This is a genomic window from Burkholderia sp. L-4 (genome assembly GCF_056856535.1).
The window spans coordinates 169,606-225,532 of the sequence record NZ_JBXEOX010000003.1; the positions used below are offsets into that span (position 1 = coordinate 169,606).

Below are 55,927 nucleotides of genomic sequence, written 5' to 3' on the forward strand. Positions count from 1 at the left end.
GATGCCGAGATGAATCGCGAGCAGCGACGGCATCGCCGAGGTCGTGCGGAGTGCGAGCAGCGCGAGACCGGACGTGCTCGTCAGAAGCAGGAGCGCGATGAAGCCGCGGTCCATCGGACGCTGACGAGCGTCGCCGCGCGCCGGAGCGCGTTTCAGGTTCAGCCACAGCAGTCCCGCCGGTCCGGCGATCAGTCCGATGCCGCCCGCGGTTCCCAGCAGCACCGGCACGCTCAGAAACGGATACGGCGCTTCCAGCCCGAAGGCGTAGTGATAGAGCGTCGCGACGGCGGTCGCCGCGAAGCACAGCATGAAGCCGTAGAACGTCAGGTGATGGAACCGGCGCCGCGCCAGCGTGAACGTATCGTTCTCCTCGTTGCAGCCGTCGCCATGGCCGCCGTCCAGGTACTTGAGCGTCAGCGCGTTCCGGGCCGCTTCCGCGACGGCCGGCGCGCTCGCGCTCGCCGTTCCTGCCGACACGTCGCGCCAGAAGCGCGTGACGCCGATACCGAGCGCGAGCATGGCGAACAGGAAAACGATGCCGAACATCGCCGCGAGCAGGTTGTGCGGGAAGATCGCGTAGAAGTTCGCGGGCGCGACATCGCCGGGCAAGCCGCCGTGCAATGCCGTACCGAGCAGCAGAAACAGCGCGAGTCCGGCCGCCAGCGCGACCGACAGGGTCAGGCCGTTGCGCTTGTACAGCGCGCCGAACGACGCGGGAAACGCGTATTCGGTGTAGGTTTCGAGCCGGACTTCGGCCATCGCTTTCGGCACGTTCACGCCGAACTCGTGCGGCGGCGCATATTGGCACGCGTGATAGCACGCACCGCAGTTGTGGCAGAGATTCGCCAGATAGTTGACGTCCGCCTTGCCGAATTCCAGGCGGCGCGTCATGGCCGGGAACACGGCACAGAAGCCCTCGCAGTAGCGGCAGGCGTTGCAGATCTGCATCTGCCGGGCGACTTCGGTTTCGCCGGCGCTCATCGGCACAATGGGAATCACGCGCGCCGTGCTGTCGCGTGGCGTTTTTTTCGTCTCGACCGAAAAGGCCGTGCGCGTGTGTTCGGGCGCGAGCGGGTCAGACTGCTGCACGGGTTGCCTCCGTTGTTTTGAGTGCGGCGCGCGCGGCCTGCGTCCCGGCAATGCGCCCGAAGGCCGTGCCGATCGACATGCCGACGCCCGCTGTATAGCCCTTGCCGAGCACGTTGCCGGCCATCATTTCGCCGGCCACGAACAGGTTCTCGCTGGCGGTGCCGCCGAAGTGAACCTGCGCGTGGTCGTTGGTCTTCAGTCCGAGGTACGTGAACGTGATGCCCGGCCGCAGCGCATAACCGTAGAACGGCGGCGTCTCGATGCGGCGCGCCCAATGCGTCTTGGGCGGCGCGAGCCCTTCGGTGTGGCAGTCGTCGAGTGCGGTGTGATCGAAGGTGCCGTCGCGGCACGCATCGTTATAGCGCGTGAGCGTTTCCATGAAGCGTGCTTCCGGCAGCCCGAGCTTGCGCGCGAGTTCCGGCAGCGTGTCGGCCTTTTCGCCCGGAAACACCGGCGGCATGAAGCGGCCGATGGCTTTCGAATCGATGATCGAATAGCCGATCTGCCCCGGCTGATGCGCAACGAGCCGTCCCCAGATTGCATAGCGCTTCGGCCAGAAATCCTCGCCTTCGTCGTAGAAGCGCTGGGCGTCGCGATTCACCACGACGCCCAGCGACACGCAGTCGATGCGCGTACAGATGCCGCCGTCATACAGCGGAGCGCGTGCATCGATCGCGACGCAATGCGACTGCGACGGGTCGCCGATCATGTCGGCACCGGCGTCGGCCATATGCTTGATGAGCACGCCCTGGTTGAAGCGCGTGCCGCGAATCAGGAAGTTGTCGGCGGGCCATTCGCCGCGCGCGTTTTGCCCCCACGCTTCGCGCAGCCATTCGCGATTGGATTCGAAACCGCCGGCCGCCAGCACGCAGGCGCGTGCCTCGAAGCGCTGGCTGCCGCTGCGCGCCGCGATGAAGCGGCTGCCGTCGAGTTCGAGCGAATCGACGGGCGTTTCATAGCGGATATCGACGCCGAGCGCTTCGGCGCTGCGGTAATACGCGTTGACGAGCGCCTTGCCGCCACCCATGAAGAACGCATTGGTGCGGGCCACGTGCAGCGCACCGGACAGCGGCGGCTGGAACCGTACGCCGTGCTTCCGCATCCACGGCCGGCACGACGACGACGCGCGGATCGTCAGCCGCGCGAGATGCTCGTTCGTGATGCCGCCCGTGACTTTCAACAGGTCCTGCCAGAATTCCTCTTCCGGATAGGCATCGACGAGAACGTCCTGGGGGGCATCGTGCATGCAGCGCAGATTGCGCGTGTGTTGCGAGTTGCCGCCGCGCCATGCGCGCGGCGCGGATTCGAGAAGCAGGACCGAGGCGCCCGCTTCGCGCGCCATCAATGCGGCACACAGCGCGGCATTGCCTCCTCCGATTACGAGCACATCGACCATCAGACTTGCCTCCTTTTGGGCAAATCGTAAAGGCCTCGTGCACGCGCCGCTACCAGCCAGCCGTCAACGGGTGTTCACTTTTCGTGAAGGCTGCGGTTCCCGCAGCCGTGCGCCGGGCCAACGGCCTTCCCGCACCAGTTGACGGGCGACATCGGCGAGCACCACGCGCGCGGCGAGACCGGCGGGAGACAGTTCGTCATCGGAGATGCTGGCGAGCATGTTGGGCCGCGTGGCGTATTTCTCGGCGACGGGCACGCTCGTGAGTATCACGTTCTCGGGCCTTGCGAGCGCCGCGCCCGGCTGTATCGTCGCGCCGATGCCGGCGCGGACGAAGTCCATCAGGAGCGCGAGGCCGTCGACTTCGGCGACGATGTTCGGCTCGTACTCGGCGCGCCTGAATGCGGACAGCAGCAGCGAACGCAGCCCGTGCGTGCCGCTGGGGAGAATCAGCGGAAGCCTGCCGAGATGCTTGAGCCGAACGGATGCGCTCGTCGGCATGCCATCGAGATCGCCCGCGCCGATCAGGAACAGCCGCTCGTCCAGCAGCGGCAGCACGCTCCAGCGTTGCGCGGACTCCTCGCGGAACAGCACCGCGAGGTCGATCTGACGCGCGCTCAACATGGACGCCAGATAGCCGGAGAGACTTTCGACCATGTGCAACCGGACATCGGGATAGCGCGCGCGCATGGCCTGCATGAACGCGACACCCATCACGCTCGCCGTGCTCGGCGCCATGCCGACGCTGACGTGGCCCGACAGACGGGCTGAGCGTGCAGCTAGCGCGGCATCGTCGATATGACGCAGCGCGAGTTGCGCCTGACGCCAGAACGCCAAACCTGCGTCGGTCGGGACGACGCCCGCCGAGGTGCGTTGCAGCAGACGCGTGGACAGCTCGCCTTCGAGGCGGCTGATCTGCTGACTCAATGCCGAGGTCACCACGCCGAGCTCCAGCGCTGCCTTGCCCATGCTTCCGTGTTCCACGACGCTGAGAAAATAGCGCAGTTGTCTGAGTTCCATTCCGCGATTGGTCAGAAGGATCGGGCTGATATTTTGACAGAAGGTCGTCGAACCATCCTCCGCTTCGAGGTCGGTTTGTCATGGTCCGGCGCCGGCGCCGGCGACCGCTCCCGCGAAGAGTGCGGGCTTGCGCATGTCATGGCACGCCACGCCGGCGTCACACGCTCCGCTATCGCGCTCTGAAAAACGTGGCAAGGATGTCGTTTTCCGGCGCCCCTTGCCGCGACACGGTGCGCTTTTCCGGCCGCCCGCGCGATCGAAGCGGACCCGAGCCGGCATGCGTTTCGCTTGACCGCACTCCCGTATAAACCGCGCGAGGCCTGATCAGGTCGGGATGTTCGCGCTGTTCGAGCCCGTGCGCGATCCAGCCGATCGAACGGCCCAGCGCGAACAGGCCGAACGCGGCGCCGACAGGCAGCCGCAAATGCCGGCGTAGCGCGACGAGCGCGAAATCCACCGAAGGCTTCTGGCCAACCAGCGAACTGCCCGCCTCGATCATCGTTTTCCATTGCGGATGGCGCGGCAGCATGCGCGACAACAGAGCCGCCGCCCGCACGTCGCCACCCGGATACAGCGAATGTCCGAACCCCGGCAGGTCGTCACCGCGGTGCAGGCGCTCGCGCATCGTGCGCGCGACGTCCCGGTTGCCGATTTCATCCCACATCGCCTCGACCCGCGCGGTGGTGGCGCCGTGCCGCCCGCCGGACAGAGCGGCGAGGCCGCCGATCACGACCGCTCGCAGGCTCGCATTCGTCGATGCCACGCATCGGCCCGTGAAACTCGATGCGTTGAGTTCGTGATCCGCGCACAGGACGAGCGCGATCCGGATGAGTTCCGCGCCCGCCGGGCCCACGCCCCATGCGCGCGCGCATTGCACGTGAACGGGCGCCGCATCGAACCCGGTGCGCAACAGGCACGCGGCGAGGATCCGTACCAGATCGCCGCAACCCTGCGCCCGGCTGTCGGCCGCTTGCTGCCACACCGCCGTCGGTGCGTCGTCGGTGGCGACGGCGAACAGCGGCAGGAGCGCTTGCTCCGCGCGTTGATCGCCGTAGTGCTTGAAGAGGGTGCGCAACACCGCGGGTGCGCGGGGAACGCGAGGACCGAACGCGGTGCGCTGGTCGCATTGCCAGAGCAGCGCGGCGACTTCCTCGAGACTCGCGTGGCCGGCGAGATCGAGCGCGTTCGCGCCGCGATAGAAAAGCTGGCCGCCCTCGATCAACGTGATGCTCGATTCGAGCACGGGCGCCCCCCAGTTCAGCGCGGCTTTCGCGACTTCCTTCGGTTTGCGGCCGCGCGCACGTTCGGCCGCGAGCCGGTCGACGTCCGCCGCGAAGTAGCGGCTTTCGCGCGGATTGCCCGAGGGCTCCGCGCGCAGCAGGCCGCGGCTGACGTAGGCGTAAAGCGTCTGCCGCGAGACGCCCAGCTTTGCGGCCGCTTCGATCGAATTCAGGTAGGGCGACATGGCATCAGGCTCGAATCGTTCGACAGGTTGATCAGGATAATCAACGTTGACAACAAATGCGAGCGAGCCGATCGTTGCGTCACCGAAACGATTCGAGACGAACATGCGTGCCGATCAAATTTCCCGTGTTGCGACGACGGCCGGCGAGGGGCCGATATCGCATCATCTGCAGGCGCTCTGGGCCGCGCTGGGCGGCGCGCCGCACCTTATCGAGCGTTGCCGCTTCAGCGGGTCGGGCGAACTGCCGTCCGCGTTTCGCGTGACCGACCTGGCCAGTGCGGCGATTGGCGCGGCAGGTGCGGCCGTTGCCGAACTGGTGTGCGAATCGACCGGCACATCGCCGGCCGTTCACGTCGACCGGCGCATGGCGTCGCTGTGGTTCGGCACGTCGCTGCGCCCGTCGGGATGGACGCTGCCGCCTCAGTGGGATCCGGTGGCCGGCAACTATCGGGCGCGCGATCGCTGGATCCGTCTGCACACCAACGCACCGCATCACCGGCAAGCCGCGTTGACGGTGCTCGGCTGCGCGGCGGATGCACAGGCAGTTGCCCGGGCGGTCGGCCGCTGGGACGCCGAGGCGCTCGAAGACGCGATCGTCGGGCGCGGCGGTTGCGCGGCGGTGATGTACTCGCGGGAGGAATGGGCCGCGCATCCGCAAGGCAAGGCCGTTGCTGCCGAACCGTTGCTGCACGTTCACGCCACGCAGGCGGTAGCGTCGCGCGACTGGCAGCCGGCGCGAGACCGGCCGTTGCGCGGCATTCGCGTGCTCGACCTGACGCGCATTCTCGCCGGCCCCGTCGCGACGCGATTTCTGGCAGGGCTCGGCGCCGACGTGCTGCGCATCGATCCGTATGGCTGGGAAGAGCCAGGCACGGTGCCCGACGTCGTTCTGGGCAAGCGCTGCGCCCGGCTTGACCTGAAGCAGCCCGCGGATCTCGCTACGCTCAAGCGGCTGCTGCGCGGCGCGGATATCGTCGTCCACGGCTACCGCTCCGACGCGCTCGCGCGTCTTGGTCTCGATGCCGCGCGACGGCGCGAGCTCAATCCCGCGCTCGTCGACGTATCGCTCGATGCATACGGCTGGAGTGGCGCCTGGCGTTGCCGGCGCGGCTTCGACAGCCTTATCCAGATGAGCACGGGAATCGCCGACGCTGGCATGCGCGCGGCGGGAAGCGACGCGCCGGTGAATCTGCCCGTCCAGGCGATCGACCATGCGACGGGTTACCTGATGGCGGCGTCGGCCGTACGCGGCCTGACGGCGCGACTGAAGGACGGTGCGGGCACCGAGGTTCGCGCTTCGCTGGCGCGTACGTCGGCCGTGTTGCAGCTGCGTTCCGAGCCGATGAGCGACGTGGTTGCGTTGGTTCCCGAGACGGAGCACGATCGCGCGAATCACGTCGAAGCGACGTCGTGGGGCCCCGCAACACGGCTGCTCCCGCCGTTGCGGATCGAGGGGGCGCCGCTCGCGTGGTTCCATCCGGCACGCGCGTTGGGCGCGTATGAACCGCGGTGGCTGGATTCGAACGTCGGCCTTTGACAAGCGGAGAAGGGGGCGGACGGTATCTGATCAACCTTTCGGATTCCTTTGCAGGCTGCCGGTGCACGGAGGACAATACCGCTGACGCACGCATCGGAGGTTGCGCACCATGGCCACATTCCAGCCCGGCGGTTGGCATACCGTCACGCCACGGATCGTCGTACCGGATCCGGAAAACCTGATCGCATTCGTCCGGACGGTGTTCGACGCCCGCGGCGAATACCGTGCCGGCTTGCCGGCCGACATCCGCATCGGCGATTCGGTCGTGATGATCAGCGGCGGCGACGGTCTGCGCGATCCGATGCCGGCGTTCCTGTACGTATACGTTGAGGATACCGACGCGATCCATCGGCGAGCGGTCGCGGCGCACGCGATCTCGCTGGAAGCGCCCGCCGACATGCCGTACGGCGACCGGCGCGCGATGGTGAAGGATCCGTGGGGAAACCTCTGGCAGATCGCCACGCATCGGCGCGACCTGTCGGCCGACGAGATCCGCGCAAGGCTCGCCGGCGGGGAATAGCCGCAATTTTTGCTGCCTAGTCTGTCGCAATCGTCAAGATTCATGTCGCGTCCAGGTAAAACCTTCCCGTTCCCCACGCCGTTATCCGGTTCGTAGCCCCGCGCCGCGTGCTCACGAGCCGTGACGCGGCGCTCGTCGTTCGTGATCCGGAATCCACATCCGCCGCGGCCCGCACCCGGCCCGCGCAAGGGAACGTCATGCGAAAACAACTCACCATCCGCGGTGGACTCGTCGCGACCATCGCCGGTTATACCGTGCTGCTCGTGCTGGTGGTCGGCGCCTGTATCGCGGCCCTTTATATGGGTAACGATTCGCTCGAGGCGATGTGCCGCGACGACACCGCTTCGCTGCTGCACCTGAAGACCAGCTCCGAGCGGATGCTCGTGTTGCGCGAACGCATGAGCGACGTGGCGCAGATCATCAGCGCGGGTCAATCGGGCAAGGAGGGCACCGCGCAGCTTCACACGCTCCTCAAGCAGAGCAATGACGAACTGGAGGCGTACACGCGCCTGCATGCGCGCGACGCGAACGAGCAGGCATTGTTCGACGCGCTGCAGAGCCGCCGGCGCGCGCTGCTCGATCGGGTGTTCCTGAAAGCGCTGTCGCAGCTCGACGGCGACGACGCGTTCAACTTCCTCGACACGCAGCGCACCGCGCCGCCGGCGCTGTTCGCCGCCTACCAGGATGCGATCGACGCGCTCGAATCGTTCCAGGTCGCGCGCCAGAAGGCCCGCTACGAGGCGGCCGGCGTGCGTTTCCACCGGATCGTGTGGGGGATGGCGGCGGTCGCCGGGCTGGCCCTCGTCGTCGGCTTTTTCGCGCAGCGCCTGCTCGCGAAGGCGATCATCGAACCGATCCATCTCGCGGTCGGCCAGTTCGAGAAAATTTCGAAAGGCGACCTGACGGGCACCGTCGTCGTCGCGGGCGAAAACGAAATGGCCTACCTGCTGAATGCGCTGAAGCGGATGCAGGACGGTCTGGTCGACACCGTGAACCAGGTGCGCGCGAGCACCGAGACGATCGTCGGCGACGTCCGCACGATCGCGAGCGGCAACGTCGACCTGTCCGCGCGCACCGAGCAACAGGCCGTGTCGCTGCAGCAGGCGGCCGCGAGCGTCGAACAACTGACGGCGGCCGTGCGCCAGAACGCGGACAACGCACGCGATGCGCGGACTTACGTCGAAGGGGCGGCCGGCATCGCGTCGCGCGGCGGCGAGGCGATGCAGCGCGTCGTCGAGACGATGTCCGCGATTTCGACCAGCTCCGCGCGGATTTCCGGCATCGTCGGCACGATCGAAAGCATCGCGTTCCAGACCAACATCCTCGCGTTGAACGCGGCGGTCGAAGCCGCGCGCGCGGGCGAGCAGGGGCGCGGGTTCGCGGTCGTCGCGACGGAGGTGCGCGGGCTCGCGCAGCGCTGCGCGTCGGCGGCGAAGGAAATTCGCGACCTGATCGGCAGTGCCGCGCGGCGGGTCGAAGACGGCAGCGGCCTCGTCACGCTGGCCGGCTCGGCGATGAGCGAGCTCGTCGCCGCGGTCGAGCGTGTCAACGCGATCATGGGGGAGACCAGCAATGCGTTCGAAGAGCAGTCGGCGGGGATCGAGCAGGTGAACGCCGCGGTCATCCAGATGGAGCAGACGATGCAGCGCAATGCGGCGCTGGTCGAGGAGGCCGCCGCCGCGGCGCTGTCGCTCGATGAACAGGGTTCGCGGCTGAGCGCGGCGGTCGCGCAATTCCGTCTGCGCGACGAGGCCGTCGCGTGAGGCGGGATCGTGTGGCGGTATCGCCGTGAGCGCCACACTGCGCGTTGCCGGGTAATGCATGGCCGAAGCGGTACGCGTGCCGGCCGTTGCCGATGGAGGCAGTTGTTTGCCTGATGCGCGGGCAGCGAGGCAACAGGATTCGACGTCGGGTCGCGAACGTGCCGAGCATGGGGGATAATCGGCGTCCCCTCTTCGACCCTCCGCGCCCGTGACGACTTCTGCGTTCGCCCCCTTTCAGGATCTGGCTCATACCTTGCTCGCTCAGTGGCCCGACGCTCATGGCGACGGCGCCCACGACACGTCGCATCTGCAGCGCGTGTGGAAGAATGCCGCCGCGATTCATGCCGAGGAGGGCGGCGACGCCGAAGTGCTGTGTGCGGCAACGCTGTTGCACGACTGCGTCGCGGTCGAGAAAGATTCCCCGTTGCGCGCACAGGCGTCGCGGCTGTCGGCGGAAAAGGCGCGGCGGGTGCTGAAGTCGCTTGGCTGGCCGGATGCGAAGATCGACGCCGTCGCGCACGCGGTCGAAGCGCACAGTTACTCTGCCCGTATCGCGCCGAGGACACTGGAAGCCAAGGTGCTGCAGGATGCCGACCGGCTCGATGCGATCGGCATGGTGGGCGTCGCGCGCTGCTTTTATGTCGCGGGCCGGATGGGCAGCGCGTTGTATGACCCGGCCGATCCGCATGCCGCGAATCGGGCGCTCGACGACACGCGATTCGCGATCGACCACTTCCGCACGAAGCTGCTGAAGCTGGCAACCGGTTTCCAGACCGTCACCGGTACGCGCATGGCGAACGTTCGTCGCGAGCGGTTGCAACGCTTTCTCGACGCGTTCTCCGACGAGATCTGAGGGCGCCGCTTCAATCGTCGGCGGATCGATACAGCGCGTTCAGCTGCGACAACTCGTCGAGGAACCGGTCCTTGAGCGCTCGCGGCCCGAGGATCTTCACGTGCGCGCCGAAGCCCAGCAACTTGCGCGCGCCGTGCTCGATCGATTCGATGGGCATCAGGAATGCGTTCCATCCCGGCGGTATGTCCGCGTTGCCGGCCTCATGCCCGGCCGGCGCGGCCTCGATCCGCGCATTGGCCAGCCAGGTTGCGCCGCGCGGCGATAGGGCGACATGGGCGGTGAGCCGGTGGAGATCGGCTTCGACCCGGTTCATCGCGTCACGCCAGTGCGCGGCCAGGTCGAATCGCGCGGGGCGCCTGAAACGGCGGCGCGTCGTGTTGAATTCGCGGATGTTCGCGAGCCGGAAAGTGAGCGCGGCGGGTTTGCCGACTACCCTCGCGATCAGATACCAGGCCCCGCCCTTGAGCACGAGGCCGAGCGGTTCGAGCGCGCGGCGGGACACACCGCGCCAGCTCTGGTACGTCACGTCGATGCAATACGCACCCCACACCGCATCGGCGGCTTCACGCAGGAACGCGGGCGTTTCCTGCGCGCGGTACCAGTCCACGGTGTCGACGTGCAGCCGGCTCGCGACGCGATCGGCCTGCTCGCGCGAGGCCGGCGGCAGGCTGGCGATCATCTTCAGCCGCGCGGAAGCCGCCATGCCGTCGAGCCCCAGTTCACTCGCCGGCCCGGGCAAGCCCGCGAGGATCAGCGCGCGCGCTTCGTGTTCGGTGAGCCCCGTCAGATCGGTGCGCCAGCCGTCGCGCAATTGAAATCCGCCGTTGCGGCCGCGCTCGCCCCAGATCGGCACACCGGCCGTCGAGAGCTGGTCGATATCGCGCAGGATCGTGCGCTCGGACACTTCCAGCGCTTCGGCAAGCGCCGGCGCGGTCATTCGGCCGCGCGCTTGCAGCATCATCATGATCGACAACAGGCGGCTCGCTTTCATACGCGACACGTTACCTCAAATACCTGACATTGGATGTCATGTTTTCAAGCATATGCTTCGTCGCATCACTGAACCCGTTCCACTGTAGCGGAGACGAACCATGAAGATCATTTCAGGACCGCTGAGCATGTTCGGCGCCAAGGTCGAGATTGCGGCGCACGAGAAAGGCATCGATTTCGAGCGGGTGATGGTGCCGTTCAGTCAACAGCGCGGCTACGAACCGAAGCATCCGGACGTCTTGCGTATCAACCCGAAGCGCCAGGTGCCCGTGCTGATCGACGGCAATCTGGAGATCTTCGATTCCACGCAAATCTTCGAGTATCTCGAGGACCTGAAGCCGCAGCCCGCGTTGTGGCCCGCGCAACCGGCGGCGCGCGCCGTGGCGCGTCAGCTCGAACACGGCAGCGACGAAGTCTATTTCCCGCACGTCGTCCGGCTGATGGGGCTCGAGCGCACGCCGGACGACCCGGCGGCGCAGGCCGCGCGTGCCGAGGCGGCGCAATACTATCGACGCATGGAGCGCGTGCTCGCGGATCGGGATTTTCTGGCCGGCGCCTACTCCTATGCCGACATCGCGTTCTACATGGCGCAATTGTTCGGCGCACGCAAGGGCGCGCCGATGACCGACGACACGCCGAACCTGCTCGCGTGGCGCGAACGGATGACGGCTCGCCCCGCCGTGCGCAAGGTGGCCGGTGCGATGGCGGCGTATCTTGCGTCGATCGGGGAAGCCGTTCCCGGGTTTCTTCGCGAACTTTGGTAGCGGCTTTCGCACGACGGCCGCATGATCGCCCGGCGCGGCGCCGAGCGCCGGAGCGCCGCACGAACGAAGTCCGACGTGTTCCTCTATTCCGGGCCTTGACCTTGAAGTCGACTTAAAGCTTAGAGTGCTTGCTGACGACAGTGAATCAGCAGCGTCGGGTGTCGACTGCCGCGGTCGATCACCGACGAGAGGCGACGAGCATGGACCGGCGATTGACGCAGGTCGGGCTCGGTGCGTCGACGGTCATGCGGCTCGACGTGGTCAAGGATGCGCAACGGCTCCTGAACCTACAGATGCCCCTGAAAACCTTCGATGCGCCCGGAATGCCACGCTGACGATAGGGATGCGCGACGCGCGCGCACGCACCGGAGGAGCCACTCATGCAGCAACCCGCCTACGATCTCGTCGTATTTGGCGCCACCAGTTTTGTCGGGCAGATCCTGTCCCGCTATCTGTCCGACTACCTGCCGGACGCCGGCGAGACGCTGCGCTGGGCGATCGCCGGCCGCTCGGAGGCGAAGCTCACGCAAGTCAGGGAGGCGCTCGGCGCGGCCGGGCAGTCGGTGCCGATCATCGTGGCGGACGCGGCCGACGAAGCGCAGCTTCGGGCGCTGTGCGCGCAAACGCGGGTGGTCGTGTCGACCGTCGGGCCGTACGCCCTTTACGGGGAACCGCTCGTCAGGGTCTGTGCGCAAACCGGCACCGACTACTGCGACCTCACCGGCGAGACGCAGTGGATCAGGCGGATGATCGACCGGTACGAGCCCGCGGCCCGGCAATCGGGCGCGCGCATCGTGCATTGCTGCGGCTTCGATTCGGTGCCGTCGGACATGGGCGTTTTCTTCCTGCAGCAACACGCGCGGCGGCAGTGGGGCATGCCGGCCGGGCAGGTGAAGATGCGCGTCCGCACGCTGAAGGGCGGCGCGTCGGGCGGCACCGTGGCGAGCGTGATCAACGTCGTGCGGGAAGCGGCGGCCGATCCCGCGTTGCGCCGCGAATTGCTCGATCCTTATTCGCTGTGCCCGAAAGGGCATGGCTTTACGGCGCGGCAGCATGCGGTTCGGTCCGCCGAATTCGATCGCGATTGCGATGCGTGGATCGCCCCGTTCGTGATGGCGGCGATCAACGAGCGCGTCGTGCATCGCTCCAATGCGCTGGCCGGCAATGCGTACGGCAGCCGCTTCACCTATGACGAAGCCGTGATGACGGGCGCGGGCCTCAGGGGCCGCCTGACCGCGCTGACGATCGTCGCGGGACTCGGCGCGTTCATGGTGGGCATCCTCGTCAAGCCGGTGCGCAGCCTGATGGAGCGCTTCCTGCTGCCGAAGCCCGGCGAGGGACCGAGCGTCGAGGTCCAGCAGGCCGGCCGCTACGACTTGCGTTTCTTCGGTCGGGCCGACGACGGGCGGATCTTGCGCGTGAAAGTCACCGGCGATCGCGATCCGGGTTACGGGTCGACCGGCAAGATGCTCGGGCAGGCGGCCCTCAGCCTCGCGCTGAATGGCAGCGCCGACGGTGTCAAGCGCGGGCGCGGCGGCGGCTTCTGGACGCCCGCGACGATGTTCGACGAGCGCTATATCGAGCGCCTGGTTCGCCATGCCGGGTTGCGCTTCGAGGTGATCTGAGCGTAATCCACCTGCGATTGAAGAAGCAGGGTAAAGATCGCGCCGCTCACGACGCCCGGTCGCGTTTGCCGGCGCCCGTGCGGGCGGTCGTCTCGTCCAGGATCGTCGCGGCGAATTCGGCGGCGGCCGGCATCCGGGCGTCATGCATCATCACGAATGCCATGTCCGGCAGTGCCGGCAAACCCTCGGCCACGCCCAGCTCGCGGAGCGTGTCGTCGATCGCGCTGCGCGGCACCGGGGCGATCGCGACACCCGCTCGCGCGAAGGCCCGGATGCCGGTCACGCTCGGGCTTTCGCACGCGATCCGGTAGTCCATGCCGGCCAGCGCGAGTGCCTTGATCGCGGCGCCGCGGTAAGGGCACGGATCGGGGAAACATGCGAGCGGCACGTCGCCTTCCGGAAGCGGCTCGTGGCGCGCAAACGCCCAGGCCAGCGGCTCCTGCCACAACGTCGCGCCCTGACCGGCATGCGAGCACCGGCTGCCGATCACGAGATCGAACTCGCCGTTTGCGTACCGTTGGAACAAGCTGTCGCCGATGTCGACCACCAGATCCATCCGCAGGCCGCGCCGCGCGGCGCCATGGCGTCGCATCAGGTCCGGCAGCCAGCCTTCCGCGACATCCTCCGACACGCCGATCCGCAACTTGATGTCGACGGCGTCGCCTTTTCCCAGTTTCGCCCGCGCTTCCTCGCTCAGGTTGAGCATCGCGCGTGCATAGCCGAGCAGTGTCTCGCCATGCGCGGTGGGCGTGACGCTGCGCGTATTGCGGACGAACAGGGCGCGGCCGACCTGCTCCTCGAGCCGAACGATCTGCGCGCTGACCGCGGACTGGCTGAGGTTCAGCCGATGACCGGCGCCGGTAAAGCTTCGTATGTCGGCGACCGCAACAAACGTATGAAGCAATGCCGTTTCGAGGGGAGGATTCATTGATCATCAATCCAGGTTAATTCGATCAATTAATATCGTTTCCGGATTATAAGCCGACCCGATACGCTGCGAGTTGCAGTGGGCGATCGCGCATCCCGCGCGTCGCCGTCACTCGTCGCAAGGATTGGCTCCATGACACGCGTGCTCTATATCGAAGGCTCCCCCAACAAGGCATATTCGGCGTCCATCGACGTGTGCAACGCATTTCTCGATGCGTACCGGCATGCGCATCCCGATCATGACATCCAGAAACTCGATATCTGGGACGTGGCGTTGCCCGAATTCGATGCGGCCGCGCTGGCCGCGAAGTATGCCGGACTGAGCGGCACGGCGCTGACGCCGGAACAGGCGGCGGCGTGGCAGCAGATCGAACGGCTCGCGGCGCCGTTCCACGAAGCGGACAAGTTCCTGTTCGGCGTGCCGCTGTGGAATTTCAGCATTCCGTACAAGCTCAAGCACCTGATCGACGTGATCTCGCAGAAAGACGTGCTGTTCACGTTCGACGGCACGGGTTTCAGCGGCAAGCTGGCCGGCAAGAAGGCGGCGGTCGTGTATGCGCGCGGGCTCAGCTATGAGGCGCCGGGTTCGTTTACGCCGGCCGCCGCGTTCGACCTGCAGCGTCCGTACATGGAAACGTGGCTGAAGTTCGTGGGCGTGACCGACCTCACCGGGATTGTCGTGGAGCGCACGTTGTTCGGCCCGGACGGGAAGATCGATCGCAGTCGCGCGCTCGACGAAGCCCGGACGATCGCGCGCACGTTCTGACGTTGCCGCGTGGTCGGCGGTCAGGTCAGCGCCCGCCGCGCGCGATGGCGAGCGCGACGCCGAATCCCACGAGCAGGCAACCGAAGGTGCGGTCGATCCAGTGGCGCAAGGACAGCAGGCGATCGCGGACGGCCGTCGCCGAAAAGCAGACGGCCACCAGGCTGAACCAGCCGGCATGCGCGACCGCGATGAACGCGCCATAGCCGATCTGTACGATCAGCGGCGTGTCGGGCCGCACGGCCTGCATGAACAGGCTGACGATGAACACCGTGGTTTTGGGGTTCAGCGCGTTGGTCAGGAAACCGGTGCGTAATGCGGCGAGATCGGACAGCGGGGCCGCCGGCGTGTCGGGTTGCCTAGCGTGGGCCTTGGCCATGAGCATCTTGACGCCCAGGTAGACCAGGTAGATCGCGCCGATCAGCTTGATGGCGTTGAAGAGCCACAGCGATTGACGGATCAGCAGCCCGATGCCCAGCAGCGTGTAGCTCACGTGAACCGTGACGCCCAGCCCGATTCCGAGCGCGGTGAGCACGCCGGCGCGGCGCGACAGCATGAGGCTGTTGCGCGTGACCATCGCGAAGTCCGGGCCCGGGCTGATGACGGCCAGCAACGTGATGGTGACTAAAACTAGCAATTCGGTCATCGCTTTTCCTTTCGGTCGGAGTCTTGATGGCACAATTGTAGCCACCGTATTCCATCAGGAAAAACGATGATTTCTGACGACGATCGTGAGTTTGACTCACAATCGACCCGTGCGAACCTGCCGTCGCTGATGGCGCTGCGCTGTTTCGAGGCGGCGGCGCGTCACGAGAATTTCAGCCGTGCGGCGGACGAGCTGTGCGTGACCCACGGCGCGGTCAGCCGCGCGGTGCGTCTGCTCGAGGAGGATCTCGGCGTGGCGCTTTTTCTGCGGCGCAGTCGTCGCGTATTCCTGACCGATGCAGGACGCAAGCTGGCGCAGGCCGTTCACGACGGCCTCGGCCTGATGCGTCGCGCCACGCAGGAATTGCGTGGCGAGGCTGAGCGTGCCCGGCGGTGGGTACTGTCGTGCGAGCCGACGCTGCTGATGCGCTGGCTGATCCCGCGCTGGCCGGATTTCCAGGCGCGACAGGCGGATGTCGATATCCACCTGGTTGCCGCGGGCGGGCCGTTTTCGTTCGACAGCGGGATCGACATGGCGATTCGCCGCAACGATTTCACGTGGCCGGCGGGGTATCACGCGGAGCCGTTGTTCGCCGAGCAGGTGGGGCCGGTTTGTCGACCGGACAAAGCCGGTGCGTGGTTTGCCGCGCGCCGCGGCCAGCGTTCGTTGAAGCAGGAGGCGCCGCTCCTGCATACGCGGACCCGGCCGAATGCGTGGAAGGAGTGGGCGGTGGCGGCCGGTCTGCCGGCCGCGAGCAGGCGCGGGCAGACGTTCGATCATTTCTATTTCAGCCTGCAGGCGGCCGTTGCGGGGCTGGGGGTGGCGATCGGGCCGTGGCATCTCGTGCGCGACGACATCGAAAGCGGTGTGCTGGTCGCGCCGATGGGATTCGTCGAGGATGGCTCGCATTACTGCCTGCTGACGCCGGCGCCGGTGGTGGACGGGAGCGTACCGGGGGCGTTGTTGAGGTGGTTGCGGGCGGTAGTGTGATGGGGGGAGTTGGGGAGCGGAAATGGGCCGTGCGTGGCGAACTCGATCGGGGGTGTCGATCCATTCCGGCCCTGACGGCAGGGTCCGAGGTCAAACGGTCGTTCCGTCTCGTCCCGGAACGCCGGCTGCTCGGCGGGGCTCCAGCGTGCGCGGAAGTGCGACTTCATGCGGAGCAGCCCACCGCACACGCCAGCCGTCGGGATTGGCCGACATCGATTCGGCTACGCGTATTTGTCGCCGACCGTACTGCGAATCGGATGGGTGTCGTAGACGATGATCATCCGTTCGATGCGCCCCGCGGTGTCGAACTCGAACACGTCGACGCACTCGAAGTGCGCCACCGAGCCGTCTTTCAGCGCCCAGTCGTAGATGAAGTAGCCTGTCGCACGTCGAGCCCCGCTCGTGCTGACGCAGATATCGATCGGTGTAATCTTGCTTGCTCCCGACGCGGCGGCAACCTTCGAAAAGAAGCGCTCAGGGTGCATCCAGCCGAGAAATGGCGAGAAAATCTGCGCGTCCGGCGTAAAGAGCGCGCAGATGGCATCGACATCGCCTCGCTCCAGTTCCCGAAGGTAAGCGCGAACCTGTTCCGTATATAGTGAGGCCGACGTTGAGCCCAAGATTATCCTCCGATCATTCGTTGACAACCCCGTTCATTCGCGTGAACGGGGCATCCGGTAGACGCACGATAGCGACGCACCGATGACTGAACAATCGAAAAATTTGCAAGCCGGGTATGCGGCGCATGCATACCCGCTGGCCGACCTGACGCGGCCCCTGCCGCCGTTGGCGGCGATTCAGTCGTTCGTCGCCGCGGCGCAGCTCGGCAGCGTCAGCAAGGCGGCGGATCACCTGTGCCGTACGCAAGGCGCGGTGAGCCGCCAGATACAGCAACTGGAAACGCATTATCGATGCGCACTCTTCGTGCGCCGTGTATCGGGTCTCACGTTGACGGCGGAAGGAAGCGAGCTGCTGACGGTCGCGGTCAACGTGCTCACGCAACTGGTTCAGCACGCGGACGTGCATGCACGGGCGACCTCGGTGCTCACGTTGAAGTTGCCGTCCACGTTCGCCATTCGCTGGCTGCTCTCGCGGCTGCCGGACATTCATCGCGCGATGAGCGGTACGGAACTTCGTATTTCGACATCCGCGGACGATACGCCGGATTTCACGACGCCCGACGTCGATGCCGTCATTGTGCGCGGCACGGGGCAGTGGACCGGCATGGAAGCGGTACCGCTCTTTTCCGAGATGCTCACGCCGATGTGCGCGCCCGTATTGGCCGCATCGCTTCAATCCGTTGCCGACCTTGCGCAGGTCGATTTGCTTCATCCCGGGCCCAGCCACGCGGAGTGGCGATGCTGGCTCGATCATGTCGGGGCGCGCCAGATCGATGCGGGACGCGGACTGGTATTCGATACCCTCGAATTGACGCTCGCGGCATCGGTGGAAGGGCACGGCGTGGCCATCGGCGACCCGCGAATGGCACGAGACCGACTCCGTGCCGGATCGCTGGTGACGCCGTTTGCGGACGTGGTTCCGGACGGCCTGTCCTACTTCCTCGTCTATCCGCCTCAACGTGCGGCACAACCGAAAATTCGCGCCCTCGCCGACATCTTGCTGCGACTTGCGCGAGAAGACTGATTGACAGGCGAGCGTCCGATGCGGCGCGGTAACGGCTGGACTGCAGTGAACATTTCGCGGCGCCTTTCAACCCGCTTCCTGCATCGGAAGGACAATCACGAGGTCGAGCGATGCAACTTCAAACCGGTAACCTGTTCAGTGTCGAAGGGCAACGCGGCGGCGACGAGCGGATCGATCTCCTCGTCACGGCACAGCACCTGAATGTCGAGCGGATCGTGTCGATGGGACACACGAGCCCCGATGGATTCTGGTATGACGACGCGCGTGCCGAATGGGTCGTCTTGCTGTCGGGCGCGGCCGTGATCGAATTCGAAGAAGGTTCGACGCGGCACGAGATGCATCCGGGCGACTATGTGCTGATCGAACCGCATTGCCGCCATCGTGTTGCGTGGACGCATGAAGAAACGCAAACCGTCTGGCTTGCGATTTATTACGAACGATGAGGAAGGAATTGGCGTGCGGCGGGCCGAATGAGACAAATGGGTATTAACCCGGAGCGGTCTTTGAATCCCGCCGGTATCGATGCCCCACTCGCCGGACAGCGCGCTGAACCGCGCGCCGGTACGCGCCGAAAATCTTATTCCTGGATCAGGAATCGATTGCGGTTCTTAGCATCCTTGATCCATGCCGGCGCGCGACCGCGGCCCGACCAGGTTGCACCGGTCTTCGGGTCGCGATACTTCGCCTGCACGGGCGCCGCTGCCTGCTTGGCCGGCCGACCACGACGCGTGCCGAAAATGTCCTTTTCGGTAATGCCGTATTCCGCGACCTTGGCACGGATGTCGTCGACGATCGCCTGGAATTCGGCGATGCGCGCGGCTTCGGCCTTTTCGGCCAAAGCGTCCATTTGGGCTTTCAGTTCCTTGTAAGTCGCCATATATCGCTCATCAGGTTGTGTGTTCACATGATAGCGGTTTCAACCGGAAATGATGAAAAAAATCTCGCCGACTACGAATTACGGTGTCGATATCGCGCGCGGGACTGCTTCGAACACCTGATAAGTGTGTCAATTGCGTCATTTTCGGCGGATGGGTGCCTTCGGGACAAGATTCGGGGACTCAATTATTCTTTATCTTTTTTATGAAGGATCGGGGAATTCACGGATGAACAGAGACGATAAGCTGAAACAGATCGCGGCCGATTTCGGATTCGATCCGGACGCGGAAATCAGGATCGGCGGAAAGTACACGCCCGTTCTGGTCGATGGAAGGACGGCCTATATCTCAGGCCAGATTCCGCGAATCGGGGAAGTCGTGCATTTCGTCGGTATCGTCGGCGAATCCGTTTCGCTGGACGACGGCCGCCGTGCGGCCGGCATATCGGCGCTGCGTGCGCTGTCGCTGATTCGCAAGCATTGCGGCACGCTCGATGCGATCGCGACGGTGCCGCGCATCACCGTTTATGTGCGCAGTGCACCCGGCTTCACGATGCAAAGCGAAGTGGCCGACGGCGCGTCCGACGTCCTGTACGCCGTGCTCGGCGATGCCGGCGTCCACACGCGTTCGTCGGTCGGCGTGGTGCAGTTGCCCAAAGGCGCGGCGGTGGAAGCCGATTTCATTTTCGGGCTGAACCGCGACGACGCCACACGCTGATCGCCCGCCGGTCCAACGATGGGGCAACCTTGTGCGTCAGCGTGGCATCGTCCGCGAGCGTGCGGCGTCGGGGGTCATGCCGGTCCATTCGTTGAACGCGCGGAAGAACGAGTTCGGATCCTGGTAGCCGAGCAGGAACGCGATCTGGCTGTAGGGGAGATCCGAGCGATCGAGGTAGTGCCACGCGAGCTTCTCGCGGACATCGGCCAGGATGGTCTTGAAGGTCGCGCCGTCGTCGCCGAGCCGGCGTTGCAGCGTGCGCTTGCTGATCGCAAGCGTCCGTGCGACGTCGTCCGCGGTGGCGAGGCCGCCCGGGATCAATTCGAGCAGTGCCGCGCGCACGCGTTCGACGATACCCGCGCCCGCCGACAGCGCGTCGAGGCGGCGGCGCAGATCGGGTTCGAAGATTGCCCACATCGCATGGTTGGCCGTCACGAACGGACGCCGCGCGTCCTGCAGCGCGAAGCTCACGGCGGGCGCGTCGCCGTATTGCGGTGCCACGCCGAAAAAACGCGCATAGCCGGGATGCGGCGCGAGGCCGCGCGGCAGCGTGACGGCGCGGGCGGGCAATGCGGTGCGGGTTGCCAGCCGCGCCAGCTTCACGAAGAAGCCCAGTTCGGCCGCGAGCAGCATGCCGGGCGGCGGCACCTCGCGTTCGAGGAAGTCGACGGCGAGCACGAGCGCGTCGGCATCGTGCGTGACGTGCACGCGCATCGGGCCGATCAGCGGCTTGAACTGGCCGATGCGCCGGATGGCGACCTCCAGGTCCGGACTGCACAGCGCGGCGAACAACAGCGGGTCGAAGGCCTCGACGGAGAGCAGGTCGAGGAGGCGCAGCGCGACGGCCGGCACGCCGGCCAGCTCCTCCACCGCCTGCCACATGCGGAAGTACTCGCGGGTGGTCAGCCCGTTCCCGGGCCGCGCGAACAAATCGGCGGGCAATTGCGCGCGCCGCAGCAGTTCGTCGGTACGCAGGCCGAGGTCGGCCATCACGATCTGGTAGCCCGGTAAAATCGCGAAGCGGTTCATCGCCGCAATTGCCCGGTTTCGACGAACTGCTGAAAGAAGTCGTTCATCGACTCGGCGAGCGGGCGATAGCGCAGGCCGAGTTCGTTGCGACTGCGGCTGTTGTCGCCGCGCCAGGGAAGCCCGACGTTGCGCGCGATCACGCGGCGCGTCACGCCTTTGTTCGCGAGCGGACCGACCAGCCACACGAGCCATTTGGGCAGGATGCGCCGCGGAATCGGGTAGTCGGCGCCATACCGCTCGAGCAGCGTGGCGGCCATCGCCGGCAGGCTGGTATCGTGACCGGACACGATGTAGCGGCCGTTGGCGCTCGCCAGAAACGCGGCCCGGACGTGCGCATCGGCGACGTCGCGCACGTCGACCGCGCCCAGGCCGAGATTCGGCACGCCCGCTTTCATCGTGCCGTTGCCCATCTGCCGCACGATCTCGAAGCTTTCCGACGTGGCGTACGGATTGATGCCGGGGCCGATCACGAGCGACGGATTGATGGTCACGAGATCCCAGCGGTGCTGCGCGCCGGCGATTTTCCACGCTTCGCGCTCCGCCACGGTCTTCGAATACGAATACGGCTGATGGGCGAGCGACGAGCTGGTGTTCCAGATCGCCTCGGTGAACACGCCGTTCGGCGTCGCGGCGAGATCGGCGTTGTCGCCGTAGATCGCCGCGCAGCTGCTGGTCAGCACGACGCGCCGCACCGACGGTGTGCGGTTGGCCGTTTCGAGCACGTTGCGCGTGCCGAGCAGCGCCGGATCGACGAGTTCCTTCTGCGGGTCGCGAACGGTGACCGTGAACGGCGACGCGGTGTGGAACACGATGCCGCAACCGGCCATCGCAGCCGCGTACGAGCCGGGTTCGAGCAGATCGGCGCGGAAAAAACGGATCGTGCCGGGTGTGCCCGCCGCGATGCGCTGGAGGTGCTTCAGCTTGTCCGGGCTGTCGGGGTCGCGGACGGCCGCGTGGACCGTCAGGCCGGCCTCGAGAAGCCGTTGCACGAGCCGGCCCGCGACGTATCCGGTGGCGCCGGTCACCATCACGGGGAGGTCGGTATCGATATTCATGGGCGTGGGTTCCGTGGCAGAGGCGATGCGTCATGATGCCGCCTTTTACGCGCCAATTCACTTGCAAAGCGCGCCAATCGACATGCAAGGTGCGACAGGCGGCGCGATGCCCGCTGCCCGCGTCGACATGGACAGTGGCGCGCTGGACCGGCTTCATGCGCTGTCTGACGTGCCGCCGGCTCCACGACGGACGGTCGCCGATCGCCGTCGCGGACGGCCCGCGGCAGACCTGGCATCAGGCGTTGCGGACGCAACCGGTGCCCGGAACCTGACACGCCGCGACGGTGCAAGGCAAACGCGTCCGAATTGCGGGCCGCATCGCGCCTGAACCCCGATCCGGTCGAATTCGCACCGCCGTCTTATCGGCGGGAGGTGCCCCGCCTCCGGCATTTCCGTAACCCGTCGCGCAAACGATATCGGCCGGCATCCCCATTTTTGGGGATGCCGGCGCGGGCCGGTGCGCCTACGATTGACGACAGTGCACCGGGGAGCGGATGTAACGAAAACAAACGAACAGGCCTGCCATTCCGTGTCGATTGCATGCGATCGTCCGCGCGGTTGAACGACACGGCCGTTGCATGCGGACGACGCACGGCGTGGGCGGTGCATCGTTGGCATCGCGGCACGATGGCGTTGACGACGGAAGGCCTGATGTCGTATTTCGGGGAATGGCAATCAATATGCTGGCAAGAGACTACGTGGAACGAGAGCTTTCTCACATCCAGAGAATGGTGGCTCTCCTGGACAGCGATGCGATCGCTGACGACGTATCGATGTCGGGCGCGGCGCGCGTCAGGCATCCGAGCTACTGGCGCGGGCGCATCGAGGAACTGCTGTCGGCGCCCGACGTGCCGCGTCACGTCAGGAAGCTCAGCGAAGCCGTGCTCGCGAAGATCGACGAACTGGAATCGCGGCTCGCGACGATGAAGTAAGCACCCCATTGCTTATTCGCGCGCCATCACGTCGAGCAGCGCCGCGCGAAACGCAGCCATCTCCAGAGCGGTGCCGATCGAGACGCGCAGGTACTCGGGCGGCCCGGACTCGCGAATCAGGACACCGTGACGCAGGAGTCCGCTCCAGATCCGGTGGCGATCCGCAAACTTGCCGAACATCACGAAGTTCGCGTCCGAATCGGCGACCGCGAGGCCCCGGCCGCGCAGCCAGCACACGGTCGCGTCGCGTTCGACCTTGATCGCGTCGACCTGCGACAGCATTTCGTCACGCGCGGCGAGCGCCGCGCAGGCCGCCGCCTGCGTCAACGCGGACAGGTGATACGGCAGGCGAACCCGCTTCAGCGCGTCCACGATCGCCGGCGCGCATGCGCAATACCCGATGCGGCCCCCCGCGAACTTGAATGCCTTGCTCAACGTACGCGTCACGATCAGCCGCGGATGGTCGGGCAGCAGCGTCACCGCGCTGCGGACGCCGTGACGACGGAATTCCGCATACGCTTCGTCGACGACGACCACACCCGGCGCGAGGTCGAGAATCGCGCGGATGTCGTCGATCGGCAGCGCGGTTCCCGTCGGGTTGTTCGGTGACGTGAGCAGGATCACGCTCGGCCGGTGTTCGCGGATGCCGTCGAGCGCCCGATCGAGGTCCAGCGAGAAATCCTCGTCGCGCGGCAACGTGTGCAGGCGCGTGAAGGTCGTCCGGCAGTATTCGTCATACATCGGATACGCGGGCGTAAAGGCCAGCGCCGAGCGCCCCGGGCCGCCGAATGCCTGCAGGATCTGCTGGATCACCTCGTTCGACCCGTTGGCCGCCCAGACGCGGCTCGCGTCGACCGGCACGCCGGTGTCGTGCGTCAGGTAGGCGGCGAGATGCGATCGCAGTTCGGCGAAGTCGCGATCGGGATAGCGGTTCGCGTCGCGCGCCGCATCGGCCACCGCGGTCGCGATGCGTTCGACGAGCGCCGGCGACGGCGGATACGGATTCTCGTTGACGTTCAGGCGGACCGGCATGTCGAGCTGCGGCGCGCCGTACGCATGCCGCAACTTCAGATCGTCCCGCAGCGGCAAATCCGACAGGGCAATGTCTTTCCACGGTTGTTGCATTGAAAACACTCCGGACGTTATCGATGGGGCGGCGCAGCGGGCTTTTTCGGCGGCAAAAAACAAAAAAGGCGCCGGAGGCGCCTTGGTTGTCGTGTTGACCGGGGAGCTACCCGATCGATGACTGGATGCGAAACGACCCACGGCGCAATGGAGGGCGGCCGTGGTGATGGTGCAGCGAGGACGTGGCGTTTCGGATCGTCATGCGCTGCATCATGGCATACCCTGATCCGGATGAAAAGCCGGCCGCGGCGCGGTTCGTGCCGGCGTCGGCCGCGCTGTCTTGCCAGGATTGCCAATACATCAGACGAGAAACGGTAACAAACGTGGTATTTCAGACCAAACGTACCCGGTTAATTTGAACGATCTCGTTCATTGAGTAAGATGCGCTGAAGACGTTCGACAGAAACGCACGGCGCGGGGTAGCCAGATGCAACTGAACGGATTGATTCAATCGGCGTGGATCGACGACATCTACGCGGCGGCACTGGGCGATCAACGATGGGAAGCGGTGCTGGACGGGCTGCGATCGTCGGTCGGTGTGCGCATGGCCACGCTGCTGTCGTTCGACGACAAGGCGAGGGTGCCGGCGATCGAGCAGGCGGCCGGCGACGACGCGTCGTGGGTCGCCGCGTGCTACCACAGCTACAACACCGAGTTCTACCTGTACGACCCGGTCGTGCCGATCGCCGCGGACTGGCCGACGGGGCGCTGGTTCGAGGACGTCAAGCACCTGTCCGCGCACCAGCGCGCGCACAGCGTGTTCTATCAGGAATTCATGCACCCGTTCGGGCTCGGCAGCATCTCGGGCCTGTACATCCATCGCGGCGAAGGCTCGGGCGCGTTCCTCAGCGTGCAGGGCGGCCCCGACTCGCAGGGGCTGTCCGACGATCAGCGCCGCATGATCGAAATCATGGGCGCGCACATCAGCCGCGCGCTGCGGATCCAGGCGCGCATCGGCGAACTCGAAGCGCGCGTGGCCGCCGCGGAATCGGCGCTCGACGCGATTCCGGTGCCGGTGTTCCTGCTCGGCGCGCGGCGCGAACTGCGCTACACGAACCGTGCGGCCGATCAACTGATCGCCGCCGAACCGGCGCTGCGGGTCGTGAACGGGCGTTTCGCGCCGGAAGGATGCGTCGACGACGCGCAATGGCGGCATGCGTTCGCGCGCGGCGGGCTGCTGCTGCGGCGGACGACGGGCGAGCCGCTGCCGCTGGCGTTGATCCCCGTTCCCGAACAGTCGCACCTCGCGCGCGAACGGCCGGGCGTGACGGCATTGATGACCGCCGCGGACCTGCGCTCGCCGTCGGCGCGCGCGCAGCGATTGCGCGTGTTCTACGGGCTGTCGTCGGCCGAAGCCGACCTCGCGGTGCTGCTGTGCTGCGACGGGCGCTCGCCGCAGGAATGCGCGGCGCTGCGCGGCGTGTCGATCGGTACGGTCCGCGCGCAGATCAAGTCGATCTACACGAAGACGGACGTGGCGCGCGCGGCGCAGCTGACGTCGCTGGTCATGCAGACGTGACGATGCGTGACGGCCGGCCCGACCCTGCGGTGCGCGGCAGGCCGGCGCGTCCGGCCGGATTCACTCGAGCCCGCCCTGGCACAGGTACTTGATCGACAGGTAATCGTCGAGGCCGTAGCGCGAGCCTTCGCGGCCGTAGCCCGATTCCTTCACCCCGCCGAACGGCGCGGCCTCGCTCGCGAGCGCGCCTTCGTTGATGCCGACGATGCCCGTTTCGAGCCGTGCCGACACGCGCGCGATGCGCCGCACGTCCTGCGTGTAGAAATACGCGGCGAGCCCGAACGGCGTGTCGTTCGCCGCGCCGACGGCCTCGTCCTCGGTATCGAAGCGGAACAGCGCCGCGATCGGGCCGAACGTTTCCTCGCAGTTCAGTTGCATGTCGGCGGTCGCGTCGGCGAGCACCGTCGGGGCGTAGAAGTTCGGGCCGAGTTCGGCCAGACGCTTGCCGCCGGCGAGCACGCGCGCGCCGCGTTCGACAGCGTCGCCGACGTGGCGGGCGATCTTGTCGACCGCGCGCGCGTTGATCATCGGGCCGATCTGCGCGGCCGGGTCGGTCGCCGGCGCGACCTTCAGCGCGGCGACGCGTGCCGCGAGCTTCGCGGCGAACGCGTCGTAGACGCCGCGCTGCACATACACGCGATTCGGCGACACGCAGGTCTGGCCGCCGTTGCGGAACTTGGACGCCATCAGCCCGTCGACCGCGCTATCGAGCTCGGCATCGTCGAACACGATGAACGGCGCATTGCCGCCGAGCTCCAGCGACAGCTTCTTCAGCGTCGCCGCCGATTCGCGCGCGAGCAGCTTGCCGACGGGCGTCGATCCGGTGAACGTGATCTTGCGCACGCGGCCGTCGGCGAGCCAATCGGCCACGGCAGCGACCCCGCGCTCGCGCGAGGCGGCGATCAGGTTCAGCACGCCGGGCGGCACGCCGGCTTCCTGCGCGAGGAAGGCGAGCGCGAGCGCGGTCAGCGGCGTGTCTTCCGCCGGCTTCGCGACGACCGTGCAGCCGGCCGCGAGGGCGGGCGCGATCTTGCGCGCGATCATCGCGAGCGGGAAATTCCACGGCGTGATCGCGGCGACGATGCCGATCGGTTCCTTGACCGCGCTCAGCCGTTTGCCGCGCTGCTGCTGCGGAATCAGGTCGCCGTACGTGCGCGTCGCTTCCTCGGCAAACCACAGCACGTACGACGCGCCGTAGGCGACTTCGCCGCGCGCTTCGGCGAGCGGCTTGCCCTGTTCGCGCGACATCAGCTTCGCGAGATCGTCGGTGTGCGCGATGATCGCCGCGTGCCACGCGCGCAGGATCGCGGCGCGTTCGCGAGCGGGCGTCGCGCGCCATGCGGGCAGCGCGCGTGCCGCCGCGTCGGTCGCGGCGCGCGCGTCGGCGGCTCCGCTGTCGGGTGCGTGGGCAACGGTCTCGAGCGTCGCCGGATCGGTGACGTCGAAGCGTGCGCCGTCGAGCGCATCGCGCCAGGTACCGTCGATCAGGTTGGCGGTACGCAGCAGTTCGGTTCGGGACAGCGTAAGCGGCATGACAGGTCCTTGGATGAAGCGGTTCGGCGGCGGCGCGGGCGCGCGACTACCCCGCGCGGACAGCACGCTGCCGCGTTCGAGGCAGGCGGGCACCGTGCGTCAGTGCCGGTCGCCGAACAGCGATTCGAGCGGATAGTGCCGTTTGACGAACGGCGACTTGATGATCACGTAACTGAAATACTTTTCGATGCCGATGTTCTGCTCGAGCAGCCCCTCGACGATCGTCTGGTAATGGCTCACGCTGCGCGTGATGAACTTCAGCAGGTAGTCGTAGCCGCCGCTCGCGAGATGGCACTCGACGATCTCGTCGACGTTGCGGATCGCCGCGACGAAGCGGTCGAAGTCCTCGCGCCGGTGGTCGGCCAGCGTGACCTCGGTGAACACGACCTGCACGTCGCCGAGTTTCTCGAGCTGGATGTGCGCGCCGTAGCCGCCGATGTAGCCGGCCTTCTCGAGCCGCTTCACGCGGATCAGGCAAGGACTGGGCGACAGCCCGACCGCATCGGCCAGCTCGACGTTGGTCATGCGGCCGCGCTTCTGCAACTGGGAGAGGATGCGCAGGTCGATGCGATCCAGCTTGCTGTCCGTCATGTTCACGTGAGAGGCGAAAAAATGGAATGTCCGGTTACTTTAGAGTCGAACGAGGGCCGCCACAAGCCCGGCTTTCCCTTGACCGGTCAGGCCGGCTGCGCGTGCGCGGCGTCGAGCGCGCGCTGCACGCCGGCATCGCCCAGCACGTCGTCGAGCGTCTTGCGCACGCGTTCGAACAACAGGTCGAACTCGCCCGCGGTGAAGCTCAGCGCCGGCGCGAAGCCGAGCACGCCGTCGCCGAACGCGCGGAACACCACGCCGTTCGCGTAAGCGGCCGCCGCGATCTTGTCGGGCACGTTCAGCGCCGGGTCGAAGCGCGTCTTGCGGGCCTTGTCGGTCACCAGTTCGAGCGCACCGAGCAGGCCGATGGAACGCGCATCGCCGACGAGCGGATGCGCGCGCAGCGCGTCGAGGCCCGCCGCGAAGCGCGGTGCCAGCGCCTGGCCGTTCGCGAGCAGCCCGCCTTCGTGATAGAGCTTCAGCACCTCGAGGCCGATCGCCGCGCTGACCGGATGCGCGGAATACGTATGGCCGTGGCCGACCACGGCCGATTCGGCGCGGCTGCCCGCGATCCCTTCATAGATTTCATCGGACATCAGCACCGCGCCCATCGGCGCATAACCGGCGGTCAGTCCCTTCGCGACGGTCATCAGGTCCGGATCGACCTGTTCGGTCTCGCACGCGAACAGCGGCCCCGTGCGGCCGAAGCCGGTGATCACCTCGTCGGCGACGAACAGGATGCCGAGGCGACGGCAGGCGTCGCGCATCGCCTTCAGCCAGCCGGCCGGCGGCACGATCACGCCGCCGGAACCCTGCACGGGCTCGCAGAAGAAGGCGGCCACGTTGTCCGCGCCGAGTTCGGCGACCTTCGCTTCGAGCGCGGCGACCGACGCGGCGATCAGCGCCTGCGGATCGTCGCCGAGCGGATGGCGATACGGGTAGGGCGACGGGATGTGATGCTGGTCCGCGCGCGGCAGGTCGAAGTGACGGTGGAACGCCGGCAGCGCGGTGAGGCCGGCGCCGATCGACGACGAGCCGTGATAACCGCGCTCGAGCGCGATCATCTGCTTTTTCGACGGACGGCCGGTCGCGTTGAAATAGTGCGTGATGAAGCGCACCGCGGAGTCGACCGCATCCGAGCCGCCGAGCGTGAAGTACACGTGGTTCAGCGACGGCGGCGCGAGCGCGGCGAGCCGTTCGGCCAGCTCGATCGCCGGCTGCGAGCCGAAATGGAAATAGCCGGTCGCGTAGGGCAGCTTCGCCATCTGGTCGGCGGCCGCTTTCACGATGCTGTCGCGGCCGTAGCCGACGTTCACGCACCACAGGCCCGAGAACGCGTCGAGCAGCGTGTGGCCGTCGGCGTCGCGCAGGAACACGCCGTCCGCGGATTCGAGCACGGTGGCGCCGCGCGCCTCGTGTGCGCGATAGTTGACGACGGGGTGGATCAGATGCTGACGATCGGCTTCGATCAGCGCAGCGTGGTCGGCGTGGTTCATGGCAGGGCAGGACTCTCGTCAGGTGTCAGCGGTGAGTTCATGCTACCGGGCGAACGATCCGCATGCGCTTTCAATTTGCGCCCCGAAACGTATGGGCGCGGCGTTTGCACGGGGCGCTTCGGCATTTTCTGCTGCGCGCCCCGCCGTGCCGGACGCGCGCGTCAGTAGCCGCGTGTGCGGTCGACGATGCCGATCATCGGTTGTCCTGCACGATGGCGCGCGAGATTCGCGAGCACGGCGTCCACGGCGGTGTCGGGCCGCGTGGCGCTCGCGATGTGCGGCGTGATCCGGATGCGCGGATGCGCCCAGAACGGATGACCGGCCGGCAACGGTTCGGGGTCGGTTACATCGAGGATCGCGCTGTCGAGCCGGCCGCTGTCGAGCGCGGCGAGCAGCGCGGCCGCATCGAGCTGCGGCCCGCGCCCGACCTGCACGAGCGACGCGCCGGTCGGCAGCGCATCGAACACGCGTGTGCCGAGCAGCCCGCGCGTGCCGTCGGTCAGCGGCAGCAGGCAGATCAGGATGTCGGTGCGGGCGAGGAACGGTTCGAGCGCGTCGTCGCCGGCGTAGCACGCGATGCCGTCGAGCGTGCGCGGCGTGCGGCTCCAGCCCGCGCACGGGAAGCCGAAGCGCCGGAGCATGTCGAGCACCGCCTGGCCGAGCGTGCCGAGCCCGAGGACGCCGATCCGCGTCGACGCGGCGGCGCGCACCGGTTTCTCGTGCCACACCTGCGCGCGTTGTTGCGCCGCGTAGTCGAACAGGTCGCGGTGAATCGTCAGCACCGCCTGCGTCACGTATTCGACCATGCCCTCGACGATGCCCGGCTCGATCATCCGCACGACGGGGATGTGCGGCGGCACGCGCGACAGGTCGAACTGATCGATGCCGGCCCCGACCGAGAACACGACCTCGAGATTCGGGAGCAGCGCGGCCGGATCGTCCGGCGGCTGCCACGCGGCGAGATAGCGGACCGCCTCCGGGTCGCCGATGTCCGGCCAGATCCGGAACGCGAGATCGGGTGCGCGCTGCGCGAAGCGCTGTGCCCATTGCGCGCCGCGCACCGGGTCGGCCTTGTACAGGAAGCTCATCTTCGTTCCGCTCAGCCGAGTGCCTGGTTCACGATCGCGTACGCGCGCAGCGCCGGATCGCGCTCGGGCGCGGCGCCGCGCGCCATCGCGACGACGGTATCGACGCGCGGCAGCCCGAGCCCCTGCAGCCAGTCGGACAGCCCGCTGTCGCCCGGCACGTCGAGCCGCACGAACATGCCCTCGTGCAGGGCGAGCCAGTGACTGATCAGCGCCTGCGCGCGCTGCGCGTCCGGTGCGACCACCGGGCCGATCGCGTGGCCGCGGCCGAAGCGGCGGAACAGCGCGAAGCCGAGCAGCTCGCCGTCGCGATCGAGCGCGATGCCGTTCGCGACGTCGAGCAGCGCGCCGATCACTTCGTCGCGCTGATAGCCCGCGGCGCGCGACGCGAGCGCGGCAAGGCGCGGGCCGTCGTTCGCGCCGATCGGCCGCAGGCGCTCGCCGGGCGGCAGCGATATCAGCGGCGGCTGGAAGGCGGCGCCCTGGTGTTGATCGATCGTGCCGATCGCTTCGAACCCGAATTTCGCGTACAGCGGCTCGCCGGCCGGCGTCGCGTGCAGGAACACGGTCCGCGGGCCGAAGCTGTCGACCAGGCGGGCGAGCAACTCGCGCCCGATGCCGCGGCCCTGGCGCTCGGGCGACACGATGACCATGCCGAGCGACGCGTGCGATTCGCCGAAGCGCCAGCCGAGCGCGGTGCCGACGACGCCGGTTTCGTCTTCGGCGACGAAGCCGCCGCCGAGCTGGAACACGAAGCGCCAGTCGTCGAGCCGGTGCGGCCACTTGACGGCTTCCGACAGCCGGTGCGCGGCGGGCAGGTCGGTTTCGGCGAACGGGCGATAGGTAAGCGTGCTGGAAGGATTGAGGTCGGACACGCCGGACTCCGGAGGGGTGGGAATGACGCATCACTGTGCCAGCGAGGCCGCGGGGCGGATAGGACGATTCGCCTGTTTTCCGGCGGCGGCGGGCGCGCCCGCGAATTCGATGCAAACCGGCTCGATCGGCGCGAACGAACGCCCGGATCGTGCTGGCGAGACGGGTCAATCCGGCCACGCGTGCTGTGGAATACCACTACGATCAATGGCACGGCGGCACTGCCGCCTGCCGAAGGGCCGCATCGGCAGACGGGCTCGCCGCGGTAGCGCGGCGCCCATCGGCGCCCGCCGCCCGCGCCGCGCCCGATCGTGCCGCAGATCGTGCTGCATGTGGCGGGCAACACGCGGCGATTCTGCGTTTTGAGCGGCGCCGAACGATGCGCGGACGACTTTTTGCCCTGATTCAATTTCGTTAAATCCAGCCCGTCCCCGGCCCTGCCGGGGCTTCACACCGACAGGACGTCACCATGATCCAGTTTGAACCGAAGTACATCACCTTCGACTGCTACGGCACGCTGACCCATTTCCGGATGGCCGAGACGGCGCGCGAAATCTATGCGGACCGGCTGTCGCCGGCCGCGATGGAGGCATTCGTGCGCGCGTTCGCCGCCTATCGGCTCGACGAGGTGCTCGGCGCGTGGAAGCCGTACCGCGACGTCGTCGTCAACGCGGTCCGCCGCACCTGCGCGCGGCTCGGCGTGAAGTTCGACGAGGCCGAGGCCGAGCTTTTCTATCATGCGGTGCCGACGTGGGGCCCGCATCCGGACGTGCCGGCCGGGCTGTCGCGGCTGGCGTCGAAGTACAAGCTGGTGATCCTGTCGAATGCGATGGACGAGCAGATCATGAGCAACGTCGACAAGCTGGGCGCGCCGTTCCACGCCGTGTTCACCGCGCAGCAGGCGCAATCGTACAAGCCGCGGATGCAGGGCTTCGAATACATGTTCGACAAGCTCGGCTGCAAGCCCGAGGACGTGCTGCACGTGTCGTCGAGCCTGCGCTACGACCTCATGACGGCCGAGGATCTCGGCATCAAGCACAAGGCATTCGTGAACCGCGGCCACGAGCCGGGCACGCCGTTCTACAACTATTACGAAGTGTCGGACATCGGTCAGCTCGCGACGCAACTCGGGCTGTAAGCCGGCCGCGCCGGCCGATTCGTCGAGCGCCGGGGCGCGGCCGTGATGCCGTCGCGTCCCGGCGCGTTCGGTCAGCGCACGAAATGAGGGTAATTACCGATATTGAGTCGTTCAAGGCGGGGCCGCCCGGGCCGATATATGTACCGAACGGTTAATATTTCGAGGCCCCCGCATGAAGTTGTCCACCAAACTGCTGATGCTCGTCGCCGCGGCGCTGCTCGGCGTCGTCCTGCTGGCCGCGTTGTCGCTGCACACGCTGCGCGACGCGCTGATCGACAGCCGCCGCGAAGAGATCGTCATTCTGCTGACCAAGGCCGAGCATCTGGTCGATTCGTATCGCGCGATGCAGACGAGCGGCACGCTCACGCAGGAGCAGGCGCAGCAGCAGGCCAAGGCCGCGCTGGCGGCGCTCAACGCGAATTCGAAGAGCTACTTCTGGGTCACGACGTCCGACGGCGTCAACCTCGTGCACCCGAACGCGAAATTCATCGGCACGCGCGCGAAAGGCAACCGCACGACCAGCGGCATGACCGACAGCGAGGCGTACCGCGCGGGGATGGCGCAGGCGCATTTCGCGCTCGTCGACGTGCTGATCAAGCGCAGCCCCGACGCGGACCTGGAGCCGAAGCTGCAGGGCGTGGTCGCGATTCCGGACTGGAACTGGTGGATCGGCACGGGATTTTTCTACGACGACATCAACGCGGCGTTTGCCCGGCTCGCGATGGTGCTGGGCGCCGTCGCGCTCGTCATCGCCGCGGCGCTCGCGGCCATCGCATGGGGCGTGCTGCGCAGCGTCAGGCGCACGCTGGGCGGGGAACCCGCGCATGCGACGCAGATCGCCGCCCGCATCGCCGCCGGCGAACTGGACGTGCAGTTCGATACGGCGCATGCCGCGCCCGGCAGCCTGCTCGTCGCGCTGGGCGACATGAAGGCGCGGCTGACCGACACCATCGCCGAGATCCAGACCACGACCCACTCGATCGCCACCGGCACCGGCGAGATCGCGCAAGGCAACCTGGATCTGTCGCAGCGCACGGAGCAGCAGGCCGCGTCGCTGCAGGAAACGGCGGCGAGCATGGAGCAGATCACGTCCACGGTCAAACAGAACGCCGACAACGCGCGCCAGGCGAATGCGCTCGTGGCCCAGGCCAAGGATGCGACCGAGCTTGGCGGCGCCGCCGTGCACGCGGTCGTCGAAACGATGCGGCAGATTTCGGACGGATCGGTGCGGATCGCCGACATTACCGTCGTCATCGAAAGCATCGCATTCCAGACCAACATTCTCGCGCTCAACGCCGCGGTGGAAGCCGCGCGGGCCGGCGAGGAGGGGCGGGGGTTCGCCGTCGTCGCATCGGAAGTCCGCTCGCTCGCGCAGCGCAGCGCGGCGGCCGCGAAGGACATCAAGGGATTGATCGACGCGTCGGTCGAGCGGGCCGGCAGCGGCAGCCGGCTCGTCGAGACGGCCGGCGAGCGCATGACCGAGATCGTCCGGTCGATCGACCGGGTGGCGGACATCATGGGCGAGATTTCCGCGGCATCGGCGGAGCAAAGCACCGGCATCGAACAAATCGGGCTGGCCGTCGCGCAAATGGATGAAGTCACCCAGCAGAACGCCGCGCTCGTCGAGCAGGCAGCGGCCGCCGCCTCGTCGCTGGACGAGCAGGCGGCGCGCCTGCGGGCCGCCGTATCGGTATTCCGGCTCGCTGCGTGACGGCTTCGCGCCGTCCGCTCGCGGGGGCGCATCATCCTGGCGCCTGGGCGCCGCGCCGGCGAGCGCCCGGTGAGCGCGGCGACATGCCCGGTGACGCATGCATCGCCGCTCGCGGCCGCGGCGCCTGACGGCTGCACGGGCCCGGTTTCCGGGCAGTCCCGTCATCTTCCCGTCTTCCCGCCAAGCCGTTCCGATCGAGCGGCATTCTTCCGAACTTTACTGCGCGACGTCCCGTCGCGATCCCCATCGTCGCCGCTCGTTTCGACCGTCTTGGGCACGCGCACACACATTCGACACAAACGTGCGGTTTGCGTGAGTCAAACGCGCGCCGGATGCCGAACGGGCAATTTTGTCGGCGCAATCTGCGGCGGCTGCGGCCTTACGATTTCCTGTATCGACACGGGTCGGGCAGCCGCCGCGACACGCCGCCGGGCGCACGACGACACATGCGCGCACGCAGCAATTCATGCTGCGCGGGCGGCTCAAAACGGTCGATTCGTATCGTGCGGGCCGCCCGAATCGCGACAAACCGCATTTTGGCGATGCTTAAATGAACTGCATGTGTACGACGTCGCGCCCGCCACCAGCAAGCGGGCGCGGCGGGATTGAACAACCACGCTGGACCCTTGGACCCACTTCCCACAGTCAGGAGCAGTTCGGATGAGCGACGATATCGACAATGACGGCAAGGGCGGCTTCACGCGCCGCGACATGATGCGGGTCATGGCGGCGAGCGGCATGATGGCCGTCGGCGGCGGCGGGCTGCTGATGGATGCGCAGTCGGCATTCGCCGCGCCCGCGCCGAAGCGCGGCGGCAAGATCCGGGTCGCGAACGAAGCCGGCTCGACGGCCGATACGCTCGATCCGGCCAAGGGCTCGACGGGCGCGGACTACACCCGTTTCTTCATGTTCTACAGCGGTCTCACGCAGCTCGATGCGAGCCTCACGCCGCAGATGAACCTCGCCGAGTCGCTGCAGACGACCGATGCGAAGACGTGGATCATCAAGCTGCGCAAGGGCGTCACGTTCCACGACGGCAAGCCCGTCGGCCCGGCCGACGTGGTGTTTTCGCTGATGCGCCACAAGAACCCGGCCACCGCGTCGAAGGTCAAGCCGCTCGCCGAACAGTTCGCGGATGCGAAGGCGACCGGCCCCGACGAAGTCACGCTGACGCTCGTGAGCGCGAACGCCGATCTGCCGGTGATCCTCGCGACGCCGCAGCTCGTGATCGTCAAGGACGGCACGACCGACTTCAGCACCGGTATCGGCTGCGGCCCGTACAAGCTGAAGTCGTTCAAGCCGGGCGTGGCGACCATCGGCGTGCGAAACGACAGCTACTTCAAGCCGGGCAGGCCGTATCTCGACGAGATCGAGCTGATCGGCATCGGCGACAGCGCCGCGCGCCTGAACGCGCTGCTGTCGGGCGACGTGCACCTGATCAACGCGATCGATCCGCGCTCGACGCAGCGGGTCTCGTCGACGCCGGGCTACGCGCTGAAGGAAACCAAGTCGGGCCTCTATACCGACCTGATCATGCGCAGCGACAACCCGATCGTCTCGAATCCCGATTTCGTCGAAGGGATGAAGTACCTGTTCGATCGCGAGCAGATCCGCACGGCGGTGTTCCGCGGCTACTCGGTGATCGGCAACGACCAGCCGATCCCGCCGGGGCATCGCTACTTCAACGCGTCGCTGCCGCAGCGGGCGCACGATCCGGACAAGGCGAAATTCCTGCTCCAGAAGGCGGGCGCGCTCGGCACCACGCTGCCGCCGATCTATGCGACGTCCGACGCGAACGGGTCGATCGAAATGGCCGTGCTGCTGCAGCAGGCCGGCCAGAAGATCGGGCTGAACCTGCAGGTCAACCGCGCGTCGCCCGACGGCTACTGGTCGAACCACTGGATGAAGCACCCGCTCACGTTCGGCAACATCAACCCGCGTTCGAGCGCCGACGTGCTGTTCACGCAGTTCTTCAAGTCGGATGCGCCGTGGAACGAATCGGGCTGGAAGAACGCGAAGTTCGACCAGTTGCTGCTCGCCGCGCGTTCGGAAACCGACGACGCGAAGCGCAAGCAGATGTACGGCGACATGCAGGTGATCGTGGCGCAGCAGGGCCGGGTCGGCATTCCGGCGTTCATCAGCTTCCTCGACGGATACGACAAGCGGCTCGCGGGCCTCGGCTCGATCCCGACCGGCGGGATGATGGGCTTCATGTTCGCCGAGAACGTGTGGTGGAACGCGTGACGTCGTGGCTGGCCGCCGTCGCGCGGCCGGTGCGGGCCCCCGCGCCGGCCACGCACGGTTTTTTCGGGAGTGCTGCTCCATGAACCGAATTCTCATCGGGCTGATCGGCCGGCGCATCGCGGTCACCGCGCTGACGCTGCTGATCGTGTCCGCGATCATCTTCACGATCACGAACCTGCTGCCGGGCGACGCCGCGCAGGCCGCGCTCGGCCAGTCGGCGACGCCGGAGACGGTCGCCGCGCTGCGCCAGCAGTTCGGTCTCGACATGCCGGCGCACGTCCGTTACGTGCACTGGCTCGCCGGGCTGTTGCACGGCGATTTCGGCCGGTCGCTGTCCGGCGACATGCCGGTGTCGGAGCTGATCGGCGGCCGCCTGCCGAAGTCGCTCGCGCTTGCGGCGATCACGACCGCCGTGTCGGTGCCGATCGCGCTGCTGCTCGGCATCCTGGCGGCGGTCAAGCGCGAGACGGTGGTCGACCGCGTGATCAGCCTCGGCACGCTGTCGCTCGTCGCGACGCCGGAATTCCTGATCGCGACGGTCGCCGTGCTCGTGTTCGCGGTGAAGCTGCACTGGCTGTCCGCGCTGTCGTACAGCGGCCCGATCGAGAGCCTGCACGATTTCCTGCGTGCGTATGCGATGCCGGTGTTGACGCTGTGCGCGGTCGTGATCGCGCAGATGGCGCGCATGACGCGCGCCGCGGTGATCGAGCAACTGAGCGCGTCGTACGTCGAGATGGCCACGTTGAAGGGCGCAAGCCCCGCGCGCGTCGTGCTGCGCCATGCGCTGCCGAACGCGATCGGCCCGATCGCCAATGCAATCGCGCTGAGCCTGTCGTATCTGCTCGGCGGCGTGATCGTCGTCGAGACGATCTTCAACTATCCGGGCCTCGCGAGCCTGATGGTCGACGCCGTCAGCAACCGCGATTTCCCGTTGGTCCAGGCGTGCACGCTGATCTTCTGCGTCGCTTACCTGACGCTCGTGCTGTTCGCCGACCTGTGCTCGATCGTGTCGAACCCGCGACTGCGCACCTGAGTGTTTCGTCTTCCTTCCGAGATGCCGCCCATGCAACCGATCGAACCCGTACAACGCAGCAGCCCGCTGCCGCCATCCGACGACCCGCCCCTGGGGCGGGGCAGCATGCCGCCGGCCGCGCCTGCCCCCGACCAGCCGCGCAAGCGCCGCACCGCGCGCATCGCCTTGACGACCGGCGGCCGCGTCGGTCTGGCGATGGTCGGCCTGATGCTGTTCATCGCCGTGTTCGCGCCGCTGCTCGCGCCGCACGACGTCGGCGCGATCGTCACGCCGGACGTGTTCGCGCCGTTCAGCGCGAAGCTGCCGTTCGGCTCCGACTTCCTCGGCCGCGACATGCTGAGCCGGATCCTGTACGGCGCGCGGCTGACCGTGCTGCTCGCGCTGGCCGCGGTGCTGCTCGCCGCCGTGACCGGCACGACGCTCGGGTTGCTCGCGACCGTGTCGGGCCGCGCGGTCGACGAGACGATGAGCCGGCTGCTCGACGCGCTCACGTCGATTCCGTCGAAGATGTTCGCGCTGATGTTCGTCGCCGCGTTCGGCTCGTCGTTGCCGCTGCTGGTCCTTACCGCCGCGGTCAGCTACATGCCCGGCTCGTACCGGATCGCGCGCGCGCTCGCCGTCAACATCAGCACGCTGGAATTCGTGCAGGTCGCGCGTGCACGCGGCGAAAGCGCGCTGTACATCGCGTGCGTCGAGATGCTGCCGAACATGATCCACCCGATGCTGGCGGACACCGGGCTGCGCTTCACGTTCGTCGTGCTGCTGCTGAGCGGCCTGAGCTTTCTCGGGCTCGGCGTGCAACCGCCGTACGCGGACCTCGGCTCGCTCGTGCGCGAGAACATCGCGAGCCTCGGCGACGGCTCGGCCGTCGCGATCGTGCCCGCGGTCGCGATCGCGATCCTGACGGTGGGCGTCAACCTGATGATCGACGGCCTGCCGCATCGCGGCCGCCGCAAGGGCGCGGCCGGCGCCGCCGGAGGACACTGATGCGACACGAATCGAACCCGCTCGTCGAGGTGCGCGGGCTGCGCGTGGTCGGCGGCCGGCCGGGCGGCGAGGAAACGACAATCGTCCACGGTGTCGACTTCGACATCGCGCGCGGCGAGGTGCTCGCGCTGATCGGCGAATCGGGCTCCGGCAAGACGACGATCGCGCTGTCGCTGATGGGCCATGCGCGCGCCGGATGCCGGATCGCCGGCGGCTCGGTGAAGCTCGACGGCACCGACGTGTGCACGCTTTCCGCAGCGGCGCTGACCGCGCTGCGCGGCCGCAAGGTCGCGTATATCGCGCAGAGCGCGGCCGCCGCGTTCAACCCGTCGCGCACGATTCTCGACCAGGTGATCGAGAGCGCGCTGATCCACAAGACGATGACGAAGCGCGACGCGCAGGCGAAGGCGATCGAGCTGTTTCGCGCGCTCGCGCTGCCGGAGCCGGAGACGATCGGCAAGCGCTATCCGCACCAGGTATCGGGCGGTCAACTGCAGCGGCTGATGGCCGCGATGGCGCTGATCACGGATCCGGAGCTGGTGATCCTAGACGAGCCGACCACCGCGCTCGACGTGACCACGCAGATCGACGTGCTGCAGGCGTTCAAGAGCGTGATCCGGCGCTACGGGATGAGCGCGGTGTACGTGTCCCACGACCTGGCCGTGGTCGCGCAGATGGCCGACCGGATCGTCGTGCTGAGCGACGGTGTGATCCGCGAGGCGGGCGACACCGAACAGATCCTGCATGCGCCGACGCACCCGTACACGCAGAGCCTGATCGCGGCGGTCACGCCGAACGATGCCGAACGCGACGCGCAGGGGCAAGCACCGGAGCCGGCCGCGCCGACGCCGCTGCTCGACGTGCGCGGCGCGATCGCCGGCTACGGCGGCCGTACCGCCAAAGGGTGGCCCGCGAAGGTGATCCTGCACGAAGTCGACCTGCGCATCGGGCGCGGCCAGACGGTCGGCGTGATCGGCGAATCGGGCTCCGGCAAGACCACGCTCGCGAAGGTGATCGCGGGCCTCGTGCCGGCGACGGGCGGCAAGATCCTGCTCGACGGCGAGCCGCTCGCGCTCGATATCGTCAAGCGCACCAAGGAGCAGCACCGCCGCGTGCAGATCGTGTTCCAGAACGCCGATACCGCGCTCAACCCGGTGCATACCGTCGAGCGCACGCTCGCACGGCCGCTCGCGTTCTATCACGGCATCAAGGGCGCGCGTGCGCGGCAGCGCGTCGCGGAGCTGCTCGAACTCGTGCGGCTACCGCCGGCGGTGGCCTCGCGGCGTACCGGCGAGCTGTCGGGCGGCCAGAAGCAGCGCGTGAACCTCGCGCGCGCGCTCGCGGCCGAGCCCGACCTGATCCTGTGCGACGAGGTCACGTCGGCGCTCGACACCGTGGTCGGCGCCGCGATCATCGAGCTGCTGCGCGACCTGCAGGCGAAGCTCGGCGTGTCGTACGTGTTCATCACGCACGACATCGCGAAGGTGCGCGCGATCAGCGACGACATCGTCGTGCTGTATGCGGGCCGCCGCGTGGAGACGGGCAGCCGCGACGCGCTGTGCGCGCCGCCTTATCACCCGTATTCGCACTTGCTGGTGTCGTCCGCGCCGGAGTTGCGCGCGGGCTGGCTCGACGATGCGGCCGAGCGTTGCCACCGGCCGCTGGTGCCGATCGGCGAGCGCGAGAACGAGGCCGAGCTGTGTCCGTTCCTGTCGCGCTGCGCGATGCGTGTGGACGGCGTGTGCAACCGCACGGCCCCGTCGCTGCGCACGCTCGGGAACGGCGCGCAGGTGCTGTGCCATCGCAGCGAGGAAGATCTCGCGCGCTTCCAGGCGGAGCCGATTTCCGCTGGCGTCGCGCCGGTACAGCTGTAGTGCGAGGCGCGCGAACCGTTCATCGCGCGGTGCGGTGGACGGCCCGCCGCATAGTCTGCTGCGGCGGTCGCGCAAAACGGCAATTTGCACGCGTGCCGCGCGCGAATACGCGGCAACTGCGGTTTTTGACGGTGATTAAATGATTCTCATTGAACGTTCGCCGATCGACATTGCCGGCATGCACAAGAAGGATCCAATGAAACTGGAATCGTACTGGCTGGATACCCGCCCCGCGTTTCGTGCCGGAAGCGTTGGTCCCGTCGAAGGGCGGGCCGACGTCGTCGTGATCGGCGGCGGTTTCACCGGCTTGTCGGCGGCGCTCGCGCTCGCGCAGCGCGGCGTGTCGGTGGTCGTGCTCGAAGCCGCGCAGGTGGCCGGCGAGGCGTCCGGCCGCAACGGCGGCCAGTGCAATACGGGCGTCGCGCAGGACTACGCGTCGCTGGCCGCGCGCATTGGCGCCACGCAGGCGAAGCAGTTTTATCTCGCGTACGAAAGCGCGGTGAAGAGCGTCGAGACGATCGTGACCGAACAGGCGATCGATTGCGATTTCCGGCGCGCGGGCAAGCTGAAGCTCGCCGCGAAGCCGCAGCACTTCGCCGGGCTCGAAAAGACCTTCGATGCGTTGCGCCGCGACGTCGATCCCGACATCGAGCTGATCGAGCCGTCGCGGATCCGCGATGAAATCGCATCCGACGGTTTCTACGGCGGGCTCCTGCAGCGCAACGGCGCGCAGATGCACATGGGCAAGTTCGGCGTCGGCCTCGCGCAAGCGGCCGTGCGTGCCGGCGCACGCGTGTACGAGCAGGCGGCCGTCACGCAGCTCGACCGGCTCGACGGCGAGCGTCACTCGATCACCAGCACCCGCGGCACGATCGTCGCCGATCGCGTGCTGGTCGCGACCGGCGCATCGCAGCACGGCCCGTTCGCGTGGTTCCGGCGGCGCATCGCGCCGGTCGGCAGCTTCATCGTCGTCACCGAGCCGCTGGCCGACGCGCAACTGAACCGGCTGTTCCCGCATCGCCGCGCGTACGTGACGTCGCGCCAGATCGGCAACTACTTCCGCGTGACGCCCGACAACCGGCTGCTGTTCGGCGGCCGCGCGCGTTTCGCGATGTCGAGCCCGCGCTCGGATACGAAAAGCGGCGACGTCCTGCGCGCCGGCATGGCCGGCTACTTTCCGGAACTGGCCGACGTGCGGCTCGACTACTGCTGGGGCGGCCTCGTCGACATCACCGCCGACCGGCTGCCGCGCGCGGGCCAGCACGACGGGCTCTATTACTCGATGGGCTACAGCGGCCACGGCGTGCAGATGTCGGTGCACATGGGCCGCGTGATGGCCGACGTGCTGTATGGCGCAGCCGCGTCGAACCCGTGGCGCGAGCTCGAATGGCCGGCGATACCGGGCCATTTCGGGCACGCGTGGTTCCTGCCGCTCGTCGGCGCGTATTACCGGATGCAGGATTTCCTGCACTGAAGCGAGCGCCCGGGAGGATACGACATGACAGTGCAACTCGTTGGCTCGTCTCGTGTCGCGCGGCCCGTCTCGCCGGCGATCGGCGACGTGCTGCGCGCGATCGATGCATCGTTCGCGCAGCCGCTGAACCTCGACACGCTCGCGGCGGTGGCCGGATTGAGCGTGTCGCGTTTCACCGCGCGCTTTCGCAGCGAAACCGGCTTGTCGCCGCACCGGTATCTGTGCCTGGTGCGGGTACGCCGTGCGCAGGACCTGTTGCGCGCCGGTCTCGCGCCGTCGGTCGTCGCGACCGACGTCGGTTTCTTCGATCAGAGCCATCTGTGCCGGCATTTCCGGCGGGTGCTCGGGATCACGCCGCGCGATTACGTGGTCGCGCGGGCAGGCGGTGCGACGGCGCGCACGTCTTCGACGCGCAGGCATGCCGAGCGCCGCGAAGCGTCGTGTCACGCGGCGTAGGCGCACACACGCACGGTTCGCATGCCGGGGAGGTCCGGCGGCAGAGCCGGCGAACGACGATTTCCGATATCGCGCGGCAGTGTTCAACCGCACCGCCGCGCGCCGCACAGGAGCAGATATGACCGCAGTTTTCGTGTTGCACCGCGCCGATGGCGCGCCTTCGTCAACCGTATTTCGCCAGCAGGCGTTCGGCGCGAACGATCCTTTCGCGCAAGCCCGGGAGATCGCGTGGGAAGGTCCCGACGCGATGGCCGCCGGACGTGTCGCGTTCGCCGGCGAACTCGACGTGGCGAGCTTTCCGCACATCGAAACCATCGCGATCATCGAGGGCGAGCTGACGCTCGAAGCGGCCGGCGCCGCGCCGCTGGTGCTGGGCCCGGGAGACGGGGCCGTGATCGGCGGCGGCACGGCGCTGCGCGTGACCGCGGCATCGCGCGTGCTGTTCACGTTCTGCGCCGCCGCGTGCGCGGCACCGACCCGGCGCGGCGTGTTCGCGCTGCGAGCCGATGCCGACTTCAAGCCGTCGGCCACGCTGCCGGCGGAGGTGCTGCTCGGCCCGGCGCCGCAGTGCCGCAGCGACAACGTGTTCGTCGACGACGGCGCCGCGTACTGCGCGGGCACATGGGATTCGACGCCCTATCACCGGATCGTCCGGCCGCATCGCGTGAACGAATTCATGTTCCTGCTGGACGGCGACGTACGGTTCGCCGCGCCGGACGGCAGCGTGCTGACGCTCGGCGCCGGCGATGCGCTGTTCGTGCCGCAAGGCACGCCGATCGGGTGGGAAAGCAGCGAACGCGTGGCGAAGTTCTACGTCGTGCAGACCGTCAACGCATCCACCGAGCGAGCCTGAGCATGACTCCTCCGCTACGCCATATCGAAACCCCGGCCACGCTGCCGGCTTCGGCCGATGTCGTCGTGATCGGCGGCGGCATCATCGGCGTCTTCACCGCCTACTATCTGGCCCGGCGCGGCGTATCGGTCGCGCTCGTCGAGAAGGGGCGCATCGGCGCCGAGCAGTCGAGCCGCAACTGGGGCTGGTGCCGGCAGCAGAACCGCGATGCGCGCGAGTTGCCGATGGCAAGCAAGAGCATCGACCTGTGGGAACGATTCGCGATCGAATCGGGCGAGGACACGGGCTTTCATCGCTGCGGCCTGTTGTACCTGAGCAATGACGAGGCCGAGCTGGCCCGCTGGGCCAGCTGGGGCGAGTTCGCGAAGACGGCGGGCGTGGCGACGTACATGCTCGACGGCAAGCAGGCCACCGAGCGCGGGCACGCGACCGGGCGGCCGTGGAAAGGCGGCGTGTTTTCGCCGACCGACGGCACGGCCGACCCGGAAAAGGCCGCGCCGGCCGTCGCCGCAGCGCTGATGAAGCTCGGCGGCAGTGTCCACCAGTACTGCGCGGCGCGCGGCATCGAACGCGAGGGCGGACGCGTGAGCGCCGTCGTCACGGAGTCCGGCGTGATCAAGACCAAGACCGTCGTGCTCGCGGGCGGCGCCTGGGCGTCGTCGTTCTGCCGCCAGCTCGGCATCCGTTTTCCGCAGGCGTCGATCCGTCAGTCGATCCTGAGCGTGTCGCCGGTCGAGCATCCGCTGCCGGATGCGATGTACACGTCCGGCGTGTCCGTGACGCGCCGCAGCGACGGCCGTTACGCGCTGGCGATCAGCGGCCGCGCTCGGGTGGACCTGACGCCGCAGTTCCTGCGATTCGCGCCGCAATTCGTGCCGATGTTCGCGAAGCGCTGGCGCAATCTGCTGCCGGGCGGGCTCGAAGGGCTGCGCGGCGGTCATGAAACGCTGAAGCGCTGGCGCCTCGATGCGCCGACGCCGATGGAGGCGGTCCGCATCCTGGATCCGAAGCCGGACATGTCGACGGTCCACGAAACCTACCGCCGCGCCGTCGAACTGATGCCCGAACTTCGCGACGCGAAGATCACGCACGCGTGGGCCGGGTTCGTCGACAGCACGCCGGACGGCGTGCCGGGCATCGGCGAAGTGCCGGGCGTGCCGGGGCTGATCCTCGCGGCGGGCTTTTCCGGCCACGGCTTCGGGATCGGGCCGGGCGCCGGGCACCTGATCGCGGATCTTGCGACGGGCGCGCCGCCGCTGGTCGATCCGGTGCCGTACCAGCCGGCCCGGTTCAGCGATTCCGCATGGGGCAAGGTCGCCGATTTCTGATGCAAGGCCGCGACGCTCGCACGCGAGCGGCCGGACCGGCGCGGCGAACCTTCGCCGGCCTGACCGTCCGGCGCGGCCACCTGGGAGTGACGGATGCGTTTCGGTTCCTACTGGCTCGAGACGTCAGAGCCATTTGCGAGCAACTCGCCGGCGTTGCGCGACGGCAGTTGCGACGTGCTGGTGGTGGGCGGCGGGATCACCGGCTCGGCGGCCGCACTGGCGCTGGCCAGGAAAGGGGCGCGCGTGATCGTCTGCGAGGCGGGCACCGTCGGGCAGGCGGCATCGGGACGCAACGGCGGTATGTGCAACAACGGCTTCGCGCAGGATTACGCGGCGCTGTCGCAGCGCATCGGCACGGAACTGGCCAATCGGCTCTATCGCGCGTTCGACGCAGGCGTCGACACGGTCGAGCGGCTGGTCAGGGAGGAGTCGATCGATTGCGATTTCGTGCGCCGCGGCAAGCTCAAGCTCGCGGCGAAACCTGAGCATTACGACAAGCTCGCGCGAAGTCAGGCACTGCTCGCGGCGAGCGTGGATCCCGACACGCGCATGGTGACGAAAGCCGAGCTGCGTGACGAGATCGGCTCGGACCGTTATCACGGCGGCCTGCTGTTCGGCAAGAGTGCCGGGATGCACGTCGGCCGTTACGTGCGCGGCCTGGCACGCGCCGCGCAAGCGCGCGGCGCGCACGTCCTCGAGCATGCGCCGGTGCTCGGGCTGAAGCGGCAAGCGGGCGGCGCTTACGCGGCGCGTACGCCGCTCGGCGAGATCCGTGCGCGCCAGGTGCTGCTCGCGAGCGGCATTTCGCAGGTCGGCCCGTTCGGCTGGATTCGCCGCAGGATCGTGCCGGTCGGTGCGTTCATCATCGTCACCGAGCCGTTGCCGGACGACCTGCTCGACCGGCTGTTGCCGACGCGCCGGATGGTCACCGACACGAAGAACTTCGTCAATTTCTTTCGCGTCACGCCCGACAACCGGATGCTGTTCGGCGGTCGCGCGCGGTTCGCCGCGTCGAACCCGCGTTCGGACGAAAAGAGCGGGGCGATCCTGCGGCGGCAGCTGGCCGCCGTGTTTCCCGAACTGGCCGGCGTACGCATCGACTACTGTTGGGGCGGGATGGTCGACATGACCGCCAACCGACTACCGCGCGCGGGCGAGCGCGACGGCGTGTACTACGCGATGGGCTATAGCGGCCACGGCACGCACATGGCCACGCTGATGGGCACGCTGATGGCGGAGATCATGGACGGGCGCGCGGATCTCAACCCCTGGAAAGACTTCGACTGGCCGGCCATTCCCGGGCACTTCGGCAAACCCTGGTTCCTGCCGTTCGTCGGTGCCTGGTATCGACTCAAGGACACGCTGCAATGAATTCTCCTGTTGTTCACCTGATGCAAAACGGAAGGCTCGATCGCCTCTTCATCGACGGCGACTGGGTCGTGCCCGACGGCGGCGACCGGTTCGTGGTCGTCAGCCCGTCCACCGAAGACGGACTGTGCGAGATCCCGCTCGGCAACGCGCGTGACGCCGACCGGGCCGTCAGCGCCGCGCGCAGGGCCTTCGAACCGTGGGCGGCCACGTCGCCGCAGGCGCGCGCCGCGCTGCTCGATCGCGTGCATGCGTTGATGCTGGAGCGCGCGGAGCTGTTCGCCGCGGCGCTGGCCACGGAAATGGGCGCGCCGATCAGCTATGCGCGCGCCGCGCACGTGCCGCTCGCGGCCGAGCATATCCGCGTCGCGCGCGACAATCTCGCGCGTTATCCGTTCGTCTCGCGGCGGGGAACGACCGCGATCGTGCGCGAGCCGATCGGCGTGTGCGCGCTGATCACGCCGTGGAACTGGCCGATCTACCAGATCACGGCGAAGGTCGGCCCGGCGCTCGCGGCCGGCTGTACGGTCGTGCTGAAACCCAGCGAGCTGTCGCCGCTCAGCGCGCTGCTGTTCGCGGAAGTGATCGCCGATGCGGGCGTGCCCGCGGGCGTATTCAACCTGGTGAGCGGCGACGGCGCGGTGGTGGGCGCCGCGCTGTCTTCGCACCCGGAAGTCGACATGGTGTCGATCACCGGCTCGACGCGTGCCGGCGTGCTGGTGGCGCAGGCGGCGGCGCCGACCGTCAAGCGCGTCGCGCAGGAGCTGGGCGGCAAGTCGCCGAACATCGTCTTGCCGGATGCGGACCTGCAGCGGGCCATTGCGCCCGGCGTGGCCGCCGCGTTCCGGAACATGGGTCAGTCGTGCAGCGCGCCGACCCGCATGATCGTGCCGCGCAACCTGCTCGGCACGGTCGAGGCGCTGGCTCTCGCGGCCGCGCAGAAACTGGTGGTCGGCGATCCGTTCGCGGAGACGACGACGCACGGGCCGCTTGCCAATCGCGCGCAATTCGGCCGGGTCGCGCAGATGATCGACGCGGGCCTCGACGAACGGGCGAAGCTGATCGCCGGCGGTCCCGGCCGGCCGGAAGGGTTCGACAAGGGCTTTTATGCGCGGCCGACGATTTTCTCCGACGTCCGCACCGACATGACGATCGCGCAGCAGGAGATCTTCGGTCCGGTGCTCGCGATTCTTCCCTACGATACCGTGGACGAGGCGATCGCCATTGCGAACGACACGGTCTACGGGCTGGGCGCGCATGTGCAGGGCACCGACAAGGCGCAGGCGCGCGCGGTGGCCGCGCGCATCCGGGCCGGCCAGGTGCACCTGAACTACCCGGCGTGGGATCCGCAGGCGCCGTTCGGCGGATACAAGCAGTCGGGCAACGGCCGCGAGTACGGGATCGAAGGGATGGAGGAATACATGGAAATCAAGTCGATCCTCGGATTCGACGACTGAAGCTGTCGCCGCACGCGATGCGGCGGCGGTCCCGATTTGAACCGGTTTGCCTGGCAGAGGTGCCGACTTGGAAAACATCGTCATCCCCGACACGTCGCTGGACCTGCATCACGCGCACTGGGCGACATTGCGCCGCGATCTGCATGCGCACCCCGAACTGCGATTCGAGGAACACCGGACGGCCGACGTCGTCGCCCGCGAGCTCGAGGCGCTCGGCTACGCGGTGTCGCGCGGGCTCGGCGGCACGGGCGTCGTCGCGAGCCTGCCCGGCGCGGACCCGCGCCGCGGCATCGTGCTGCGCGCGGATCTGGATGCATTGCCGATTCACGAAGCGAACGACTTCGCGCATGCGTCGTGCACGCACGGAATCATGCATGCGTGCGGGCACGACGGCCATACCGTCATGCTGCTCGGCGCCGCGCGCATCCTGAAGGACTTGCCGCAGCTGCCGGGCGCCGTGCATTTCGTGTTTCAGCCCGGGGAAGAGGGCGGCGCGGGCGCGCGCAAGATGATCGACGACGGGCTGTTCGATCGCTACCCGACGGAAGCCGTATTCGGCATGCACAACTGGCCCGGCCTGCCGGCCGGGCATTTCGGGATGCGCACCGGCCCGATCATGGCCGCGGGTTCCCGTTTCCGGATCACGGTCACCGGCAAGGGCGCGCACGCGGCTCAACCGCACCTGGGCATCGATCCGGTGCCGCTCGCGTGCGCGATGGTGCTGCAGTGCCAGACCATCGCCGCGCGGCACAAGGATCCGGTCGATCCGGCCGTCATTTCCGTCTGCATGTTCCAGGCGGGCACGACGGACAACGTCATTCCGGACAGCGCGGAGCTGCGCGGGACGATTCGCACGCTGTCGTCCGAATTGCAGCAACGGCTGCAGCGCGACGTCCGGCTCGTATGCGAAGGGCTGGCCGCCGCGCATGGGGCGCAGGTCGACGTCGAGTTCTTCCAGTACTATCCGGCGACCGTCAACACGCCGGCCGAGACGGCGCTGTGCGAAACGGTCGTTCGCGACACGTTCGGCGACGACCGCCTGTTGCGCGACGTGCCGCCGAACATGACGTCCGAAGACTTCGGCTTCATGCTGGAAGAGCGGCCCGGCGCTTACGTGCTGATCGGCAATGCGCCGGCCGGAACGGATGCCCCGTCGCTGCATCACCCGAAATACGACTTCAACGACGACATCATTCCGGCGGGCGTCCGCTATTGGGTCGCGCTGGCGCAGCATTATTTCAGGCGCTCGCCGTGACGGCAGGCGCGAGGTCGAGGCAGTCGACAGCCCGATCACGTTGACGGGGTGTTCGCCAGCCGGGCATTGACGCCCGGTTGGCGCGCGGCGGGCGCTCGAATCGCCGCCGCCGCACGCGGTGAGTGCCGCTGCCGTCGCGGGCAAGGCGGCAAGCCGGCCGAGCACGCTCGGACTTGGTCGGCAAAGTGCGTCGACGTGGTCGCACCGTGGTCAGTCATCCTATAACAAGACGGGGCACTACGAAAGAAGGCGATTAGCCGTCAGGAAATCGTCCCGACCCTGTCCGATCCGAATCCCGCTCCGTTTACGGAAAACGTTTCGCCAAAGACGCGCAAAAACAGAGGAAACGATTCCCCGATTCACGCCAAAAACCCTTGATGGTAACGGTCATAGGGGTATGCACCAAGTGAGTTAAACGGTTAACCGACGTACATTCGCTCGACACGTCATACGACGTATGACTCTGCGGTTCAGCGGAGCGTCTCGCCGACGCATGTGCCTGCCGACGGATCGCCGCACAACAACGATCGACCATCAAGGAGACTCACCATGAAGCACCGATTCACCGGCTCCCGTACCGTCCTGGCCGTCGCATTGATGGCCGGCTTCGCGATGTCCGCGCAGGCGCGCGTGTTCCGCTCGGCGGACGTGCACGGCGACAACTTCCCGACCAACATGGCCGTGAAGTTCATGGGCGACGAGCTGTCGAAGGCGACGGGCGGGAAGGATTCGATCAAGGTGTTCGGCAACAGCGCGCTGGGCTCGGAGAAGGACACGGTCGACCAGGTGCGGATCGGCGCGATCGACATGGCGCGGGTGAACGGCGCGTCGTTCAACGAGATCGTGCCGGAATCGCTGATCCCGTCGTTTCCGTTCCTGTTCCGCGATGTCGACCATTTCCGCAAGGCGATGTACGGCCCGGCCGGCCAGAAGATCCTCGATGCGTTCAGCGCGAAGGGGATGATCGCGCTGACGTTCTACGAGAGCGGCGCGCGCTCGATCTACGCGAAGCGCCCGGTGCGCACGCCGGCCGACATGAAGGGGCTGAAGGTGCGCGTGCAACCGTCCGACCTGATGGTCGACGAGATCAAGGCGATGGGCGGCACGCCGACGCCGATGCCGTTCGCCGAGGTGTACACGGGCCTGAAGACGGGCCTCGTCGACGCGGCGGAAAACAACCTGCCGTCGTACGAGGAAACCAAGCACTACGAAGTGGCGCCCGATTACTCGGAGACGCAGCACGCGATGACGCCGGAAGTGCTGGTGTTCTCGAAGAAGATCTGGGACACGCTGTCGCCGCAGGAGCAGGCGGCGATCCGGAAGGCGGCGGCCGATTCGGTGCCGTACTACCAGAAGCTGTGGACCGCGCGCGAGGCGTCCGCGCAGCAGATGGTGACGAAGGGCGGCGCGAAGATCCTGCCGGCCGCGCAGATCGACCGCGCGGCGTTCGTGAAGGCGATGCAGCCGCTGTGGACGAAGTATGAAAAGACGCCGCAGATGAAGCAGATCGTCGACGAGATCGAGGCCACCAAGTGACGCGTCGCACTTCCCTGAACGGCGCCGCGGCCGGCGGCTCGTCGGCCTCGGCCCCGGACGGCGCCGGGCCGGCGCGGCCGCATGCCGTGCCACTCCTGCGCTGCGTGAACGACGTGCTGTTCCGCGTGCTGGCCGTGATCGCGTCGGCGTGCCTCGCGGTGCTCACGGTGCTGGTGTTCTACGCGGTCGTGATGCGCTACGTGTTCGAGAACGCGCCGGATTTCGTCGAGCCGATCGCGCTGCTGCTCGTGATCGTGATCGCGATGTTCGGCGCGGCGATGAAGGTGCGCGACGGCGGCCATATCGGCCTCGATTCGCTCGTGCGCCGGCTGTCGCCGAAGGCGCGCAACGTGGTCATCGGGATCCAGCACCTGAGCCTGATGGCGTTCGCGGTGATGATCATGGTCGGCTGCGGCAGCATGGCCGCCGAGACGATGGGCGACCGCATCCCGATCATCGGGCTGCCCGAAGGCGTGCGCTACCTGATCGCGATGCCCGCGGCGGTTGCGATCATCCTCTTCTCGCTCGAGCACCTGCTCGCGCTTCGTCGTTCTTCGTCGGGACAATAACGCCATGGAACTCGCGATCCTGTCCGTCAGTTTTCTGATTTTTCTCGTCCTCGGCGTGCCCGTGTCGTTCGCGCTCGGGATAGCCTGCGTGCTGACCTACATGGTCGAAGGCCTGCCGATCGCGACCGCGATGCAGGCGATGATCTCGGGGATGAACGCGTTCTCGTTCCTCGCGGTGCCGTTCTTCATCTTCTCCGGCGAACTGATGCTGCACGGCGGCATCGCGGACCGGATCCTGCGCTTCGCGCAGGCGACCGTCGGCCATTTCCGCGGCGGCCTCGGGATGGCGAACGTCGTCGCGTGCACGCTGTTCGGCGGCGTGTCGGGCTCGCCGACCGCCGATACGTCCGCGATGGGCGGCGTGGTGATTCCGCTGATGAAGCGCGAAGGCTACAGCGCCGCGTACGCGGTCAACGTGACGACGCACGCGTCGCTCGCCGGCGCGCTGATGCCGACGTCGACCAACATGATCATCTACGCGTTCGCCGCGCAGGGCATCACCGGCATGCTGCACGGCCAGCCGGTGAGCGGCGTGTCGATCGGCGACCTGCTGTTCTCGGGGCTGCTGCCGGTGCTGTGGGTGATGGGCTTCGTGCTCGCCGCCGCGTACTGGCAGGCCGTGCGTCACGGCTACCCGCGCCGCGAGGACGGCTCGTCCGCGCTGCCCGCATTTCCCGGCTGGTATGCGGTGCTGCGCAGCTTCGTCGGCGCGGTGCCCGGGCTGATGGTGATCGCGATCATCCTCGTGTGCGTCGCGAAGGGCATCGCCACCGCGACCGAAGCGGCCGCGATCGCCGTCGTGTATTCGCTCGTGCTGACCGCGCTCGTCTACCGCACGCTGACGGCCGCGAAGCTGCGCCGCGCGCTGTCGCATGCGGCGCGCACGACGGGTGTCGTGCTGCTGCTGATCGCGGTGTCCAACATGCTGCGCTTCCAGATGTCGTACCTGGAGATTCCGGATGCGATCGAAGGGCTGCTGAAGCAGTCGACCGCCGCGCCGTGGCTGATGCTGCTGTACATCAACATCATCCAGGTGTTTCTCGGCACGTTCGTCGACATGGCCGCGCACATCCTGATCACGACGCCGCTGTTCCTGCCGATCGCGATGGCGTGCGGCGTCGGGCCGGTGCAGTTCGGGATCATGCTGCTGCTGAACTGCTCGCTCGGCCTCGTGCATCCGCCGATCGGGTCGGTGCAGTTCGTCGGCTGCGCGATCGGCAACGTGTCGATCGGCGAGACCACGAAGATGGCGTGGCCGTACTACCTCGCGATCTTCAGTGCGATCAACATCGTCACGTACATGCCGTTTTTCTCGACCTGGCTGCCGAGCCTGATCAGCGGGCACGCGGTGTTCTGACGCGCGCGATCGCGCGGCGGCTGCGTGATCACGTCAGCCACGCCGCGCACGTTCACGACCGCCCTCGAATCGGACAGCGTGGCCCGGATGCCGGCAAGCCGGGGATCGGCGTCCGGTTCGGACGCGGTGCCCGGGCCGGGCGGCTGTCGAAACGTCATGCGACATTTCTCCGTGGCGCCGCGAACCGGCGTGTCAGTAGCGGACCCGTCCGATCAGGCCCGGCGGGTCGACGGCGTGCCGGACGGCGGCGGCAAGCTGCCGCTGCGCGTACGCGATATTGACCGGCCCGACGCCGCCCCACAGCGGGCTGTGCCGCATCGTGATCGACACCGCGAGCGCGACGGCCGTGACGGCGAGCAGCACGAGCGACAGCGAGCGTGCACGCGCATGGTCGACGAACGTGCCGTCGACGAAACCGCCGTCCGGCCACGCGGTACGCATGATGCCGACCACCAGCACGCGGACGGGCGTCGCGGCCAGCCCGAGTTCCTCGCTCCACAGTCGCCCCACAGACGGCTACCTGCCGGCGACACCAGCGCCAGCACCGCACCGATCGCGAAGAACAGGTCGATGCCGATCGCGATGCTGTTGCGTTTCGCGCGACGGATCAGCCAGGCGCCGTGCACGAGCGCGAGCATGTCGCCGATCAGGAACGCGTGCGTCCCGAGCAGGTCCGGCTGTTCGGGGCGCAGCCGGCCGTGGAACAGGAGCACGATCGCGGGCAGGGGGTTGCTTGCGTGCAGCAGGTAGCCGGTTATGGGATTGCTCGATGTCATTGGTGTCTTTCCTTCGTCGGAACAGCGTGGCGACGCGTCGTGCATCGGGATCGTCAGATCGCTGAAGAACGGCAGCGGGTAGTCGGTGACGTTGCACACGAGTTCGGCGGCCGCGAGCGACTGCGCGCGGCCGTCACGAGCACGAGCGCCTGCAGCGCGATCATCGCCATCCGCGCGAGACGGGTACGCACACGTACAGCTTGAACGTATTGCGTTCGCGCAGCGACGCGATCGCGGTGGTCGTCGAGTCGAGGCCGATCGCCGTCAACGCCATCACGAAGATGCCGGTCGCGAAGAACGCGCCATGGTCGAACGGGCGGCGCGCGGGCGCCGCATTCTCGAAGCGCGCCTGCGCGGCCGGCAGCATCGTGCCACCGCTCCTCGATGCAATCGTGCCGCCGTGCTTCCGTCCGGACGTCAATTTCGTGGACCCGGTGCCTGCCGCGTCTCGCGCTGCGCTCGCGAGCCTGCCCGCCGACCGGCTGCGGCAGTCGATCGTCCCGCTCGGCCGGCTGATCGTCGGGCGGCCCCGCTGCCGGCGCGCCACCCGGTCGCGGTCAGCTTCGCGACGAAGAACTCGGCCAGCACGCCGACGTTGGCCGGCCGCGCCCGGGCGGACGGCGTGACGAAGGACTGGCCGCCTGTGGGCGGGTGCCGGTTTCGCATTGGCGCGCGTTCGGGTACCGCCGCCGATCGGCCAGCCAGCGCAGGTCGATTACCGTCGTCGTGAACCTGCGCGCGATGCGGCGGATTTCAGGATTGTCATCCGGGCGTCAGCGTCGTGCCGGTCGCGATCACCAGAATGAAAGCGTCAGGCGGCGAATCGCATCCGCGGTTCCGCCGGCGGCGCATCGACGATGCGTCCTCATCGAACCATTCTGGGGAGTTTCATCATGAATCGCAGATTGATCGCAGCTGCCGCGCTGCTCGCCCTCGCCATCGGCACGCCGATGGCCGCTTTCGCACAGACGTCGTCATCGGGTCCGACCCGCGCCGACGTGATCGCCGATCTCGTTCAGGCGCAGCGTGATGGCACCGTGCCGACGTCGAACTGGGACTATCCGCCGAGCACCCAGACGATCGCGCGCAATCGCGAGCTCTATGCGATCGCGCATGGCGAGCAGAGCACGGCGACCGCGTCGGTGTCCGTACCGGCCGCCAGCGCGCAGTAAGCGGGGAGTCGGGCGATGAAAAGCTTTTCCCGACTGGCGATCGCCGCGCTGCTCGCGGCGGCGGTCGCGCCCGCGTTCGCGCGCGGGCAGCCCCAATTGCCGAATGACGACGGCAGCCGCGCCAGCGTGCTGCGTGAACTGAACCCGACGCGCGCGCCTGATGGGGCGCAATGCCGGTCCGCATCGGCCCCGGACCATCGTGACGGCAACGCGGGTGCGCCCATGCCGAACGGGAGGACGTGAAGCTGCCCATTCACGGGCGAATGTGACGAAATACCGGGATTGAAATGCCCGCTGCCGAGGTTTTCCGGAAGCCTGTTCACGGATGTGCCGTCCGGTACGCGATGTCGTCCGTGCCGGATCGATCGGCAAGCGCAAGCCGATCGAGCGATCGAAGGATTTGCAGTCGGGCCGGTTCAGGCTTTCACCTTCGGTAACCCGGACCGCTCCGCATCGGCTTGCACACAACCCGACAACGAGCGGCACCGGATCGAAGCCGTGTTGATACACGGGGTGAGCGTTGGCGCACATTCGACGCGTGACGTCAGCCCCGGCGACCCGCTGCTTTCAATCGCGCGCGCATGGCGAATCGGATCGACGGAAATGGCTCGTCGCGCGGCAGCCGCGATGCCGATCGAATCCGGAATTTGTCTAGTCATCCTTGCGATTGATCTGCACGAACTGCACCAAACCCGTGCCCGAATTCTCTTCGATGGGGCACGTGAAAGCCTTGAAATTAGGGGATTTCCCGCGTTTCCCCGGTTTTTTTTGATCATCGCTTGTATCGCCGTTTTTCTTCTTGCATGCTTGTATAGACAAATTCCTGAGGCGGCTTGCTGCACCGAAGGGATGGCGAACTTCAACGCAAGGAGAAATCTCGTGAACGGCAAGCGCATCAACTGGGCACTCAGGACGATCGGCATCATCGCGGCCGCGGCGGCAACGCTCGCGGCTCCCGTGCAGGCCAAGGAATGGAAAACGGTGACGGTCGCGCTCGAAGGCGGCTACGCACCCTGGAACCTCACGCTGCCCGGCGGCAAGCTGGGCGGTTTCGAACCGGAGCTGCTCGCCAACGTGTGCGAACGGATCAAGGTGCAGTGCAATATGGTCGCGCAGGACTGGGACGGGATGATCCCCGGCCTGCAGGCCGGCAAGTTCGATATCCTGATGGATGCGATTTCCATCACGCCGGACCGCGAAAAGATCCTGCTGTTCTCGCGTCCGTACGCGGCGACGCCCGCGACGTTCGCCGTCACCGACACCAAGATCCTGCCGAAGGCCGCGCCCGGCGCGCCGATCGTCAAGCTGACGGGCGACGCCAACGCGGACAAGCCCACCGTCGACGCGCTGCGCAAGCAGCTGAAGGGCAAGACGATCGGCATCCAGTCGGGCACCGTCTACACGAAATTCATCAACGACAGCTTCAAGGACATCGCGTCGATTCGCGTGTACAAGACCTCCCCCGAGCGCGATCTCGACCTCGTCGCCGGGCGCATCGACGCATCGTTCGACGACGTCACGTACTACGCGGCGAACAACGCGAAGAAGGACAACGCGTCGATCGTGCTCGCGGGCCCGAAGCTCGGCGGGCCGATCTGGGGGCCGGGCGAAGGGCTTGCGTTCCGCAAGCAGGATGCCGACCTGAAGACGAAGTTCGATACGGCGATCGGCGCGGCGCTCGCGGACGGCACGGTGAAGAAGCTCGCCGACAAGTGGTTCAAGACCGACGTCACGCCGTAAGCGCGCATTGGGCCGCCGCCGCGTAAGCGACACGCGCGGCGGCCGGCATCCTGCCGATTCACTCAACGCTTGCCGGGAGGCACGCATGGCGATTATTGAAATGCTCGGCTTCGGAACCGAAGGCTGGGGCGGCGTGCTGCTGCTCGCCGCGCTGATGACGGTGGCGCTGACGCTCGCCGCGCTCGCGGTCGGCGCGGTGATCGGCGCGGCGATCGCGGCGGCCAAGCTGTCGCGCTACCGCAGCGCCCGGCTGCTCGGCGACCTGTACACGACGGTATTTCGCGGCGTGCCCGAACTGCTCGTCATCTATCTGTTCTACTTCGGCGGCTCGACGCTCGTCACGGCCGTCGGCCAGTGGTTCGGCGCGGAAGGATTCATCGGCGTGCCGCCGTTCGTGATCGGCGCGCTCGCGGTCGGGATGATTTCGGGCGCCTACCAGGCGGAGGTCTATCGCGCGGCGGTGCTCGCAGTGTCGAAGGGTGAGCTCGAGGCGGCACGCTCGATCGGCATGCCCCGCAGCATGGTGCTGCGCCGCATCCTGGTTCCGCAGGTGCTGCGCTTCGCGCTGCCCGGTATCGGCAACGTATGGCAATTGAGCCTGAAGGACTCGGCGCTGATCTCGGTCACCGGCCTGGCCGAGCTGCTGCGCACGAGCCAGATCGCCGCCAATTCGACCCACCAGTACTTCGTGTTCTTCGTCGCGGGCGGTGCGCTGTACCTGCTGATGACGGGCTTGTCGAACCGCGTGTTCAACCGGGCGGAAGCGATCGTCGGCCGGTC

At 67.4% G+C, this 55,927-nt stretch carries 53 protein-coding genes and 1 pseudogene (2 of these 54 running past the window's edge); 35 read left to right on the top strand and 19 right to left on the bottom strand.

What is annotated here, in order from left to right:
* The 4 genes from tcuB to AC1VVG_RS31315 form a co-directional block, all read right to left on the bottom strand.
* Positions 1–1,089, bottom strand: partial view of a tricarballylate utilization 4Fe-4S protein TcuB gene (gene tcuB, locus AC1VVG_RS31300; RefSeq protein WP_124608756.1) — the 5' portion only. Its footprint begins 126 nt before the window's first position; the window shows 1,089 of its 1,215 coding nt (coding positions 1–1,089); its start codon is at positions 1,087–1,089; its stop codon lies beyond the left edge, outside the window.
* The gene (tcuA, locus tag AC1VVG_RS31305) at positions 1,076–2,485 is read right to left on the bottom strand and encodes an FAD-dependent tricarballylate dehydrogenase TcuA (RefSeq protein ID WP_059562434.1); all 1,410 of its coding nucleotides are present in this window, start codon (positions 2,483–2,485) and stop codon (positions 1,076–1,078) included. The genes tcuB and tcuA overlap by 14 nt, the downstream gene beginning before the upstream one ends.
* A gap of 63 nt (positions 2,486–2,548) precedes the next feature.
* Positions 2,549–3,502 carry a LysR family transcriptional regulator gene (locus AC1VVG_RS31310; protein ID WP_034191896.1) on the bottom strand — a complete coding sequence of 318 codons (954 nt, stop codon included), beginning with the start codon at positions 3,500–3,502 and terminating at the stop codon, positions 2,549–2,551.
* Between the two features lie 169 nt (positions 3,503–3,671).
* On the bottom strand, positions 3,672–4,967 hold the full coding sequence (locus AC1VVG_RS31315) for a citrate synthase family protein (RefSeq protein ID WP_482837390.1): 1,296 nt from the start codon (positions 4,965–4,967) through the stop codon (positions 3,672–3,674).
* Positions 4,968–5,070: 103 nt separating this feature from the next.
* Between AC1VVG_RS31315 and AC1VVG_RS31320 the strand changes: the two genes are divergently transcribed.
* The 4 genes from AC1VVG_RS31320 to AC1VVG_RS31335 all read left to right on the top strand — a co-directional run bounded on the left by AC1VVG_RS31320 (position 5,071) and on the right by AC1VVG_RS31335 (position 9,640).
* Positions 5,071–6,504, top strand: coding sequence for a CoA transferase (locus AC1VVG_RS31320; protein ID WP_482837391.1), 1,434 nt, complete (start codon positions 5,071–5,073; stop codon positions 6,502–6,504).
* 109 nt (positions 6,505–6,613) lie between these two features.
* Positions 6,614–7,024, top strand: coding sequence for a VOC family protein (locus AC1VVG_RS31325; RefSeq protein ID WP_059562442.1), 411 nt, complete (start codon positions 6,614–6,616; stop codon positions 7,022–7,024).
* A 197-nt stretch (positions 7,025–7,221) separates the two neighbouring features.
* On the top strand, positions 7,222–8,787 hold the full coding sequence (locus tag AC1VVG_RS31330) for a methyl-accepting chemotaxis protein (protein WP_482837392.1): 1,566 nt from the start codon (positions 7,222–7,224) through the stop codon (positions 8,785–8,787).
* Positions 8,788–8,995: 208 nt separating this feature from the next.
* The gene (locus AC1VVG_RS31335; protein WP_034191891.1) at positions 8,996–9,640 is read left to right on the top strand and encodes an HD domain-containing protein; all 645 of its coding nucleotides are present in this window, start codon (positions 8,996–8,998) and stop codon (positions 9,638–9,640) included.
* Between the two features lie 10 nt (positions 9,641–9,650).
* On the opposite strand, the gene AC1VVG_RS31340 is transcribed toward AC1VVG_RS31335, so the two are convergent.
* Positions 9,651–10,631 (bottom strand): helix-turn-helix transcriptional regulator, encoded by a 981-nt coding sequence (locus AC1VVG_RS31340; protein WP_482837393.1) that lies wholly within the window; start codon positions 10,629–10,631, stop codon positions 9,651–9,653.
* Between the two features lie 100 nt (positions 10,632–10,731).
* Here AC1VVG_RS31340 and AC1VVG_RS31345 point away from each other — a divergent pair, with 100 nt between their 5' ends.
* The 3 genes from AC1VVG_RS31345 (at position 10,732) to AC1VVG_RS31355 (ending at position 13,019) form a co-directional block, all read left to right on the top strand.
* Complete coding sequence (locus tag AC1VVG_RS31345) at positions 10,732–11,394, top strand: glutathione S-transferase family protein (protein WP_124608693.1); 663 nt, start codon at positions 10,732–10,734, stop codon at positions 11,392–11,394.
* Positions 11,395–11,594: 200 nt separating this feature from the next.
* The gene (locus AC1VVG_RS31350; protein ID WP_482837394.1) at positions 11,595–11,729 is read left to right on the top strand and encodes a hypothetical protein; all 135 of its coding nucleotides are present in this window, start codon (positions 11,595–11,597) and stop codon (positions 11,727–11,729) included.
* Positions 11,730–11,774: 45 nt separating this feature from the next.
* The gene (locus tag AC1VVG_RS31355; RefSeq protein ID WP_482837395.1) at positions 11,775–13,019 is read left to right on the top strand and encodes a saccharopine dehydrogenase family protein; all 1,245 of its coding nucleotides are present in this window, start codon (positions 11,775–11,777) and stop codon (positions 13,017–13,019) included.
* Between the two features lie 46 nt (positions 13,020–13,065).
* On the opposite strand, the gene AC1VVG_RS31360 is transcribed toward AC1VVG_RS31355, so the two are convergent.
* Complete coding sequence (locus AC1VVG_RS31360; RefSeq protein ID WP_482837396.1) at positions 13,066–13,947, bottom strand: LysR substrate-binding domain-containing protein; 882 nt, start codon at positions 13,945–13,947, stop codon at positions 13,066–13,068.
* Between the two features lie 132 nt (positions 13,948–14,079).
* Between AC1VVG_RS31360 and AC1VVG_RS31365 the strand changes: the two genes are divergently transcribed.
* On the top strand, positions 14,080–14,712 hold the full coding sequence (locus AC1VVG_RS31365; RefSeq protein WP_034191886.1) for an FMN-dependent NADH-azoreductase: 633 nt from the start codon (positions 14,080–14,082) through the stop codon (positions 14,710–14,712).
* Between the two features lie 25 nt (positions 14,713–14,737).
* Here AC1VVG_RS31365 and AC1VVG_RS31370 read toward each other — a convergent pair whose 3' ends face one another.
* Positions 14,738–15,355 carry a LysE family transporter gene (locus AC1VVG_RS31370; protein WP_482837397.1) on the bottom strand — a complete coding sequence of 206 codons (618 nt, stop codon included), beginning with the start codon at positions 15,353–15,355 and terminating at the stop codon, positions 14,738–14,740.
* 66 nt (positions 15,356–15,421) lie between these two features.
* On the opposite strand from AC1VVG_RS31370, the gene AC1VVG_RS31375 reads away from it, so the two are divergent.
* Complete coding sequence (locus AC1VVG_RS31375) at positions 15,422–16,345, top strand: LysR family transcriptional regulator (protein ID WP_059562464.1); 924 nt, start codon at positions 15,422–15,424, stop codon at positions 16,343–16,345.
* Positions 16,346–16,566: 221 nt separating this feature from the next.
* On the opposite strand, the gene AC1VVG_RS31380 is transcribed toward AC1VVG_RS31375, so the two are convergent.
* Complete coding sequence (locus tag AC1VVG_RS31380; protein WP_175026832.1) at positions 16,567–16,965, bottom strand: nuclear transport factor 2 family protein; 399 nt, start codon at positions 16,963–16,965, stop codon at positions 16,567–16,569.
* An 82-nt stretch (positions 16,966–17,047) separates the two neighbouring features.
* Between AC1VVG_RS31380 and AC1VVG_RS31385 the strand changes: the two genes are divergently transcribed.
* Both AC1VVG_RS31385 and AC1VVG_RS31390 read left to right on the top strand, forming a co-directional pair.
* Complete coding sequence (locus AC1VVG_RS31385) at positions 17,048–17,989, top strand: LysR substrate-binding domain-containing protein (protein WP_482837398.1); 942 nt, start codon at positions 17,048–17,050, stop codon at positions 17,987–17,989.
* Positions 17,990–18,099: 110 nt separating this feature from the next.
* Positions 18,100–18,432 carry a cupin domain-containing protein gene (locus AC1VVG_RS31390; RefSeq protein ID WP_482837399.1) on the top strand — a complete coding sequence of 111 codons (333 nt, stop codon included), beginning with the start codon at positions 18,100–18,102 and terminating at the stop codon, positions 18,430–18,432.
* A gap of 134 nt (positions 18,433–18,566) precedes the next feature.
* Here the strand turns inward: AC1VVG_RS31390 and AC1VVG_RS31395 are convergent, their stop codons facing one another.
* Positions 18,567–18,866 carry an H-NS histone family protein gene (locus AC1VVG_RS31395; RefSeq protein ID WP_034191881.1) on the bottom strand — a complete coding sequence of 100 codons (300 nt, stop codon included), beginning with the start codon at positions 18,864–18,866 and terminating at the stop codon, positions 18,567–18,569.
* Between the two features lie 226 nt (positions 18,867–19,092).
* On the opposite strand from AC1VVG_RS31395, the gene AC1VVG_RS31400 reads away from it, so the two are divergent.
* Positions 19,093–19,581 carry a RidA family protein gene (locus AC1VVG_RS31400; protein WP_034191880.1) on the top strand — a complete coding sequence of 163 codons (489 nt, stop codon included), beginning with the start codon at positions 19,093–19,095 and terminating at the stop codon, positions 19,579–19,581.
* A gap of 36 nt (positions 19,582–19,617) precedes the next feature.
* On the opposite strand, the gene AC1VVG_RS31405 is transcribed toward AC1VVG_RS31400, so the two are convergent.
* On the bottom strand, positions 19,618–20,610 hold the full coding sequence (locus AC1VVG_RS31405) for an AraC family transcriptional regulator (RefSeq protein WP_034191879.1): 993 nt from the start codon (positions 20,608–20,610) through the stop codon (positions 19,618–19,620).
* Positions 20,607–21,665, bottom strand: a complete 1,059-nt coding sequence (locus AC1VVG_RS31410; protein WP_034191878.1) for an NAD-dependent epimerase/dehydratase family protein — start codon at positions 21,663–21,665, stop codon at positions 20,607–20,609. The genes AC1VVG_RS31405 and AC1VVG_RS31410 overlap by 4 nt, the downstream gene beginning before the upstream one ends.
* A 680-nt stretch (positions 21,666–22,345) precedes the next feature.
* On the opposite strand from AC1VVG_RS31410, the gene AC1VVG_RS31415 reads away from it, so the two are divergent.
* Positions 22,346–22,597, top strand: coding sequence for a hypothetical protein (locus AC1VVG_RS31415; RefSeq protein WP_034191877.1), 252 nt, complete (start codon positions 22,346–22,348; stop codon positions 22,595–22,597).
* 12 nt (positions 22,598–22,609) lie between these two features.
* Here AC1VVG_RS31415 and AC1VVG_RS31420 read toward each other — a convergent pair whose 3' ends face one another.
* Positions 22,610–23,722 (bottom strand): histidinol-phosphate transaminase, encoded by a 1,113-nt coding sequence (locus AC1VVG_RS31420; protein ID WP_301741796.1) that lies wholly within the window; start codon positions 23,720–23,722, stop codon positions 22,610–22,612.
* Positions 23,723–24,149: 427 nt separating this feature from the next.
* Between AC1VVG_RS31420 and AC1VVG_RS31425 the strand changes: the two genes are divergently transcribed.
* Positions 24,150–25,241 (top strand): helix-turn-helix transcriptional regulator, encoded by a 1,092-nt coding sequence (locus AC1VVG_RS31425; protein WP_124608699.1) that lies wholly within the window; start codon positions 24,150–24,152, stop codon positions 25,239–25,241.
* Between the two features lie 60 nt (positions 25,242–25,301).
* Here the strand turns inward: AC1VVG_RS31425 and AC1VVG_RS31430 are convergent, their stop codons facing one another.
* From AC1VVG_RS31430 to AC1VVG_RS31450, 5 genes are all read right to left on the bottom strand, one after another.
* On the bottom strand, positions 25,302–26,774 hold the full coding sequence (locus AC1VVG_RS31430) for an NAD-dependent succinate-semialdehyde dehydrogenase (RefSeq protein ID WP_034191874.1): 1,473 nt from the start codon (positions 26,772–26,774) through the stop codon (positions 25,302–25,304).
* 99 nt (positions 26,775–26,873) lie between these two features.
* Positions 26,874–27,365, bottom strand: coding sequence for an Lrp/AsnC family transcriptional regulator (locus AC1VVG_RS31435; protein ID WP_034191873.1), 492 nt, complete (start codon positions 27,363–27,365; stop codon positions 26,874–26,876).
* An 86-nt stretch (positions 27,366–27,451) separates the two neighbouring features.
* Positions 27,452–28,861 carry an aminotransferase class III-fold pyridoxal phosphate-dependent enzyme gene (locus AC1VVG_RS31440; protein WP_482837400.1) on the bottom strand — a complete coding sequence of 470 codons (1,410 nt, stop codon included), beginning with the start codon at positions 28,859–28,861 and terminating at the stop codon, positions 27,452–27,454.
* Between the two features lie 161 nt (positions 28,862–29,022).
* Positions 29,023–29,949, bottom strand: a complete 927-nt coding sequence (locus AC1VVG_RS31445) for a 2-hydroxyacid dehydrogenase (RefSeq protein ID WP_482837401.1) — start codon at positions 29,947–29,949, stop codon at positions 29,023–29,025.
* An 11-nt stretch (positions 29,950–29,960) separates the two neighbouring features.
* Complete coding sequence (locus tag AC1VVG_RS31450; RefSeq protein ID WP_049031037.1) at positions 29,961–30,821, bottom strand: GNAT family N-acetyltransferase; 861 nt, start codon at positions 30,819–30,821, stop codon at positions 29,961–29,963.
* A gap of 467 nt (positions 30,822–31,288) precedes the next feature.
* Between AC1VVG_RS31450 and AC1VVG_RS31455 the strand changes: the two genes are divergently transcribed.
* From AC1VVG_RS31455 to AC1VVG_RS31530, 16 genes are all read left to right on the top strand, one after another.
* Positions 31,289–31,957 (top strand): haloacid dehalogenase type II, encoded by a 669-nt coding sequence (locus AC1VVG_RS31455; protein ID WP_034191869.1) that lies wholly within the window; start codon positions 31,289–31,291, stop codon positions 31,955–31,957.
* A gap of 172 nt (positions 31,958–32,129) precedes the next feature.
* Positions 32,130–33,668, top strand: a complete 1,539-nt coding sequence (locus AC1VVG_RS31460) for a methyl-accepting chemotaxis protein (RefSeq protein ID WP_367190481.1) — start codon at positions 32,130–32,132, stop codon at positions 33,666–33,668.
* A 660-nt stretch (positions 33,669–34,328) separates the two neighbouring features.
* Positions 34,329–35,912, top strand: a complete 1,584-nt coding sequence (locus AC1VVG_RS31465; protein ID WP_034191867.1) for an ABC transporter substrate-binding protein — start codon at positions 34,329–34,331, stop codon at positions 35,910–35,912.
* Positions 35,913–35,991: 79 nt separating this feature from the next.
* On the top strand, positions 35,992–36,945 hold the full coding sequence (locus AC1VVG_RS31470; RefSeq protein ID WP_034191866.1) for an ABC transporter permease: 954 nt from the start codon (positions 35,992–35,994) through the stop codon (positions 36,943–36,945).
* A 30-nt stretch (positions 36,946–36,975) separates the two neighbouring features.
* Complete coding sequence (locus AC1VVG_RS31475) at positions 36,976–37,932, top strand: ABC transporter permease (RefSeq protein WP_034191865.1); 957 nt, start codon at positions 36,976–36,978, stop codon at positions 37,930–37,932.
* Complete coding sequence (locus tag AC1VVG_RS31480; protein WP_034191864.1) at positions 37,932–39,806, top strand: ABC transporter ATP-binding protein; 1,875 nt, start codon at positions 37,932–37,934, stop codon at positions 39,804–39,806. The genes AC1VVG_RS31475 and AC1VVG_RS31480 overlap by 1 nt, the downstream gene beginning before the upstream one ends.
* Positions 39,807–40,002: 196 nt before the next feature.
* Positions 40,003–41,280, top strand: coding sequence for an NAD(P)/FAD-dependent oxidoreductase (locus tag AC1VVG_RS31485; RefSeq protein WP_034192031.1), 1,278 nt, complete (start codon positions 40,003–40,005; stop codon positions 41,278–41,280).
* Positions 41,281–41,304: 24 nt separating this feature from the next.
* Positions 41,305–41,736: a helix-turn-helix domain-containing protein gene (locus AC1VVG_RS31490; RefSeq protein ID WP_027791940.1), complete on the top strand. Its 432-nt coding sequence runs from the start codon at positions 41,305–41,307 to the stop codon at positions 41,734–41,736.
* A gap of 118 nt (positions 41,737–41,854) precedes the next feature.
* Positions 41,855–42,589: a cupin domain-containing protein gene (locus AC1VVG_RS31495; protein ID WP_482837402.1), complete on the top strand. Its 735-nt coding sequence runs from the start codon at positions 41,855–41,857 to the stop codon at positions 42,587–42,589.
* 2 nt (positions 42,590–42,591) lie between these two features.
* Positions 42,592–43,917 carry an NAD(P)/FAD-dependent oxidoreductase gene (locus AC1VVG_RS31500; protein WP_027791938.1) on the top strand — a complete coding sequence of 442 codons (1,326 nt, stop codon included), beginning with the start codon at positions 42,592–42,594 and terminating at the stop codon, positions 43,915–43,917.
* A 93-nt stretch (positions 43,918–44,010) separates the two neighbouring features.
* The gene (locus tag AC1VVG_RS31505) at positions 44,011–45,288 is read left to right on the top strand and encodes an NAD(P)/FAD-dependent oxidoreductase (protein WP_482837403.1); all 1,278 of its coding nucleotides are present in this window, start codon (positions 44,011–44,013) and stop codon (positions 45,286–45,288) included.
* Entirely contained in the window at positions 45,285–46,742 is a 1,458-nt protein-coding gene (locus tag AC1VVG_RS31510) for an aldehyde dehydrogenase family protein (protein ID WP_059562497.1), read from the top strand. Before AC1VVG_RS31505 ends, AC1VVG_RS31510 begins: the two co-directional genes overlap by 4 nt.
* A 67-nt stretch (positions 46,743–46,809) precedes the next feature.
* Positions 46,810–47,997: a M20 aminoacylase family protein gene (locus tag AC1VVG_RS31515; protein WP_034191860.1), complete on the top strand. Its 1,188-nt coding sequence runs from the start codon at positions 46,810–46,812 to the stop codon at positions 47,995–47,997.
* Positions 47,998–48,546: 549 nt separating this feature from the next.
* Positions 48,547–49,533 carry a TRAP transporter substrate-binding protein gene (locus AC1VVG_RS31520; RefSeq protein WP_034191859.1) on the top strand — a complete coding sequence of 329 codons (987 nt, stop codon included), beginning with the start codon at positions 48,547–48,549 and terminating at the stop codon, positions 49,531–49,533.
* A complete protein-coding gene (locus tag AC1VVG_RS31525) occupies positions 49,530–50,102 on the top strand; it encodes a TRAP transporter small permease (RefSeq protein ID WP_482837404.1) in 573 nt (190 codons plus the stop codon). The genes AC1VVG_RS31520 and AC1VVG_RS31525 overlap by 4 nt, the downstream gene beginning before the upstream one ends.
* A gap of 4 nt (positions 50,103–50,106) precedes the next feature.
* Positions 50,107–51,459, top strand: coding sequence for a TRAP transporter large permease (locus AC1VVG_RS31530; protein ID WP_034191857.1), 1,353 nt, complete (start codon positions 50,107–50,109; stop codon positions 51,457–51,459).
* 192 nt (positions 51,460–51,651) lie between these two features.
* On the opposite strand, the gene AC1VVG_RS31535 is transcribed toward AC1VVG_RS31530, so the two are convergent.
* Entirely contained in the window at positions 51,652–51,969 is a 318-nt protein-coding gene (locus tag AC1VVG_RS31535; RefSeq protein WP_482837405.1) for a lactate dehydrogenase, read from the bottom strand.
* Positions 51,970–52,395: 426 nt separating this feature from the next.
* Positions 52,396–52,602: a hypothetical protein gene (locus AC1VVG_RS31540; protein ID WP_482837649.1), complete on the bottom strand. Its 207-nt coding sequence runs from the start codon at positions 52,600–52,602 to the stop codon at positions 52,396–52,398.
* Here AC1VVG_RS31540 and AC1VVG_RS31545 point away from each other — a divergent pair.
* The 5 genes and pseudogenes from AC1VVG_RS31545 to AC1VVG_RS31565 all read left to right on the top strand — a co-directional run.
* Positions 52,589–52,804: pseudogene (locus AC1VVG_RS31545) on the top strand (alpha/beta fold hydrolase); the annotation flags it as partial. The gene AC1VVG_RS31540 and the pseudogene AC1VVG_RS31545 sit on opposite strands and share 14 nt — an antisense overlap.
* Positions 52,805–53,128: 324 nt before the next feature.
* Positions 53,129–53,407, top strand: a complete 279-nt coding sequence (locus tag AC1VVG_RS31550; protein WP_006405309.1) for a DUF4148 domain-containing protein — start codon at positions 53,129–53,131, stop codon at positions 53,405–53,407.
* Between the two features lie 15 nt (positions 53,408–53,422).
* Positions 53,423–53,650, top strand: coding sequence for a hypothetical protein (locus AC1VVG_RS31555; protein WP_124670080.1), 228 nt, complete (start codon positions 53,423–53,425; stop codon positions 53,648–53,650).
* Positions 53,651–54,286: 636 nt separating this feature from the next.
* Positions 54,287–55,147 carry a transporter substrate-binding domain-containing protein gene (locus AC1VVG_RS31560; protein WP_049035238.1) on the top strand — a complete coding sequence of 287 codons (861 nt, stop codon included), beginning with the start codon at positions 54,287–54,289 and terminating at the stop codon, positions 55,145–55,147.
* 85 nt (positions 55,148–55,232) lie between these two features.
* Positions 55,233–55,927 carry the 5' portion of an ABC transporter permease gene (locus tag AC1VVG_RS31565; RefSeq protein ID WP_482837406.1) on the top strand. It continues 28 nt past the right edge of the window, so only the first 695 of its 723 coding nucleotides appear in the window; it begins with the start codon at positions 55,233–55,235; the stop codon falls past the right edge of the window.

Coding starts and splice junctions, on each gene's coding strand:
- AC1VVG_RS31365 (WP_034191886.1), top strand. CDS start 14,080: ATGACACGCGTGCTCTATATCGAAGGCTCCCCCAACAAGGCATATTCG.
- AC1VVG_RS31420 (WP_301741796.1), bottom strand. CDS start 23,722: ATGCAACAACCGTGGAAAGACATTGCCCTGTCGGATTTGCCGCTGCGG.
- AC1VVG_RS31430 (WP_034191874.1), bottom strand. CDS start 26,774: ATGCCGCTTACGCTGTCCCGAACCGAACTGCTGCGTACCGCCAACCTG.
- AC1VVG_RS31465 (WP_034191867.1), top strand. CDS start 34,329: ATGAGCGACGATATCGACAATGACGGCAAGGGCGGCTTCACGCGCCGC.
- AC1VVG_RS31520 (WP_034191859.1), top strand. CDS start 48,547: ATGAAGCACCGATTCACCGGCTCCCGTACCGTCCTGGCCGTCGCATTG.
- AC1VVG_RS31510 (WP_059562497.1), top strand. CDS start 45,285: ATGAATTCTCCTGTTGTTCACCTGATGCAAAACGGAAGGCTCGATCGC.
- AC1VVG_RS31500 (WP_027791938.1), top strand. CDS start 42,592: ATGACTCCTCCGCTACGCCATATCGAAACCCCGGCCACGCTGCCGGCT.
- AC1VVG_RS31315 (WP_482837390.1), bottom strand. CDS start 4,967: ATGTCGCCCTACCTGAATTCGATCGAAGCGGCCGCAAAGCTGGGCGTC.
- AC1VVG_RS31410 (WP_034191878.1), bottom strand. CDS start 21,665: ATGAATATCGATACCGACCTCCCCGTGATGGTGACCGGCGCCACCGGA.
- AC1VVG_RS31455 (WP_034191869.1), top strand. CDS start 31,289: ATGATCCAGTTTGAACCGAAGTACATCACCTTCGACTGCTACGGCACG.
- tcuA (WP_059562434.1), bottom strand. CDS start 2,485: ATGGTCGATGTGCTCGTAATCGGAGGAGGCAATGCCGCGCTGTGTGCC.
- AC1VVG_RS31360 (WP_482837396.1), bottom strand. CDS start 13,947: ATGAATCCTCCCCTCGAAACGGCATTGCTTCATACGTTTGTTGCGGTC.
- AC1VVG_RS31320 (WP_482837391.1), top strand. CDS start 5,071: ATGCGTGCCGATCAAATTTCCCGTGTTGCGACGACGGCCGGCGAGGGG.
- AC1VVG_RS31325 (WP_059562442.1), top strand. CDS start 6,614: ATGGCCACATTCCAGCCCGGCGGTTGGCATACCGTCACGCCACGGATC.
- AC1VVG_RS31375 (WP_059562464.1), top strand. CDS start 15,422: ATGATTTCTGACGACGATCGTGAGTTTGACTCACAATCGACCCGTGCG.
- AC1VVG_RS31530 (WP_034191857.1), top strand. CDS start 50,107: ATGGAACTCGCGATCCTGTCCGTCAGTTTTCTGATTTTTCTCGTCCTC.
- AC1VVG_RS31340 (WP_482837393.1), bottom strand. CDS start 10,631: ATGAAAGCGAGCCGCCTGTTGTCGATCATGATGATGCTGCAAGCGCGC.
- AC1VVG_RS31330 (WP_482837392.1), top strand. CDS start 7,222: ATGCGAAAACAACTCACCATCCGCGGTGGACTCGTCGCGACCATCGCC.
- AC1VVG_RS31435 (WP_034191873.1), bottom strand. CDS start 27,365: ATGACGGACAGCAAGCTGGATCGCATCGACCTGCGCATCCTCTCCCAG.
- AC1VVG_RS31390 (WP_482837399.1), top strand. CDS start 18,100: ATGCAACTTCAAACCGGTAACCTGTTCAGTGTCGAAGGGCAACGCGGC.
- AC1VVG_RS31345 (WP_124608693.1), top strand. CDS start 10,732: ATGAAGATCATTTCAGGACCGCTGAGCATGTTCGGCGCCAAGGTCGAG.
- AC1VVG_RS31400 (WP_034191880.1), top strand. CDS start 19,093: ATGAACAGAGACGATAAGCTGAAACAGATCGCGGCCGATTTCGGATTC.
- AC1VVG_RS31370 (WP_482837397.1), bottom strand. CDS start 15,355: ATGACCGAATTGCTAGTTTTAGTCACCATCACGTTGCTGGCCGTCATC.
- AC1VVG_RS31495 (WP_482837402.1), top strand. CDS start 41,855: ATGACCGCAGTTTTCGTGTTGCACCGCGCCGATGGCGCGCCTTCGTCA.
- AC1VVG_RS31415 (WP_034191877.1), top strand. CDS start 22,346: ATGCTGGCAAGAGACTACGTGGAACGAGAGCTTTCTCACATCCAGAGA.
- AC1VVG_RS31310 (WP_034191896.1), bottom strand. CDS start 3,502: ATGGAACTCAGACAACTGCGCTATTTTCTCAGCGTCGTGGAACACGGA.
- AC1VVG_RS31555 (WP_124670080.1), top strand. CDS start 53,423: ATGAAAAGCTTTTCCCGACTGGCGATCGCCGCGCTGCTCGCGGCGGCG.
- AC1VVG_RS31490 (WP_027791940.1), top strand. CDS start 41,305: ATGACAGTGCAACTCGTTGGCTCGTCTCGTGTCGCGCGGCCCGTCTCG.
- AC1VVG_RS31440 (WP_482837400.1), bottom strand. CDS start 28,861: ATGAACCACGCCGACCACGCTGCGCTGATCGAAGCCGATCGTCAGCAT.
- AC1VVG_RS31470 (WP_034191866.1), top strand. CDS start 35,992: ATGAACCGAATTCTCATCGGGCTGATCGGCCGGCGCATCGCGGTCACC.
- AC1VVG_RS31540 (WP_482837649.1), bottom strand. CDS start 52,602: ATGCTGCCGGCCGCGCAGGCGCGCTTCGAGAATGCGGCGCCCGCGCGC.
- AC1VVG_RS31405 (WP_034191879.1), bottom strand. CDS start 20,610: ATGAACCGCTTCGCGATTTTACCGGGCTACCAGATCGTGATGGCCGAC.
- AC1VVG_RS31385 (WP_482837398.1), top strand. CDS start 17,048: ATGACTGAACAATCGAAAAATTTGCAAGCCGGGTATGCGGCGCATGCA.
- AC1VVG_RS31505 (WP_482837403.1), top strand. CDS start 44,011: ATGCGTTTCGGTTCCTACTGGCTCGAGACGTCAGAGCCATTTGCGAGC.
- AC1VVG_RS31480 (WP_034191864.1), top strand. CDS start 37,932: ATGCGACACGAATCGAACCCGCTCGTCGAGGTGCGCGGGCTGCGCGTG.
- AC1VVG_RS31475 (WP_034191865.1), top strand. CDS start 36,976: ATGCAACCGATCGAACCCGTACAACGCAGCAGCCCGCTGCCGCCATCC.
- AC1VVG_RS31425 (WP_124608699.1), top strand. CDS start 24,150: ATGCAACTGAACGGATTGATTCAATCGGCGTGGATCGACGACATCTAC.
- AC1VVG_RS31485 (WP_034192031.1), top strand. CDS start 40,003: ATGAAACTGGAATCGTACTGGCTGGATACCCGCCCCGCGTTTCGTGCC.
- AC1VVG_RS31445 (WP_482837401.1), bottom strand. CDS start 29,949: ATGAGCTTCCTGTACAAGGCCGACCCGGTGCGCGGCGCGCAATGGGCA.
- AC1VVG_RS31355 (WP_482837395.1), top strand. CDS start 11,775: ATGCAGCAACCCGCCTACGATCTCGTCGTATTTGGCGCCACCAGTTTT.
- AC1VVG_RS31350 (WP_482837394.1), top strand. CDS start 11,595: ATGGACCGGCGATTGACGCAGGTCGGGCTCGGTGCGTCGACGGTCATG.
- AC1VVG_RS31395 (WP_034191881.1), bottom strand. CDS start 18,866: ATGGCGACTTACAAGGAACTGAAAGCCCAAATGGACGCTTTGGCCGAA.
- AC1VVG_RS31550 (WP_006405309.1), top strand. CDS start 53,129: ATGAATCGCAGATTGATCGCAGCTGCCGCGCTGCTCGCCCTCGCCATC.
- AC1VVG_RS31460 (WP_367190481.1), top strand. CDS start 32,130: ATGAAGTTGTCCACCAAACTGCTGATGCTCGTCGCCGCGGCGCTGCTC.